At 38.3% G+C, this 57,671-nt stretch carries 38 protein-coding genes, 2 tRNA genes and 1 pseudogene (1 of these 41 running past the window's edge); 11 read left to right on the top strand and 30 right to left on the bottom strand.

The window, feature by feature from the left end:
* The 6 genes and pseudogenes from H5125_RS13410 to ttcA all read left to right on the top strand — a co-directional run.
* A protein-coding gene (locus H5125_RS13410; RefSeq protein ID WP_182744487.1) for a heavy metal translocating P-type ATPase crosses the window boundary here: on the top strand, nucleotides 1-893 show its 3' end. Its footprint begins 1,501 nt before the window's first position; the window shows 893 of its 2,394 coding nt (coding positions 1,502-2,394); the start codon falls outside the window, past its left edge; its stop codon occupies nucleotides 891-893.
* Nucleotides 890-1,063 (top strand): annotated as a pseudogene (gene ccoS, locus H5125_RS22465) (cbb3-type cytochrome oxidase assembly protein CcoS); the annotation flags it as partial. The gene H5125_RS13410 and the pseudogene ccoS, both read left to right, overlap by 4 nt.
* Nucleotides 1,064-1,194: 131 nt before the next feature.
* On the top strand, nucleotides 1,195-1,884 hold the full coding sequence (locus H5125_RS13400; RefSeq protein ID WP_182744485.1) for a sulfite exporter TauE/SafE family protein: 690 nt from the start codon (nucleotides 1,195-1,197) through the stop codon (nucleotides 1,882-1,884).
* A 329-nt stretch (nucleotides 1,885-2,213) separates the two neighbouring features.
* Entirely contained in the window at nucleotides 2,214-2,966 is a 753-nt protein-coding gene (gene etrA, locus H5125_RS13395; protein ID WP_101088277.1) for an electron transport transcriptional regulator EtrA, read from the top strand.
* 98 nt (nucleotides 2,967-3,064) lie between these two features.
* Complete coding sequence (uspE, locus tag H5125_RS13390; protein WP_162023119.1) at nucleotides 3,065-3,994, top strand: universal stress protein UspE; 930 nt, start codon at nucleotides 3,065-3,067, stop codon at nucleotides 3,992-3,994.
* 91 nt (nucleotides 3,995-4,085) lie between these two features.
* On the top strand, nucleotides 4,086-5,024 hold the full coding sequence (ttcA, locus tag H5125_RS13385; RefSeq protein WP_101088275.1) for a tRNA 2-thiocytidine(32) synthetase TtcA: 939 nt from the start codon (nucleotides 4,086-4,088) through the stop codon (nucleotides 5,022-5,024).
* A 79-nt stretch (nucleotides 5,025-5,103) separates the two neighbouring features.
* Here the strand turns inward: ttcA and H5125_RS13380 are convergent, their stop codons facing one another.
* A complete protein-coding gene (locus H5125_RS13380; RefSeq protein ID WP_182744484.1) occupies nucleotides 5,104-5,757 on the bottom strand; it encodes a DUF2987 domain-containing protein in 654 nt (217 codons plus the stop codon).
* Nucleotides 5,750-6,568, bottom strand: coding sequence for a glucosaminidase domain-containing protein (locus H5125_RS13375; protein ID WP_101088273.1), 819 nt, complete (start codon nucleotides 6,566-6,568; stop codon nucleotides 5,750-5,752). The genes H5125_RS13380 and H5125_RS13375 overlap by 8 nt, the downstream gene beginning before the upstream one ends.
* A gap of 266 nt (nucleotides 6,569-6,834) precedes the next feature.
* Here H5125_RS13375 and yvcK point away from each other — a divergent pair, with 266 nt between their 5' ends.
* Nucleotides 6,835-7,791 carry a uridine diphosphate-N-acetylglucosamine-binding protein YvcK gene (gene yvcK, locus H5125_RS13370; protein ID WP_101088272.1) on the top strand — a complete coding sequence of 319 codons (957 nt, stop codon included), beginning with the start codon at nucleotides 6,835-6,837 and terminating at the stop codon, nucleotides 7,789-7,791.
* A gap of 209 nt (nucleotides 7,792-8,000) precedes the next feature.
* On the opposite strand, the gene H5125_RS13365 is transcribed toward yvcK, so the two are convergent.
* The 5 genes from H5125_RS13365 to thrS all read right to left on the bottom strand — a co-directional run bounded on the left by H5125_RS13365 (nucleotide 8,001) and on the right by thrS (nucleotide 12,803).
* The gene (locus tag H5125_RS13365; RefSeq protein ID WP_182744483.1) at nucleotides 8,001-9,194 is read right to left on the bottom strand and encodes an amino acid aminotransferase; all 1,194 of its coding nucleotides are present in this window, start codon (nucleotides 9,192-9,194) and stop codon (nucleotides 8,001-8,003) included.
* A 480-nt stretch (nucleotides 9,195-9,674) separates the two neighbouring features.
* Nucleotides 9,675-10,034 (bottom strand): 50S ribosomal protein L20, encoded by a 360-nt coding sequence (gene rplT / locus H5125_RS13360; RefSeq protein WP_011637486.1) that lies wholly within the window; start codon nucleotides 10,032-10,034, stop codon nucleotides 9,675-9,677.
* Nucleotides 10,035-10,050: 16 nt separating this feature from the next.
* Nucleotides 10,051-10,245: a 50S ribosomal protein L35 gene (gene rpmI, locus H5125_RS13355; RefSeq protein ID WP_011496149.1), complete on the bottom strand. Its 195-nt coding sequence runs from the start codon at nucleotides 10,243-10,245 to the stop codon at nucleotides 10,051-10,053.
* A gap of 83 nt (nucleotides 10,246-10,328) precedes the next feature.
* Nucleotides 10,329-10,871, bottom strand: a complete 543-nt coding sequence (gene infC, locus H5125_RS13350) for a translation initiation factor IF-3 (protein WP_081430133.1) — start codon at nucleotides 10,869-10,871, stop codon at nucleotides 10,329-10,331.
* A gap of 3 nt (nucleotides 10,872-10,874) precedes the next feature.
* A complete protein-coding gene (gene thrS / locus H5125_RS13345) occupies nucleotides 10,875-12,803 on the bottom strand; it encodes a threonine--tRNA ligase (protein ID WP_101088270.1) in 1,929 nt (642 codons plus the stop codon).
* 494 nt (nucleotides 12,804-13,297) lie between these two features.
* Between thrS and H5125_RS13340 the strand changes: the two genes are divergently transcribed.
* Nucleotides 13,298-13,498 carry a CPXCG motif-containing cysteine-rich protein gene (locus tag H5125_RS13340; protein ID WP_101088269.1) on the top strand — a complete coding sequence of 67 codons (201 nt, stop codon included), beginning with the start codon at nucleotides 13,298-13,300 and terminating at the stop codon, nucleotides 13,496-13,498.
* A gap of 89 nt (nucleotides 13,499-13,587) precedes the next feature.
* Here the strand turns inward: H5125_RS13340 and H5125_RS13335 are convergent, their stop codons facing one another.
* Nucleotides 13,588-14,202, bottom strand: coding sequence for a riboflavin synthase subunit alpha (locus H5125_RS13335; protein ID WP_101088268.1), 615 nt, complete (start codon nucleotides 14,200-14,202; stop codon nucleotides 13,588-13,590).
* 29 nt (nucleotides 14,203-14,231) lie between these two features.
* On the opposite strand from H5125_RS13335, the gene H5125_RS13330 reads away from it, so the two are divergent.
* From H5125_RS13330 to H5125_RS13320, 3 genes are all read left to right on the top strand, one after another.
* Nucleotides 14,232-15,602: an MATE family efflux transporter gene (locus H5125_RS13330; RefSeq protein ID WP_182744482.1), complete on the top strand. Its 1,371-nt coding sequence runs from the start codon at nucleotides 14,232-14,234 to the stop codon at nucleotides 15,600-15,602.
* 271 nt (nucleotides 15,603-15,873) lie between these two features.
* Nucleotides 15,874-15,950, top strand: a tRNA-Val gene (locus tag H5125_RS13325).
* Between the two features lie 38 nt (nucleotides 15,951-15,988).
* Nucleotides 15,989-16,065 (top strand) — tRNA-Val (locus H5125_RS13320).
* 739 nt (nucleotides 16,066-16,804) lie between these two features.
* Here the strand turns inward: H5125_RS13320 and H5125_RS13315 are convergent.
* The 22 genes from H5125_RS13315 to H5125_RS13210 all read right to left on the bottom strand — a co-directional run bounded on the left by H5125_RS13315 (nucleotide 16,805) and on the right by H5125_RS13210 (nucleotide 57,481).
* Nucleotides 16,805-18,658: a BspA family leucine-rich repeat surface protein gene (locus H5125_RS13315; protein ID WP_182744481.1), complete on the bottom strand. Its 1,854-nt coding sequence runs from the start codon at nucleotides 18,656-18,658 to the stop codon at nucleotides 16,805-16,807.
* Between the two features lie 164 nt (nucleotides 18,659-18,822).
* Complete coding sequence (locus H5125_RS13310; protein ID WP_220487354.1) at nucleotides 18,823-18,999, bottom strand: hypothetical protein; 177 nt, start codon at nucleotides 18,997-18,999, stop codon at nucleotides 18,823-18,825.
* A 47-nt stretch (nucleotides 19,000-19,046) separates the two neighbouring features.
* Nucleotides 19,047-19,376: a hypothetical protein gene (locus H5125_RS13305; RefSeq protein WP_182744480.1), complete on the bottom strand. Its 330-nt coding sequence runs from the start codon at nucleotides 19,374-19,376 to the stop codon at nucleotides 19,047-19,049.
* Between the two features lie 216 nt (nucleotides 19,377-19,592).
* Entirely contained in the window at nucleotides 19,593-25,784 is a 6,192-nt protein-coding gene (locus tag H5125_RS13300; protein ID WP_182744479.1) for a DEAD/DEAH box helicase, read from the bottom strand.
* Between the two features lie 14 nt (nucleotides 25,785-25,798).
* Nucleotides 25,799-29,194: an STY4851/ECs_5259 family protein gene (locus tag H5125_RS13295; protein WP_182744478.1), complete on the bottom strand. Its 3,396-nt coding sequence runs from the start codon at nucleotides 29,192-29,194 to the stop codon at nucleotides 25,799-25,801.
* Nucleotides 29,195-29,256: 62 nt separating this feature from the next.
* Complete coding sequence (locus H5125_RS13290) at nucleotides 29,257-29,418, bottom strand: hypothetical protein (protein ID WP_182744477.1); 162 nt, start codon at nucleotides 29,416-29,418, stop codon at nucleotides 29,257-29,259.
* A gap of 201 nt (nucleotides 29,419-29,619) precedes the next feature.
* Nucleotides 29,620-32,250, bottom strand: coding sequence for a UvrD-helicase domain-containing protein (locus H5125_RS13285; protein WP_182744476.1), 2,631 nt, complete (start codon nucleotides 32,248-32,250; stop codon nucleotides 29,620-29,622).
* A 27-nt stretch (nucleotides 32,251-32,277) separates the two neighbouring features.
* On the bottom strand, nucleotides 32,278-33,663 hold the full coding sequence (locus tag H5125_RS13280; protein WP_182744475.1) for an McrC family protein: 1,386 nt from the start codon (nucleotides 33,661-33,663) through the stop codon (nucleotides 32,278-32,280).
* Nucleotide 33,664: 1 nt separating this feature from the next.
* Nucleotides 33,665-36,343, bottom strand: coding sequence for an AAA family ATPase (locus H5125_RS13275; RefSeq protein WP_259395462.1), 2,679 nt, complete (start codon nucleotides 36,341-36,343; stop codon nucleotides 33,665-33,667).
* A 104-nt stretch (nucleotides 36,344-36,447) separates the two neighbouring features.
* Complete coding sequence (locus tag H5125_RS13270) at nucleotides 36,448-38,154, bottom strand: LeoA/HP0731 family dynamin-like GTPase (protein ID WP_182744474.1); 1,707 nt, start codon at nucleotides 38,152-38,154, stop codon at nucleotides 36,448-36,450.
* Nucleotide 38,155: 1 nt separating this feature from the next.
* Complete coding sequence (locus H5125_RS13265) at nucleotides 38,156-40,333, bottom strand: hypothetical protein (protein ID WP_182744473.1); 2,178 nt, start codon at nucleotides 40,331-40,333, stop codon at nucleotides 38,156-38,158.
* 285 nt (nucleotides 40,334-40,618) lie between these two features.
* Entirely contained in the window at nucleotides 40,619-42,166 is a 1,548-nt protein-coding gene (locus H5125_RS13260; RefSeq protein ID WP_182744472.1) for a restriction endonuclease subunit S, read from the bottom strand.
* A complete protein-coding gene (locus H5125_RS13255) occupies nucleotides 42,166-43,845 on the bottom strand; it encodes an N-6 DNA methylase (protein WP_182744471.1) in 1,680 nt (559 codons plus the stop codon). Before H5125_RS13255 ends, H5125_RS13260 begins: the two co-directional genes overlap by 1 nt.
* A 75-nt stretch (nucleotides 43,846-43,920) precedes the next feature.
* Nucleotides 43,921-47,460, bottom strand: coding sequence for a type I restriction-modification system endonuclease (gene hsdR / locus H5125_RS13250; protein ID WP_182744470.1), 3,540 nt, complete (start codon nucleotides 47,458-47,460; stop codon nucleotides 43,921-43,923).
* A gap of 22 nt (nucleotides 47,461-47,482) precedes the next feature.
* Nucleotides 47,483-48,493 carry a hypothetical protein gene (locus H5125_RS13245; RefSeq protein ID WP_182744469.1) on the bottom strand — a complete coding sequence of 337 codons (1,011 nt, stop codon included), beginning with the start codon at nucleotides 48,491-48,493 and terminating at the stop codon, nucleotides 47,483-47,485.
* Nucleotides 48,494-49,270, bottom strand: coding sequence for a hypothetical protein (locus tag H5125_RS13240; RefSeq protein ID WP_220487353.1), 777 nt, complete (start codon nucleotides 49,268-49,270; stop codon nucleotides 48,494-48,496).
* The gene (locus tag H5125_RS13235; RefSeq protein WP_182744468.1) at nucleotides 49,267-51,225 is read right to left on the bottom strand and encodes a hypothetical protein; all 1,959 of its coding nucleotides are present in this window, start codon (nucleotides 51,223-51,225) and stop codon (nucleotides 49,267-49,269) included. The genes H5125_RS13240 and H5125_RS13235 overlap by 4 nt, the downstream gene beginning before the upstream one ends.
* Nucleotides 51,222-52,658, bottom strand: coding sequence for an EH signature domain-containing protein (locus H5125_RS13230; RefSeq protein WP_182744467.1), 1,437 nt, complete (start codon nucleotides 52,656-52,658; stop codon nucleotides 51,222-51,224). The genes H5125_RS13235 and H5125_RS13230 overlap by 4 nt, the downstream gene beginning before the upstream one ends.
* Nucleotides 52,655-53,302 carry an OmpA family protein gene (locus H5125_RS13225; RefSeq protein WP_182744466.1) on the bottom strand — a complete coding sequence of 216 codons (648 nt, stop codon included), beginning with the start codon at nucleotides 53,300-53,302 and terminating at the stop codon, nucleotides 52,655-52,657. Before H5125_RS13225 ends, H5125_RS13230 begins: the two co-directional genes overlap by 4 nt.
* Nucleotides 53,302-55,794, bottom strand: coding sequence for a MotA/TolQ/ExbB proton channel family protein (locus H5125_RS13220; protein ID WP_182744465.1), 2,493 nt, complete (start codon nucleotides 55,792-55,794; stop codon nucleotides 53,302-53,304). The genes H5125_RS13225 and H5125_RS13220 overlap by 1 nt, the downstream gene beginning before the upstream one ends.
* Before the next feature lie 78 nt (nucleotides 55,795-55,872).
* Nucleotides 55,873-56,220, bottom strand: a complete 348-nt coding sequence (locus tag H5125_RS13215; RefSeq protein WP_182744464.1) for a hypothetical protein — start codon at nucleotides 56,218-56,220, stop codon at nucleotides 55,873-55,875.
* A 310-nt stretch (nucleotides 56,221-56,530) separates the two neighbouring features.
* Nucleotides 56,531-57,481, bottom strand: a complete 951-nt coding sequence (locus H5125_RS13210) for a sigma-54 interaction domain-containing protein (RefSeq protein WP_409085821.1) — start codon at nucleotides 57,479-57,481, stop codon at nucleotides 56,531-56,533.
* Between the last annotated feature and the right edge of the window lie 190 nt (nucleotides 57,482-57,671).

The raw sequence follows: 57,671 nt of genomic DNA, 5'->3' as shown, positions 1-57,671 counted from the left end.
ATCATGTGGTGTTTGATAAAACGGGAACCTTAACCTGTGGCCATTTATCGATTGGTGAAGTACAAACCTTTGGCAAATATTCTTCAGAGCAAGTCCTATCAATGGCTGCTGCAATTGAACAAGGCTCTTTACACCCCATCGCATTAGCATTTAAGCCCTTTTTTGATAATAAACACTTTGTTGAAAATGTTGACCATCATATTGGATTGGGTATTCGGGCCAGTATCGGCCAACAGCAAGTTTGTATTGGTACGGTACAATTTGTTACCCCAGAGGCAAATATAGCGGCTTCGAAGGCAATAGAAAGTCAGTGGATTTATCTTTCCATCGATAATAATTTGGTCGCTAAAATTGAAATGCTAGATGAGCTAAGAGTCGACAGTTTAGCCACCGTAAATGTCTTAAAGGCGGCTAACATAACACTCAGTATTGCCAGTGGCGATAATTCGGGTCATGTTGAGTTTTTAGCAAGTAAACTTGGTATTTCTGATGTGCATTCAGGTTTATCGCCGCAAGATAAGTTAGCGTTAGTGAATCAATTACAACAACAGGCTAATGTGGCTATGTTTGGCGATGGTATTAATGACGCGCCAGTGCTCGCCGGAGCAAACTTGTCTGTTGCTATGGGAAGCGGCAGTGCTATTGCTAAAAACAGTGCCGACTTAATTTTACTGGGCGATCACTTATCACGTTTTAATGATGCTATCTTTGTCGCTAAGCAAGCCCAGCGAATAATTCATCAAAATTTGTTATGGGCTTTTGCTTATAACATGATTATTTTGCCATTGGCAGTTACTGGGCATGTTGCTCCTTATATTGCTGCGATTGGCATGTCTGTCAGTTCACTTATTGTGGTGAGCAACAGCTTACGCCTTCTTAGGATAAAGTTATGAGTATCATTTACGTATTAATACCTATTGCTATGTTGTTTGTATTGATAGCAGTCTCTATTTTCTTTTGGGCAGTAAAGTCTGAGCAATTTGATGATTTAGATAGACAAAGCGTGTCTATTTTATTCGATGAAGACGAAAACAGCATGAACAAAAACAGCAGTGCTAAAGCAGACTCTTCTAATGACAGCTCTGTAATTAATGATTTTCCAATTAACCGTTCTGCTACTACCGATGTTGCCCAACAAAATACAGTTGGTTCTGCTGCTTCATCTACTACTCACACTAAACCAGAGTAAACCCAGTGATTGAATATAATGTTGGTGGCGCGTTTATCGTGGGGTTAATGGGCGCTGCACATTGTTTTGGCATGTGCGGTGGATTAATTGGCGCTTTTTCAGCCAATATACCCACCAATGGCCAGACCCGCTTAGGCACTCAACTCACATTTTTGTTTGGCTACAATTTTGGACGTATCTTTAGTTACTCTGTGGCTGGGGCCATTGTCGGTGGCAGTGTGTCAGCCCTTGGTCATTTATTTGATGTTGATAGTTATTTAATTTTTTTGCGAATTGTTGCTGGCACCATGATGATTCTTACCGGGCTTTATATTGCTCAGATATGGTTTGGTATTGTTCATATTGAAAAAGTCGGCAAAATATTGTGGCGATATTTACAACCACTGACGCGTAAATTCATACCTATTACTCATCCATTGCAAGCTGTTATGGCTGGTATGGTATGGGGTTGGCTCCCTTGCGGCCTTGTGTACAGTACATTAACTTGGTCAGTTGCATCTGGTAGTGCATTACAAGGTGGCTTAATTATGTTTGCGTTTGGTTTAGGGACTTTACCTGCTCTATTCGCTGCAGGATTAGCCGCTAAAACCTTGGCTCAATGGGTACAAAAACGGGCAGTAAGATTATTCAGTGGCGGGCTTTTAGTGTTATTTGGATTGCAAACGCTTTACATCGCTTTTAATCAACTAAACTAGTTTATAACGGTCAAATATGTATTTATTGTCGTTAAGCTATAGGCTATTTTTAAGCGGCTTCACAGATATTGATCTAAAGATTTTTATGTTTAAAATCAATGGTTATAAGTTAAGCTGTTAAGTATGTAGAATCATTTTTAAATACATTTTACTGACAAACTTTGGTATCTACAGTGTGTTGAAACGAAGTGAGTTACAACTGTGTTTTAAAATGCCATGATTGCAGCGTCCATTCTCTTCATATAGTAAGTGCGACTCTGATGTTGAAGAGTACCTTATTAATGCAGAATGGTATAACATAGTAACGTCTTCATAAATTGAGATTGGGTATGCCTTCAGATTTGATTAAAGCTCGACGTCCATCTACTACCGGTTGCGCCATTCATTGTCACGACTGCAGTATGGAAGCCCTGTGTATCCCTTTTACGTTAAACAATGATGAGCTTGATAAACTCGACAGTATTATTGAACGTAAAAAACCCATTCAAAAAGGTGACCTTATCTTCAAGTCCGGTGACGTGCTTAAGTCATTGTATGCAATTCGCTCCGGTACAATCAAAAGTTATACCATTACTGAGCAAGGTGATGAGCAAATTACTGGATTCCATTTGGCCGGTGACGTCATTGGTTTTGATGGTATTCATGCACAACGTCATCAAAGCTTCGCCCAAGCCTTAGAAACCTCAATGGTCTGTGAAATCCCCTATGAAACTTTAGATGATTTATCTGGATCTATGCCTAAGCTACGCCAGCAAATTATGCGTTTAATGAGCAATGAAATTATGAGTGATCAAGAGATGATCCTATTGCTTTCAAAGAAAAATGCTGAAGAACGTTTAGCCGCATTTATCAATAACCTCGCTAATCGCTTTGGTAATAGAGGTTTCTCGCCTCATGAATTTCGTCTGACAATGACTCGTGGTGATATCGGCAACTATTTAGGCTTAACAGTTGAGACAATTAGCCGTTTATTAGGTCGGTTTCAAAAGTCTGGTTTAATTGAGGTTAAGGGTAAGTATATTTCTATTATCGATCACTCATCGTTAAGTACCCTTGCTGGAAATGCTCGCATCGCCACTTAAATTTGATATATATGATCTATCTCAAAGTTTATTTATTAGCAAACGGTAATACTATCAATAGGTAATGTAAATAAGAACTCAACAGCTTTGGAGGTTATATGAAGGATTATAAAAAGATATTAGTGGTGATTAATCCTACAACGGATCATCAACCCGCATTGGCACGTGCTGTTGAATTAGCGTCAAAAAGTCAGGCAGAGATAACTGCATTTTTATCCATTTTTGACTTCTCATATGAAATGACTTCAATTTTGTCCAGTCAAGAACGTGAAGCGATGCGCCAAGGTGTTATTGATCAACGTGTCGCTTGGTTAGAAAATGCCATAGATGGTTTTAGTAAATTCAATATAAAAATTAATACCGAAGTTGTGTGGCATAACCGCCCTTTCGAAAGTGTGATTAATCATGCGATGAAAGGCAATTATGATTTAATTGTTAAAAGCACCCACGTACACGACAAATTAAAAGCTGTAATTTTTACACCTACAGATTGGCATTTAATGCGTAAATCTCCGGTTCCTGTTTTATTAGTCAAAGAACACGATTGGCCAGTGGCTGGAAAAATTGTTTGTGCGGTTAATGTGGTAAGTGAAGATGAAGATCATCAAACGCTTAATGGCAAAATCATTAATCATGCACTCGATCTAGCCAAAAAATTCTCTGCTAGTGTTCATTTAGTCAATGGTTACCCTGGTACGCCAGTAAATTTGGCCATTGAACTGCCCGACTTTGATGCCAATGTGTATAACAACACAGTGCGGATGCAACATGAGCAACGAGTACAGTATTTAGCTCAAGCCTATAATATTCCGCTTGAAAATTGCCATGTTGAAGAAGGTTTGCCTGAAGATGTGATTCCAGAAATGGCTGCTAAATTAGATGCCGAATTAGTGGTCCTTGGTACAGTTGGTCGTACTGGTTTTTCAGCGGCATTAATTGGTAATACTGCTGAACATGTCATCGACAGCATTAATTGCGATTTGTTAGCGATTAAACCTGATGGATATAAATCACCTTTAGAAGATTAGTCTCCAATAGAATAGGTTAACTACTTTACCCTGACCTCGAATACTGGAATAATACGCGCCCTGAAACACTTGGTTACTGGGCGCATTTTTTATGTCTGAAGTTGATACAATCGCTAAACAAAATATTACTCGTATGAATAAACTGCAAAAGCGTCTACGACATGAAGTCGGTTCAGCCATTGCAGACTACAATATGATCGAAGATGGTGATCGTGTTATGTGTTGCCTTTCCGGCGGCAAAGACAGCTACACCATGCTGGATATTTTATTAACCCTTCAACAACGTGCCCCTATCAAATTTGAAATTGTGGCCGTTAACCTAGACCAAAAGCAACCAGGTTTTCCTGAGCATGTGTTGCCTGCTTACTTAGATAAGTTAGGCGTGGCTTATCATATTCTCGAAAAAGATACCTACTCTATCGTTAAAGAAAAGATACCTGAAGGCAAAACGACATGTTCACTTTGCTCTCGTTTACGTCGTGGTACTCTTTATGGATTTGCCCAACATATTGGCGCCACAAAAATTGCTTTAGGTCATCATCGCGACGATATTATTGAAACCATGTTTTTGAATATGTTTTATGCTGGCAAACAAAAAGCCATGCCGCCTAAACTATTGTCTGATGACGGTGCCAATATGGTCATTCGTCCATTGGCCTATTGCCGTGAGAAAGATATTGAAGAATATTCGACCCTAAAATCATTTCCTATCATTCCTTGTAACTTATGTGGCTCACAAGAAAATTTAAAACGTGGCGCAGTTAAAGACATGTTACAAATGTGGGATAAGCAACATCCTGGGCGTATTGAAACTATTTTTACTGCAATGCAAAATACCTCACCATCACAAGGTGTTGATCGCGAACATTTTGATTTTAAATCATTAAAGCGTAACCCAGATGCCGTAAATACTGGTGACGTAGCTGATGCCGACTTACCTGCTTTTGATTTTGTCGATATCAGTAATAATGGTCACATCAATTTAGACATTAGTAATCGAATCGATGTGGTGGCGACATTTAAGCCATAATAAATAGACTAGCTGTTAATAGATAAAAAAAAGGCGTTGATATCAACGCCTTTCTTTTATTATTTATCCTGAGTTCAGATTACTGGGTTACGAGAGGACTCACAACACTGGGTTTGTGGGTAAATGAAATGTTTTTTATCTGATTGATTTGTTCGAGTGTTAAAGTGTATTTTTCGTCAGCTATTGATTCTACATTATCAACAACAACCTTAACTGTTATGCCATCTGCTTGTATTTCAGCAAACTCAAACGTGAGTCCATTAATCGGTTTTCTAAAATACTTCATTGGAAAACCTTGTAATCCATCAAGTAATTTATTCATGTCATCGGTTAATGCTAATAGTTCTGTTTGAGTAAAATGTTGTTTAGTTTCTTTAGCGCGAACTTGCATGGCAATCCCACACTGTGCTGCATCACCCACCACATTAATATTGACTAAGCCGCGGTCTGATTTCAGCTGTGGATCGTAAGGAATAAATAAACGTTGTTGTTTAGTATATGTTAACGGGAACTGTTCTTTTTCAGTGGTAATACTGCCTGACACTATGATGCAATCAGGTGTGATAGGAACACTAAAGGCTAGCTCAACTAAAGGATAGTTTTGCTTATTCACTTGCTTTAATCGATCATAAAAGCCGTTGTACTCTAAAGAAACCGTTTCAGCAAAACTGCTATTCACTATAAAAATAGTCGATATAAAAATAAATCCGTTAAGTAGCGTACGATTACGCATTAGCTTTGTTCCCTTGTAAATATGGCTTATTGTGTTTAAGCATTTCGAGGAGTTCATCAATGTACTCATCTTTTCGTTCTGAATAATTCATTAACCCATAAACCAATTTCTCGGCTGTTGGTTTAACTTTTTGAGCCCGTAAATCGGCACGAATAGAACGAAATAAACGATACGCGGAATTGGTGTTTAAATTGATCATGTAAGCAATAATGGAATCTTTGGGTGAATCAAATACTGCAACCTCATGAATTTTTCCATCAGCTCGCGCTAATGGCACTAAACCACAGCCTTCAATAAAACACCATTGACCAAAGAAGTTAAACCCGTCGACAGCAAAACGTGAACTGCCCCAACCGCTTTCATTGGCAGCTTGAACTAATACCATATCAACCGGAATAATATCGATACGCTTTAATAATGGCATTAAGGTTATGCGAGTAATTGCTTTAACATCATATTGATATTTTTCAAGAATGGTTGTTAGCCTATCACTATCATTTTCACTTAGTCCTAAGCCATTATCAATTTGCTCAATAACAGCCAGTAAAAATTGACGATCGTGAATAATAATCTGATTTTGTGCTTCAATGGCCGGACGTAAAAAATCAAAAAATATTTGCTTTTTAGTGGCAATATCTTCTATTTCAGCAAATAACGGCACCTTACCTAGATCAATATTATTCAGCTGACGTTCACCAGGTGCTACAGATATCTGGCTAGTATTAGGAAAAATAAAGAGTCGCATCGCCAACAAAGCAACAACGGCTAAGCCTAACGCAAAAGTCACTTGACCCACATTGCCTATCTTCAACAGTACCTGCCTTATCAAAAATTCATTTCAACTTATAAATCCCGCTAATTATAACCTTAATAAACGATAGGATACAGTAAACCACTTTTGTAGAGTCTGTGCTTATCCGTTATTGATCACGATACGTTAAGTCAGCGTCTACAAAAACTAAAATTAATTACACTTTCATGACTATATCCAGTTAAAATCATTATACGTGTTTACGGGGCAGTCATTTATGATTGTGAATCGTCTTATTCAACAACTCAAGGATTTGAGAACACATTATGTTGAATCAAAAGTTCAATAATTATCATCATGTGGTAGCCATCGGTGGCGGACATGGATTAGGCAGAATTCTTGCCTCATTATCTTTTTTAGGTCCGAGATTAACGGGAATTGTTGCAACGACTGATAATGGTGGTTCTACTGGTAGGCTTAGGCAAGATCAACAAACTATTGCTTGGGGGGATTTACGTAATTGTCTTTCCCATCTTGCACATCGTCCATCGTTAGGTTCAATGTTATTTGATCATCGTTTTACGGGTGACAATGAACTTTCGGGACATAATTTAGGTAACGTAGTATTACACGCACTTGATCAACTTTGTGTAAGACCACTTGAAGCGGTTAATTTAATTCGTGGCTTACTTAAAATTGAGACACAAATTATTCCAATGTCGGAAGCTTCTACTCATCTTGTGGCACTTACCCACTGTGGTAATAAAGTGTTTGGTGAACTTAATGTCGATGGCATGAAGGAAGCGCCGATTGCATTATCATTAGAACCTGAAGTTGAAGCGACATTAGAGGCTTGTAGTGCACTAGCAAATGCTGATTTAATTATTATCGGCCCAGGGAGTTTTTTAACCAGTATACTGCCACCTTTATTGCTGCCACAAATAGCCAAGAGCATTCGTGAGTCGAACGCACATGTTATGTTAATTGATAATTTAACCGCTGAGTATTCACCTGCAAGCACGTTTAGTATTGAAGATAAAATTGCTTGGTTTAACCAGGTAATAGGCAAAGAAGTGATTGCTGATGTTATTCAACATGGAAATGAAATTAAGTTGTCTCATTCCAACATTAATGGTGTTCGTTTTAATCACTTTCCATTAATCAGCCAACATCATCCAGGGTTACATGACAAAACAGCATTAGCAGAAGCGATTAGCCAAGTTTGTGACTTACACCTTAAGCCGATTGATTTGGCTGAATACCGTCATTGCAATATGACATAAAACTTATCGATATTGGCCTATAGTCATATCGAAGCTCATAGTGTTTAATATTCGTTATGAATTCTGTTGATGGAGCATACTGCTCGCAGAAGTGATTTGATGGAGTTAAACATTTGGCTAACGTGCAACTTTGTGAAATATGAAAATTGAAATGGTCAACACAAAAATGGCTGCATAATGCAGCCATTTTTATATCCCAATAGCTAAGACTAAATCACTTGAGCTATGGCTTTACACACCGCTGGGATATTATTTTTCGTTAACCCTGCCACACTAATACGACCAGAACCGACAATGTAAATAGCGAACTCATCTTTTAAACGAGCAACTTGGCTTTTGTTCAGACCAGAAAAACTAAACATACCGTTTTGACGAGAGATGAAGCTGAAATCTTGTTCGACACCTTCAGCTTTTAGACTTTCGACAAATAAACTGCGCATTTCAGCAATGCGTTCACGCATTAGCGTCAATTCTATTTCCCATTCTTGGCGCAGTGCAGCATCCGCTAAAATGGTACTTACAATCAATCCGCCATGTGCCGGAGGATTAGAATAATTTGCGCGGATAGTTTTTTTAATTTGGCTAAAGCTTTTTACTGCATCATCTTGATTTTCAGCAACGATGGTTACCGCACCGACGCGTTCGTTATATAAACCGAAGTTTTTAGAAAAAGAGTTTGCAATTAATAACTCTGGTACTACAGCAGCAACTGTACGTAGACCTTGTGCATCTTCATCTAGACCAGCACCAAAACCTTGGTAAGCAAAATCAAATAACGGTAACAATGATTTTTCTAAACAAACCTTGGCGACGAGTGTCCATTGTTCAATCGATAAATCGATACCCGTTGGGTTATGACAGCAACCATGAAGTAAAACCACATCACCGGCATCCGCATTGGCTAAATCAACTAACATTGAATCGAAATCCATATCGTGTGTTTCAGCTTTGTAATAACGGTATTCTTTAACGGTTAATCCTGCGGTTTCAAAAATATTCTGGTGATTAGCCCAAGTAGGATTACTAACCCAAATGGTTGTTGATTTGGTATTTCGGACTAGAAACTCTGATGCTACCCGTAATGCCCCAGTTCCACCGGGTGCTTGAGCTGTTACAGCTCGTTTATCCGATATAATTTGGCTCTCAGGCCCAAAGAGTAATTCTTGAACCACTTGATTGTAAGCTTGTACACCTTCAATACCGAGGTAATTCTTGGTCTTTTCGGTTTCAAGTAAAATAGCTTCAGCTTTTTTTACAGAAGATAATATCGGCGTTTGCCCTGCTTCATCTTTATAAATGCCGACACCTAAGTTGACTTTGTGTGAGCGAGTATCTGCTTTGAAAGCATCTGTTAAGCCTAAGATCGGGTCTGCTGGCGCAAGCGTGACTTGAGAAAAGATCATTACAACTATCCTAAGTGAGGTGAAGAGACTAATTTTGTTTAGTTATACCATTGTATGCCGACAGTGAGTAGTGAGATTTTTAATAGTTGAGATAATTTTATAATAAAGTGAACATTCCTCAAATTTATGTACACGATAATGGTTATTTCGTTAGTTATCCAGTCACTTCCTGCCATTAGTATTATCTCCCCACCAGAACAGGGAACACTACTCTGACTGCTAATTGCTTTTTATTTGGTGAGTAACTTTAGATTCATTTTTAATAGCTAAGTGATTTAGCGTTACTTCTGTCAGAAGATAGTAAAATGAAAGTTTCGATATGATATGGATGACTATCAGATAATATCTTTTTCTGTAGTTAATATTACATTACAAAAAAACAGTTATAGAATTGCGAGGACTTTATTAAGTCCATCTTGTCGTTTAACGGATATAAAAAAAGGAACCCGAAGGTTCCTCTTTTTAAAGCGACTAAACTAATTACTTAGTTAACGCTTCTTTTGCTTTTTCAACTAAAGTTGCAAAAACAACTTTGTCGAAAACAGCGATGTCAGCCAAAATCTTACGATCGATTTCAATAGACGCCTTTTTCAAGCCGTTAATGAAACGGCTGTAAGACAGACCATTTTGACGAGACGCTGCATTAATACGTGCAATCCATAACTGACGGAATTGACGTTTTTTCTGACGACGGTCACGGTAAGCATATTGACCAGCTTTAGTTACTGCCTGAACAGCAACACGGTAAGTACGGCTACGAGCGCCATAATAACCTTTAGCTAATTTTAAAACTTTCTTGTGACGAGCACGTGCGGTTACACCACGCTTAACTCTTGGCATTTTCTAAACTCCTAAATTAAGCGTATGGTAGTTGACGCGCGATTGCTGGAACGTCAGATTTAGCAACTAAACATTTAGCACGTAAGTGACGCTTACGCTTAGTGCTTTTCTTGGTCAAAATGTGACGTAAGTGTGCTTGCTTGCGCTTGAAACCATTAGCGGTTTTCTTAAAACGCTTCGCTACACCCTTGTCTGTTTTCATTTTAGGCATTTCTAAAACTCCGCATTGGGACGTTAATAAACGTAAGGCGAGCAAAAGCCTCAAGAGACTTTTGCTACTTTAGGGTTGCCCTACTATTTCTTTTTAGGTGCTAGCACCATAATTGCTTGTCGACCTTCCATTTTCGGGAAAGATTCAACAACCGCATACTCTTCCAAATCAGCCTTGATACGGTTCAAAAGATCCATACCTAGGTTTTGGTGTGCCATTTCGCGACCACGGAAACGCAGCGTAATTTTCGCTTTGTCACCATCTTCTAGAAAACGAATCAGGTTGCGTAGTTTTACCTGATAGTCGTTTTCATCAGTGCCAGGACGGAATTTAATTTCCTTAACCTGGACCTGTTTCTGCTTCTTCTTTTGTTCTTTTTGAGCTTTCGCTTTATCAAAAAGGAACTTACCGTAGTCCATTATGCGACAGACAGGTGGCTCAGCATTGGGACTGATCTCTACAAGATCAACTCCGGCTTCATCTGCAACGTTCTGAGCTTCTTTTATACTTAATATACCAATTGGCTCACCATCTAAACCTGATAAACGGACTTCAGGTACACCAGTGATTTCATCATTGATTCTATTAGGGGCTGGCTGTCGCCCTGCTGTTCTTTTGATCTTTATGACCTATTCCTCCAACAATTTGAGACTACGGAGCGAAATCTGTTGACGTATCATCGCGGCGAAATCTTCTAGTTTTAACTTGCCTAAATCGATACCGTCACGCGTACGCACCGCTACTTCCTTATTTTCCATTTCTTGATCACCAACGACCAATAAATAAGGCACACGTCTTAGGGTGTGTTCGCGTATTTTAAAGCCTATTTTCTCATTCCTCAAGTCAAAAGATGCTCGAATACCCTGTTCTTTGAAGAATTTAACGATTTCTTCAACATAATCAGCTTGTTTATCGGTAATGTTCATTACAACAACTTGCATTGGAGCAAGCCATGTTGGAAATTTACCTGCGTATTCTTCTATCAATATACCTATGAAACGTTCTAAAGAACCTAAAATAGCACGATGGATCATTACTGGCGTCTGGCGACTGTTGTCTTCTGCGACATAAGTGGCACCCAAACGAGTCGGTAATGCATAATCGAGTTGTACTGTACCACATTGCCATGCACGATCTAAACAGTCATGCAAAGTAAATTCGATTTTTGGACCATAAAAAGCGCCTTCACCCGGTAATATTTCATATTTAATATTATTATTGGCAAGAGCTTGCTTTAAAGCGTCTTCAGCTCGGTCCCACATATCGTCATCACCAATACGCTTTTCAGGGCGAGTTGACAGTTTAACCACGATATTATCGAAACCAAATGTAGCGTATGTGTCGTATACCATTTGGATACATGCACTGACTTCATCTTGTACTTGATCATCAGTACAAAAAACATGAGCGTCGTCTTGAGTAAAGCCACGTACACGCATAAGACCATGAAGTGAACCTGATGGTTCGTTACGATGACAACAACCAAACTCTGCCATACGTAATGGTAAGTCGCGATAAGATTTTAACCCTTGGTTGAAAATCTGTACATGACCTGGACAGTTCATTGGCTTAATCGCGTATTCACGGTTTTCGCTGTTAGTGGTGAACATGGCTTCTGCGTATTTATCCCAGTGGCCAGAACGTTCCCATAAAACTCGGTCCATCATTAAAGGGCCTTTCACTTCTTGATAAGTGTATTGACCTAACTTTTGACGAATGAATTTCTCAAGTTCTAAAAATATGCTCCAACCATCGTTATGCCAAAACACCATTCCTGGCGCTTCTTCTTGCATATGGTACAAATCTAGTTGCTTACCAATTTTACGATGATCACGCTTAGCAGCTTCTTCTAAACGCACTAAATGCGTTTTAAGGGCTTTTTTGTCAGCCCATGCTGTGCCGTATATACGTTGCAGCATTTTGTTATCAGAGTTACCACGCCAATACGCACCAGCAATGCTCATTAACTTAAAGTTTTGACAAAAACGCATGTTTGGCACATGTGGACCACGACACATGTCGATGTATTCTTCGTGGTGATAAAGCGCTGGTGTTGCGTCTTTACTGATGTTTTCATCTAAAATAGCTATTTTGTATTCTTCACCGCGTTCGCTAAAAGCATCACGAGCGTCTTGCCAAGATACAACTTTTTTAACCACATCGTAGTTAGTTTTAGCTAACGAAAGCATACGCTTTTCTAAGGCTTCTATATCTTCATGCGTCAGCTTATGATCTAAGTCGATGTCGTAATAAAATCCGTTGTCGATAACCGGGCCGATTGCCATTTTGGTTTCAGGCCACATTTGTTTGATCGCGTGACCTAATAAATGCGCACAAGAATGGCGAAGGATTTCAACACCCTCTTCGTCTTTGGCCGTGATGATAGCTAACTCTGAGTCTGCAGTGATTAAGTCAGTTGCATCTTTTAATTCACCGTTTACGCGGCCAGCAATACACGCTTTTGCTAAACCAGGGCCGATGTCTAATGCAACATCAAGAGTCGATACAGGATTGGCAAACTCACGTTTGCTGCCATCAGGCAATGTAATAATAGGCATTAAAAATTCCTTTTCCAGTGGTGACCCACACGTAGGGCCACATGGTAATTAAGTATGTTCTTTTTGAACGAGAGCACGTTAATGAAATCAAGACAGTACAGGAGTCTTAGTTACCCAAAAACGCAAGTCTCTATTCTATGTGATAAGCGGATTATTGCGCAACCATGGTGCGATGAATAACTGCAATATATGAGGTATTCAACAACATTCATTGGTTAAGATAACTGTATTGGTCAGCAGTGAATATGACTTTAGCCCACCTTTATTGTGTCTTGCCTTAGAGGGTGTTTGTTGTTTTAAAGATGACTATTTAGTGACGATTAACTATATTGATTGCATTAAACCCTGATTCATAACTAAAAAACGTAAAAATAGATTTTAATCTTAGTTGTGAGTGAATAATATTGATTTGTATCTAAATCATGCTTAGGGATGACCCAAAATATAAAATGCTCACTATACTTACTGAAATGAGTCAGTGAGGAGTACTAGCAATGAGATTACTTTCGCGTGCCATTTGTTGCCCGCATTGCGGGCATCATCAATATGTCACTTTAGATGCAAGTTCTGGAGATCAAGAATATTACGACGACTGCCGTATTTGTTGTAATCCAATACACATTCGAATGCACCTAGATGATAACCGCCGAACAATTGAACTTCATATCGATTCTGACGATGAACAAATTTATTAATGCCTAGCTCGCCTGCTTAATCTTCAAAGCAGGCAAGTTAATATAGATAATTATTTTAGGTGATTATGTTGGGTGATTATGTTGGGTGATTAAGCGAGTTGCTTTTTAGCAAGAATTCGCTCCACAGTATCAACAATAACCTGTGTTTGACTGTCTATTTCGATATTAATCTTGTCGCCAACGTTATAATGATTCAAATTAGTTAACTTTAAGGTTTCTGGAATTAAATGCAGTACAAAACCACTGTCACTGACTTTACCTACCGTTAAGCTACAACCGTTTATTCCCACAAATCCTTTATAAAAGATGTAGTTCATCCATTGTGAGTCAACCTGTAATTCAATATTGTAATGCTCGTCGGTGTTACTGACAGCCTTAACCGTGGCCAGAGTATGTACATGGCCAGATAAAATATGCCCACCGATCTCAGTTCCAAACGTTAACGAGCGCTCAATATTAACCATGTCACCGACACTGGTATTACCTAGGTTAGTTACGGCTAATGTTTCTTCCATTACATCAAAAAAAACCTTATCATTTAGTATCTTGGTTACGGTAAGGCAAACCCCATTATTAGCTACGCTAGCACCTGTCACTAATCCTTGGGTTAACGGTGGTGTCATTGCAACTTCAAAGGTTTTAAGACCTGCAGCATTGTTAATCGATACCACTTCACAAGTGGCTTGAACTATACCAGTAAACATAATTCTCTCGTTCCGTTATAGGTTTTTTAATGAATAATACAGGTTTTCAAATTTCACGCTTGATAAAATTAGCGCTTCCTGTGCTGATAGCTCAAGTGACTCAAACCATGATGGGTTTTATTGACACAGTGATGGCTGGTAGAGTGAGTGCAGTAGATATGGCTGCCGTTGCTGTTGGCACCAGTCTGTGGTTACCTGCAATCTTATTTGTTCAAGGCTTGTTAATGTCCTTTACCCCTGTATTTTCACAGCATCATGGGGCTAATAATCAACAAATCATTCCATCACTCATTTTTCAGGCGGGCTATATTGCCATAATAGGTGGTATTGGGGTGATGTTATTTCTCGCATCTTCAACATATTTGCTCGACTTTATGCATTTAGAGCCAAAACTGCATTTATTAACAGTAGGTTACATAGATGCCATTTTGTGGGGTGCCCCAGCCTTCGTGTTGTATCAAGTATTACGCGGTTGCAGTGAGGGGATTTCTTATACCATGCCGACAATGGTGATAGGCTTCATTGGGTTAGCAGTCAATATACCCGCTAATTACGTGTTTATTTATGGTGGTTTTGGTATTCCTGCAATGGGCGGTGCTGGTTGTGGTGTTGCAACTGCATTAGTCTTTTGGGCCATGTTAGTTGCGATGATTATTTACATGTTAGTTGATAAAACATTTAAACAGCTCGCGCCATTTAAGCATTTTTACCGTCCTCATTTAGCCAGTATGTGGTCTATGACTAAATTGGGTATGCCAATTGCGATGGCATTATTTTTTGAGGTCAGCCTGTTTGCTATTATCGCGTTATTTTTAGCTCCATTAGGCGCTAATGTTGTTGCAAGCCATCAGATTGCCCTTAACTTCTCGTCAATTGTCTTTATGCTGCCACTATCTATAGGTATTGCTGTCTCGATACGAATTGGTTATTACCTTGGCCGTGGGCAACCAGAAATATCGGCTTTAGTCGCAAAAGTGGGTTTATGGTTATCATTCACCCTAGCCATTTTTACCGCCCTATTAACCGTCACCTTTAAGCATCAAATCGCCTTGTTGTATAACGATAACCCTGAAGTGGTCGCTTTGGCTGGTAGTTTAATGATGTTAGCTGCGTTTTATCAGATATCAGATTCAATTCAAGTAGTCGCCGCTGGAGCATTACGTGGTTATAAAGATACTCGAAGTGCTTTCTATATCACCTTGTTTTCATATTGGGTGATTGGTATTACTACAGGTTACATTTTAGGTTATACCAATTTTATTTTTGAACCTATGGGCGCACACGGATTTTGGATTGGATTAATTGCTGGCTTAACTTCGGCAGCAATTTTGTTTGCTATTAGATTGAAATACATTCAAAAGAAAGGATTTGAGTTTCAACAGATTGGCGAATCTAATTGATTTTTTGAAGTTTAAGCGACTCACATTGCTTAAGCTTGAATCAAGTTGCACAGCAAATCACCATTTAGACATATAAATGTTTTTTTTGCTTGCATGCAACAGCCTATCCCCATTAAGATAGCGTCCGCTTTGAAGCAAAAGATTTTAAAGTGCAACGTTAAACAATACACCCGTAGCTCAGCTAGTAAAAAAGAGTAGCATTAACCTTTTCTTATAACGGCGGCAGGGATTGGTGGTTCAATACACCAGAACATAGAAAGCAAGATATTATACACCCGTAGCTCAGCTGGTTAGAGCACTACCTTGACATGGTAGGGGTCGGTGGTTCGAGTCCACTCGGGTGTACCACTCTTCTGACAGAGTCTAAAAAGTCAGATTCAAACAATACACCCGTAGCTCAGCTGGTTAGAGCACTACCTTGACATGGTAGGGGTCGGTGGTTCGAGTCCACTCGGGTGTACCATTTCTTGCAGTAACCTCTTGAAAAAATACAAATTATAAATAAGACTGAATTTTATATTTAATTGTTTTTTGTGCCTAAAAAAAATAATTCGTGCCTAATCCAGAATGTTGCAGAAGTATTCAAACGCACCCTACCCCAGCCCACAGCTTAGTGAAGCTTTAATTACACAATCAAAATTTGTTATTGTGAACTCATAAAAGTACGTTTTTGCAATTTTGTGCCTATTTCGTGCCAAAAATGTTGGCACAAGTTGTTTTTGATCTTTTAATCCTTGACCACTATTCAAGTGGGCATGAACTATTATCAATCATTAAATCATTAAATCATTAAATTATTAAACAATTGCCTTATTCGTTAATTGATCATCGATAAACTTTATTAACTTTTTTACGCTGCTAGTTCGATTCACTAACAAACCTTTTCAATCTGTGCTCCGTTAATCAGTGTGATTATACGAACGTTAAAAAAAATGTAAGCTATTTCCAAATGATGACTCGGCTAAGAAAATGCTTTACCTTGCTATAATAGAAGCCAGTAAACAATAGACAATGCTTATTTGATACTGGCGTACTGCGATAAGTCGATTTATTATTGAGTTTGAAGACAGAATTATGAAGTATATTAACTAAATTGCAGGTACACAGAACCTGCTACACCCTCCTTTAGAAGGTGTAGGCTTATTTACAGACGTTGAAAACGGTTAATTGTTAAATCAGCTCTATGCCAAATACAACTCAAGTTATTTAAACAAAGGTTTGTTGGCATCAATTAAAGCTGAGTTTTCAGAAAAATAATAATAATCAGTAACCTTACTCACATCCCAAGATGAAATATTTTGATTAAAATTAGTAGCCGCGGAAAACATACTTCCCATGTTAGTTACTTCAGATGTATCCCAGCCTCCAATATCCTGATTAAAATTAGTTGCACCTGAAAACATACTTCCTATGAAGGTCACTTCAGATGTATTCCAATCACCAATATTTTGATTAAATGACCTAGCAGCATTAAACATAGCACCCATATTGGTTACTTTTGTGACATCCCAGTCGCTAATATCTTGATTAAAATCTTCAGCTAAACCAAACATTGATCCCATTGCTTCAACGTTAGACACATTCCAATTGCCAATATCTTGATTAAAACGAATGGCGACATTAAACATACCATCCATATGGGTTACTTGTGCAACATCCCATCCTCCGATTGGTTGATTAAATGCTTTAGATCGATAAAACATACCACCCATTGATGTGACATTTGAAGTATCCCATCCGCTAATGTCTTGATTAAAATCTTCAGCTCCAGCAAACATCATGTTCATTGATGTGACATTTGAAGTATCCCAATCACCTATATATTGATTAAAATAGTGCTTAGCATTATGTTGAGTGACATCAAAACTAAACATATTTGACATACTTTTTACACTTGATGTGTTCCAATATTGAATATCCTGATTGAATTTATGAGCACCAGTAAACATCATGACCATACTTTCTACTTTTGATGTATCCCAGTCGCCAATATATTGATTGAAATTTGAGGCATAACCAAACATTCCGAACATATCATCTACGTTAGATGTATTCCAATTGCCAATGTATCGGTTAAAAGATGTCGCCCCCCAAAACATTGACGACATAGATATTACATTTGATGTATCCCACTCTCCAATTCTTTGATCGAAAGAAGATGCATTACGGAATACCCAAGACATATATATTACATTTGAAGTGTCCCATGAGCTGATATCTTGGTTAAAATCTGCCTTATCTAAAAATAAGCGACTCAAACTTGTTAACTTAGTTGTGACGACGTTTGTAACATCATCATCATTTTCAATCATTTGTAAAAGTGTTTCTTTATCGACTACCGTGTATGTTTTGCCATCTAGTATTGCGCTATCACCAATTTTAGCACTTGAGTTTGCTTTTATAGTCACACCATTTTTGTCTAAATAGATTAGTGGAATAGATGTAACTATGGCGGGTGTGATTGTATAATCAGCAACACTTGCTTGAATCTCTGCCTCTCCACCATCAATTGCGGTAACAAGCCCTTCATTGTCTACACTAACAATGTGAGGTACAGATGAAGACCATTTAATATCTTCTGTTATCTGCTTAGTTGTATTGTCTGAATAAGTAGCTATAAGCATTAGCGTTGATGTTTGACCAACATCTAAACTGATTGTGTTTGGTTCAATACTGATTGCAGTTATTACAACATCAGGTTCAGGCAATGGCGTAATAGTTAATGATGCTACGCTTTTAAATCCAGCGGCTGTCGCAACGATATTAGTATTACCTACCGAAATAGCCTGTACGATACCTGCATTGTCAATTGTTGCAATACTTGGTGTTTCTGATAGCCAATTAACAGCTTCAGTATATTGTTGGCTTGTTCCGTCGCTGTATAGTGCGATAAGGGTTAATTGTTGAGATTGATTAATGTCTATATCGATCGCATTAGGTTCGATTACAATTGAGGATATTGTGACTTCAGTTGGAGGCTCTGGCACTGTATCATTACCCCCCCCACAACCGAATAGTAAAACAGAGGCGAAAACGTACAAAATCAAATTTTTCATTATAAAGTTCCCTTTTATTATAAAGAGCAATTCAGGTAAGAGACGTTGCTCATTTTATTGTGATAAATTCATGTATTATTAGACTGTAAGCGTCTTGATTTTCAGAGGAACCAAAACACTTGGATTATACAATCGGTATGCAAATTAAATAAACTAAGATTACCTTACTTGTTACTAAAATGAGATATAAGATCACAAAGCATAAACTCGCGATATTTTTGAATGGCTGTATCAGGATCTGATTCAAAGGTTTCTTTGAATATCAGGTCAGATTCCGACATATCGAATAAAGCTGTGGCTGAAATATCGACAACCCATGTGTTAGATAAATCTAAAGGCATACATACATCCCTGTTTATAAAAATGGCACAGATAAAGGGTCAGTGTTCTATTTAAAGAATTGTTCAAGTTCACTAAATTGTGCCGAGCCAATCAATTCATATTTAATAATTAAATGAACGGGTATTTCAACGGTTAAAATTTCATTTTCATTATTAGGATCTGACTTAACGACCAATCCATTAAGTTCACCTTCTTTCCATACAAGTACATAAAGTGGTTGGCCATGTTTATCGTAATCTATGGCAGCCTTACCATTGAAAAGCGCTTTAGCTCCTCTCGTATTGCCTAAAGCATTAGCAATACTTTCATGGCTGGCTTTTCGCCAACTGTTTTTTGTATGAATAGCTCGATAATTAACATCTCTGACTTTTTTCATGGCAACGGCTTCCTTATGTAATTTGCTTACTTAGTACAAAATGCGGACCAACAAGTAAGGTATTGATTAATAACTCTTTATAGAAATCACACCACTCGTAATGGTAAGTGTTCTTACTTATTTATAATTTTTATCACCAACCTTAGATTACCAATGATCCATAGAACAATAGTAACCAACTCTCTATGCTCTATGGATTCAAATTTTTAATGCTAGTTAATTCTCTATTGAGAAAAATATTAATGTGGGAAACTGCCCTGTTTTTATGGTCCAATCACCATCCAAAATCGCTTGAGCACAGTCAGTTGAGGATGAGTACTGCTGGTAACGATTATTGCGGTCCATTTTATTTGCAAACCAATAACCGAAGCCTTGGTCAAGCCAAATCTTAACAATTGAATCATCATCAAGTGTAAGGTTTAAACTTCTTGCATGAGGTAGGTGATATTTAGATTCAGTTAAAAACTCAATCTTTGTCCCACTCAACTGAATGCATTCTTCAATATCTTCCTTTCTGGCAGCATCACAATTCCAATTATCCATTATGGATTGAGGTAAATCAGAAGAATATTTTAAACTACCAGTCCTGATTTTAGCTGTGCTATTAGGGTAATAAGTTAACAACGCATTGATCACATTTAGGCAAATACTCACAGGTAATGGAGCCGCAAGGTATCGGTCGCAATATTCAATAGACTTAACTTTATTCGTCTGCATTTTATTTAAGAGCACGGAGGACTCTTTAAACATCTTTGTCCAAAATAATGCCCCAAATTCTTTAACAGTTCCGTTTAGTTCTGTTGAAACTGATATAACACCAATTTTTTCATTTGAATCGAGCATTTCTAATTCAAACAAAGTGAATGGTTCAGTTGAATGATTAATTCCAGTTATCAAGTACTGTGGATCGCTATCTGAGAAACACCAACCTCTAACACTATCTCCATCGATCACTTCAACAATCTTTTTACCATTAGCTTGTTTACTAGAGTCTATTTTTTTAATCGTGATACTTGGATGATGTGCAAACCATGAAAGCGTAATTCGATGTTCAATAGTCAGATCGCTAATGTCATAAGGCAACACGATAGTGATCCTTTGCTCTTTTACCCGGTCATATAGAGTGTTGATTAGTGGCCATTGACTTAAGTCATCTAAATCCTGCTTGTATAAATAAAAATTGATATCAGAGTTTTTATCATGTGAACAATGATGGTCAACGGCTAAGCTGATCGGTAAAAGTTCCAATCTATTGTCTTTATCAAAGTATTTATATTCATCTGGGAGTGATAACCGTTGAAAGAAATCACCATCAAGAAATGATCCAATAACGTGCCGATCCAATAACTCTAAGGCGTGTTGAGTAGAGTAATCAACTAGACAACGATGACAGGCTTTATCGCAATGGCAACTGGTTGCTTTATTCTTGGCTAATTGTAATAGATCAACAATATACTCAGATGCCTTAATGGAAAAACCAGCGCCACCGGCAGCTGAATCGTAAAGCACAATAGCTTGGGCTTCACTGCCTTTGAACTTGATAGGTTTTATCGTACAACCAATCTCACTATTATTTATACCTAACTTTTCAGATAGCTCATTTCTTAGTAACACAGATAATGTTCTAGCTATGGTGCGGTTATTAAGAACAGTGCCATCGCTATTAAACAAGACTAATTCAAAAATATCAGTTCGAGTACTATGCCCTAATTTAATTGGTCCTTTAATTGAAAAATCTCGCTCATTACCCCCACAGAACTTTTCACTTTCTCGCTCAATATCTCCTTTACCGCCACGCAATCTTGTATGGTTTTCTAGGACTTTATATGGGGAGATATCCTTATTGTCAGGCATTGGTTCCATACGACCACATTCCAAGCACAATGCATATCCAGAACTTGATAATCCGCTGCTGTGATAATAGACATGACCATCATGGCTCGAACGATAAGTAGCACTAGGATTAACACTCAAATCTTCCCATTGAGCTTTCTCAACCGTAACCCATGGATCTTGAAATGGAATATGAATCAATCGAGAAATATCATTATGGGGTTTATTACGTATATCAACAGCAAAACTACCTGGCTGAATATATCTATGATAGCTTTCTTGCTTCAATGCATCATTGCAAACTGAACACTCTTGCGGCATAAGGCTCTTTGTACCACTGGCACCACATCCTTGACATCGCCATGCCCACATCAAAGACTGGATCTCGTTTACTTGGTCAGCTGTTGCAGGACTATGCCAATTTAAAATGACACCATCAGACCGATAAACACATCCATCTAGTACAACTTCACTGCCTGGTGCGTAATCTCTAATAGCAACAGATAAATCTCTAGATGGATAATCTCGAGCACTATAAGGATTATCGATCCTATGTTCTAAAGTGGTATCTCTAGCGGACTTAGCCTCTTTAATAGCTTGAATTTGTTTCTTACGTTTTATTAAAGATTCAATATTATCGTTATTAAGCGATACAACATCCGTTGGGAAGCCGTAACCGGGTAAAAAACCTTTTCGAGCTAACTCTGAAAGTAAGTACTCTCCCTCTAATCTTTGAATTTGAGTCTCTACAGCTGCTTGTGCTGTCGATATTCTATTTGTATCACTTTTTATTGATTCACTTTGCTCTGTTAAAATATGATATTCATCACGCCATTTTTTAATGATGATCTTCATTTGTTTAGCCACATCCATAACTAGACTTATTTTAGATGTGGTTTGTAAGCCTGTTCTTTTTAACAAAGAATCTAAACCTACCTCAACAATTTCTAACGAATGGGTTAAACACCAGTCAACGAATAATTCAGCTTGTGAGGCACAATTTTCATGTGCAGAAAGGAAAAAATTGCCGCAATTAAGACGCAGACTATTTTCGCTAATTGCTTTTTTCCGTAAAAATACAGACAAAAGCAATGCGTTAATATGTCGCTTAACAATATAATCACTCGACAATGACACATTAGGGACATGAATTGGCGTATCAAATGCCCAACGTGTTTGCCCAAAAACGTGTTCACCATGAGGTGTATTCTTACAAAGTGTTAATGCAATAGATTTTGTTTCACCGCGTCGACCTGCTCGTCCAGCTCTTTGTAGATAATTTGCTGGGTTTGGTGGAGCATTGTTCATCGCGACAACGCTTATACCGCCAATATCAACCCCCATCTCCATAGTTGTCGAACAACTTAAGACATTGATAAACCCTTTTTTAAATTTGTCTTCATAATCACGAAGTAAACTTCCAGGTAGCTGTGCTGAATGCTCCGCAACTCTAAAGTATGGTGTTCTCTCTACAATGCGATCTGAAATGTCCGACCATGCATTTTCTTTTCGAAGTTTGATGATTTCATCTTGTTCTTGCCAAGCTCTAATTTCGGCTATCGAAACAGGAGTTCCGTCTTCTAGTCTTCGAGCATACGGATATGGGAAAATAGGTGCTTCTAACAAACGACAAATCTGGTCTTGACGGTTGCCTTTAACATTCAAATAAGGCGTTATTTGCTCTAAAGGTGTATCTATTATTTTTTGAGTATGTGGACACTGCCATTTATCCTTAATTAGACTAAAACTCACTTTATGCTCAAGTTCAAGTCTATAACCATCACCACTTGCAGTGAGAACATTTAACTGCAACACATTCCATGCATCTTGCAAAATAACATTTATTGTCGTTTTATCATTTAAGTCAGTGAGATCCAGATTGAATGCCGTTGCCAACAACCTCACTAATCTCGGTTGAACAACACCATTACGAACTTGAGGCCAGCTTTGTACATGCTTAAAATGGCTATCTGTCATCGGGGAAATAAGTAAACCAGGATTAAATTTGGCCCCAATCCAACGTTTTTGCTCATCCGATAAAGAAATCGCTTTAATAGTTCGTACATGAAAATTAAGACATAGTGTTAGAAAGTTAACCCAATCTTTCTTTGCTTTATCTTTGTCATCAAATAATGAATACCAATCATTTGGTGCCGTATTGCCTTTATCTTTCAGGGCTGGATATTCCATCCTAATTAATCCAAGGGTTTCCAAGGTATTTTGGCGTTTAGGGCGGCTATTAAACTCTCGTAAAAGTAACAGTCTTGCTAATAAAATTGGATCTTTGACCATGCTCATATTTTCATCAAAACGATGGTAAGAATCTTTAATCCAATACTGAAGTTCTTTTTCTTTAGCTAATTCACACTCAACATCTGACCATATAAGAGTAATGTCAACTTCACTGCATAATGCAGCAATTTTCTCTTCCATCACTTCTATCATGTCTTCATCGTTATCTTCAATAAATGAAGCAAGACGAGATTTATAGTTTTCAAGTTTTTGTTCAGTATCAGCTGAAAGCTGACCGCTTTTGAGGGTTCTATCTGCAACCAAATGGAATAATGCTGAACGTAAAAACTGCCTTTCAGAATCCTGTTGTGATTTTGCTGCAAATCTAGCGGTTCCTTGTCTACTATCGGTGAATGTAATCATACGTCGACCATTCCAAGGACCCGTTAATTGTTCTTTCTTTCCATCCTGACAAAACTCAAGTAGCGTAGGAATCACTGTTGATAACATAAATGGTGCGCCATTACGGAAATGGCGATAAAAATCAAAATTCTGAATTTTTGTGTGTTGACAGCAAGGACAGCGAAGTGCCACACCACCTCCAGATTTACTATAACCTTCTACACGATGAATTTTAAATGCAGCGTCATGAACAACAGTTTTTAGAACACTATTATTGTTTAACCAATACTCTCCTGTTTCATCATATGATTGATCCGCTATGATGCAGGTACGTTCATGAATATCATCATCTTCAATATCGCCTTCATTGAATGAATCAGCGTCATCAGGATCAATATCCAAAGCAAAATCATCTATCTTGGAATTAGGTTTCGTGAGCGACAGTATGCTATTACCCGTTTCTTTCTCGATAGCCTCATCAGCTAACAACAAACTCGTACCGCAACCATTACAACTTGTCATTTCAAATATCGGAGAACCACATTCGCATACCTCACGCCTAGACATGTAAACCATGCCGAAACGCCAATCAATAACATCTAATTCCGTTCCACGTTTCATCGTACAACTTGAATTTGAACAAGCCCACAAACCACCTGATACTCGATGAAATAAATGTAATCTAAATGGAATGAAAGCTTGGCCATCAGGCCCCAATGTTGAGGCACAAACATCTAACCATTGTAGAGCTAATTTCTCGGATATTGGCTCAGCAGTTCCAGATAGAATCCTACAAATTTCTTTAAGCGAAAGTCGGTTATCTTTTATACACAGATGTTGGCGAAGGGTTCTTAAGGGAACGATAGATTCTAATAAGCTATAACGTTCATTAGCAGAGGAATTTTTGATGTATTGTAAATCCATTGAACCAGGAGCCACCAAATTAGACAAATTAGTTATCTCACGGTCACCTTTCACCAAATAAACTTGCGATACATCGATGCCTGCAACATCGGCAAGGAATGCTTTTAGTTCATTATCGGAATCTTTGCCACCTATCGTTGCAGAAGTAGCAACAAAGCGCACAGACTCTGGTAATACTCCAAAGCCATGCATAACTCGTCTCAATAACAAAGATAACTCGGCGGCTTGAGAACCAATATAGGTATGAGCTTCATCTAATACAATCCAACGTAGTTTGCCTTTAGATTTGGTTAAAATGGGCTCATCTTGTTGGCGAACAAGCATATATTCCAACATGGTCGCATTAGTGACTAATATTTGTGCTGGATCGTCTCTTAATGTCTTTCTTGATAACTGTTGATTAGGAAACAAACGTTGTTTCGATGCAGGAATACTTTCTTTAGTTTCACCGTTATATAGACAAAACTTAACATTTGATCCAAGTTCTTGAGTCCATGCAGTCAATCGATCTTTTTGGCTATTAATTAAGGCATTTAATGGATATAAAAAGAGTGCTTCCACACCATCAGCCTTACTTTTTCTTTTAGCAATATCATTCAATATAGGAACTAAAAAACATTCAGTTTTACCAGAGCCTGTACCGCTACTTACAATCACGGAGCGTGGTTCATCTTTTAATAAGTGTTGCCATGCTTCATATTGATGAGCATATGGGTGCCATTTGGCATCAAATAAGTAATCTTCTTTTAATTCTTTAGGTGGATTTGCCATTGCATGAACAATTTGAGTTTCAAGCAAATTTCCAGCTAAATCTTGCATAGTCTGGTTATGTGGTTTCCAACCAAAAGTGGCTTCAAAAACAGGATCACCAAGGAACGCGCCGTCATTACCCGGCGCTTTTGAAAAAGATTGCCATAAAAATTCACGAAGTGATTTAGAACGTAAACCAAATTGACCTAATGTAGCTCTAGCAGCGCGTTTAGTCAGTTGATCAATAATAGACTCGAAGTATTCCATACTCTTTCCTAGGGTTAGACCTTGGTTAATCCAATAATCATTTTTTGTGTTAAAGCAAAACTGTCATCAAAATACTCAATATCAAAGCGACGATATTCACGCATGGCATGTATCACTTCAGGCGTTATTAATAACGCGGCTTGACCACAACTAGCTAAAGCCAGTAACACAGAGGCATTCATGACATTATTTTTATAACCCCCTTCATCAACCAAACATTGGTTGATGAGTTGAGGATTTACTTTAGATATTACAGATTTAAAAATTTCTTCTGCAAAAATAGTAGGCCATTCAGAATCAACATTACGTTGAGAGAGAGTCTTTCGGCTATTATCAAGATCACTTCTGTAGTCTGCTAAAGTTAAAGATGGCTTTTGATTAACAGAGCCAATTTTAAAGAGCAACAAATTATAAAAAGGCTCAAAGCCAGGGAAAAAAGATACCAGTTCTGACAATTTTTTCTGAACTCTATCTTGTGCAACATCTTCCATATCATCGCCCAAACGCTCAAGTAAATGTTGGTAAAATGCCATTAGAACTTTAATACTGGAGTCTAATTTCAATGTATACCAAAGCATTGGGAATTCACTCGCCAAGCTCCAAACTCGTTCCACTTCATTGTTATTTGATTTAAGTAATAGCGCTAGCATGAATTCAGGTGACTTCGTGGCACCACGCCATAAATCAAATGTGGTAAATGGCACGTGTTCAAATTTCAATAACGTTCTAACATTCTCCCATTCAGGGCGTGCGTAATCAGCCGATAGTTCTTTGGCCACATCTGTAAATGCTTGTATGCGCTTGTAACGTTGTCCAATACTTGCCGCAAGCTCAAAACCATTACGAGCATCTGGCAATAATTGTAAATCTTTACTCCACATAAGTGGTCTTATACCTAAATGTCGAGTCTCACAAAAAACTAACCAAGCACCGGCCTCAACCTCTGAATCAGGAAATATCCATCTACGCTCTGAACTCGCTATTGATAATTCTGGGAGTAATTCAAGCGGCATTTGAGCAGGCCGATCTAAAGGGATCATCAGTAAATCAACAGGAGAGTGACACTCTTCACCTATAAATTTTATACAACCGATTTCACGCTCTGGCACAAGAGCATAAATATAAGCCGATAACTTAAAGCTAAATAACTCACGACCAAAATTGATAATTGTTACATTCAAAGTTGCATCTAAATTGTCTGACAATGCAAAAAGTGCTTGGATATCTGCTCGAAACGTAGATAAAGATAAACCACTTGATAACGCTTCAATCGAAGAAAGTTCTTTACTAAAATAGGCACTACGACTAAAAGCACCGCGGATATCAGACGCATTTAAGGTAAAAATAATACGAATTTTGCCTTCAATACCGTAGCCATATAATTCATAATTATTCAGCTTATCAATCAACAAATTACTATTCTTTTTAACCAGCTGTTGCCTGTTATCAAGTAAACAAACACCTTTACTCGGAAAAGGTAATGTAATTGATATTGCTTTCGCTTTTTCTTGCCACCATAAGCACAGTGAAAATAAAGCGGGTGGTTGAGCTTGAGAACTAAACAACTCGACAGTAATTGAGTTTGAATCTTGAATAACTTGATAATGTAATGATTCATTATCTGATAAATCAACAGCGACCATAGGAGGCCGAGAAGATGAAATAATAACTTTACCACAATTAAGCTTATCACCAGATACAAACTCAATCTTAAAATCTTGAGGTAAGCTAGCTAATTTAAAGCGCTTTTTTGATTTACCATTAGCAAAATAGGCAACTACACTTTGACCTAATGGCAAAGTATCTATCGACAGCCACTGATCGCGGCTAACATCATGCCAACGGAGTTTTTCATTAGGAATGACCTGTAAACCTTGTGCTGATATTGCCGATAGCTTGGGTTTACCTAGATAACATTTACTTGGTACCGTTAGAAATGGAAGTTCTTCGCCTTGCCATACAAACTCATATTGGCCCTTATCTTCCTTTCCCAAAAACACTTCATAATCATTAAAGATGAAAGAACCTAACTGACTGATCTTCAATAAAGTCCGAGATGTATCGTGGTCGACTTCACCGAATGGATCAGCATTTTCAATATAATAAGATGTGTCTTTATCAAAAAAATCATTCGTAGTCTTTATATTGGGTAAAGCAATGACAGCGGTCGTCGCTTCACTACTAAAGTTCCCCGCACCAGCAAGAATCCAATCGCCACCATTTTCGGTAAACACCCAAGGTTCATCACTATCTAGTGCACTGCCACCTAATAATGGAGCATACCAACTACTTTCTGTGTCATTACGGAGCATTAACTGGATTTCACAATCGAACCAATCTTCCGGTAAATCTGTGGTTAATACATCGAGCAAATAAAGCTCTGGGTTATTTTTAGGCTTGAATGCCTTAGCCAAGAGTAATGGTTTTTTACCTAAAGCGAATAAACTGAAGCGCTCAGGTAAAACTTGCATACTAAACAGTTGAGCAATGAACTGGGCATTAAGTTTAGAGCGTAGGGAAATTGAAAGTTGATATGACCATTGATGTTTTAACGAGTTTGGTTCATTAGTCACATAAGCATGATGGTCAAACTTTTTAACTAATTTTCTCACTAAACGAATGCTAGTAGGTAGACGACGCTGAACAGCAATCGCCTGCCCTAATGCACTATCAAGTAAACCTTTAGCGATAGTGGTATCAATATTAAGGGGTAAAACCTCAAGCCAGTTAGGCGCAATGCTATCCAAATATGACAATGGGTCTTGTTGTTCATCTAGGCTATATTGCTCGGTCAATTGATAGATGGCTTCTGCTATTTGCCCAACAATAGAGTAAACGGCTTCAGTCCGGAAAGACGCTGCTATGTAATGATCATGAGCCTCAGCAATGGCTACAGAATTAGGACTGGATAAGCTGAATGTTCCAAAATCTTTTATCACTTGTTCAAAGTAATGTGAAAGCTTGCTGTTAGGGTCAGTAATTAATTTTAAAGGTAAGCCCCCCTCAATGGCAACTGAGCCCAGAAACATTCTACCTTGGCCATTGCGTAATAAAGGCCTGCGCCAAAAACGAAATCCCTCAGCAATTAATTGATTACGCTGATTCGGGTTAATATCGTTCTCAGGTACATTAAGTGAACTAAAAATGGGCTCCCAACTCCAATGACCTCCATTGAATTTGTTTCTCCACCATTCGGCTGCATAAAGTACAAATGCCCCACTCCAACTAGAACTCAATCCGTTAGGGATAAATGCTGAAATACTATGGGCGTCTAAGCTAGTTGATAGCGACTGATACAAACCTTGGAACTCTATATCTGATAACTTGTAACTATACAAAGGATCGCCAGACACACTGACTAAATCGCGTGAGGCTAATATATCTACTATACATTGCTTAACTGTTTTCATTTCATCCCTTAATGCTTACCGTTTAGCTACGAATATTTACTATTTATTCATGATGTTCATTATTAAAAATAATTGGTGTCGATTTTACTTTTTGCAGAAATAATTCGTTGTTCATATGCTTCTACTCGAATATTCTCACCACAAGAGTCATCAGCACCTTTTTTAAATCGATTACAACCGTAAAAGGTTTCTCTTTTCGGATCATTTTCACACCTGGCAACCATAGTGCCAATTCCACACCGCAAACAACCAAGCTCAATTTCGCCACATCCCAGGCAGTGCCTAAAACCATTAACGTCGCTTTTAAGTGGAGCATTGCAATGTTTACAGCTATTGAGCATCACGTCACAAGCTGGTGATAGTGAACATTTATAAAAAATCTTATTATAACGAGATGAAATGGGACGTAAGACACCAGTATCGCATTAAGTACATGGCCATTTATCGAATGTTTTTGCTAATTTATTATCAATAAAATGACGACCATATTGATTAATTTCGGTTAAGAATGGGCTTGCCTGATCAGAATCAAAAAGAACATATACAAAATGCTTTGCCCGCGTTAGCGCAACATAAAATAGCCTTCGCTCTTCTGCGTATAAATAATCTTCTTTAATTGGTAATACTAAATCGATAAGTTCATCATTTTCACGTGAAGAAGGAAAACTCCCAGTATCGATACCAAAAAGCACTACGTAATCAGCTTCTAATCCCTTACTTGCATGAGCTGTAACATAAACAATATCTAATGACGTAAACCCCCAAGTACTGAAGTTAACTCCAACCAATACTCTAGTGTTTTCCTGACGATAACGACCGATAATCAACACTGACATCTTTTTTTGCTTTCGGTTTGCCTGACGATTGAACGTACTTAACGACCTATACAAGGTATCAATATAAGCTTGTTCTTTTTGATCTTTCATCGAAAGCGCGCTGCTAATGGGTAACTGATTTTTAATATCAACTAATCTCAGAGCTGGCGAGCTAACCGAAGTATGAGTATGGATTTGCTTTTGGATTTGTTTAGGATTGGTTGAAACAAAACGACTGCTAACACTGTGCAACTTATCGTTAAAGCGGAATGTTTTATCTAGAGGGACAGCTGTTGAAGGTGAGAACGTTTTGTTAAATTCTGTAAATAACGCTATATCAGCACCATTAAAACGGTAGATTGACTGCCAGTCATCACCTACAGCAAACAAACGCATATTCGGTTTTGATAACAACAATGCTTTAAGCAACCTAGCCCTACCGACAGAAATATCTTGAAATTCATCGACTAAAATATGGGTATAAGGATGATGAAAATGGCCTGACTCTATAATATCGATTGCTTCAGCAATCATATCGCTAAAATCAACCGTTTCAGTTTGGTTTAAATGTGTTTGATAAGCGTTATAAACAGGTTCAAACAAGCTTACAAATGCTTGGGTCCGTTCAATATCACAAACCTGAGAATTTAACCCACTTCTGAAACTCTCAATAGTAAAACTACCGTCTTTAAATAAACCTAAAAAGCGTTGAATAAGTTCTATAAAACCTTTCCATTGGTTAGTGTTTTCTTCGCGTAATTGATTAAAAATCACATCAAGTTCAATCGGTATGAGGTTAACGTCATGTTTACTAAGAACCGTTTTTAATGCAAATGGTAAAACTCCTTTCATGAGCTGATATGAATACAACTCTGCCAATTGCGTCCCTTTACTTAAATGTAAATTTCGTTTCCATTCAAGGCTTTCAAGATAAGCTATTTGATCGACAAAGGGAGCGGTTTCGTTTCGTTCATTTAACCCTAAATATTCAATATACAGACCGGATTTAGGTAAATAAAAGTCGGGTTGATACTGACGACGAGCTACGGTGCGGGTGTCGTGCAAGTAATTTGCTTCATATTCATAGTCGACCCCATTAAGGGTTAAAAAGTTAGCAATACGTAGCTCACCGACACTTTTAACCCATTCGCCCTTTAGCGTAATAAGGCGACAACTTGATAAAAACTCTTGATATTGCTCAATACTGTCAAAATCTAACTCTGATTTAGCGGGTGTTGCTAAACTTAAAAAATAATTGACTAACAATGCTTTGTATTCAACATCTTCATTTGCTAAATCAGTGAGTTGTTGATTGATAAATTGGCTATATAAGAAAGGTTGCTCAACAAACGGTGTAACGGCTTTTTTGTAACCAAAGTGATTAGCTAAAATCATATTTCCCAAAGCGTGAAATGTACTGGCTTTAAAATCTTCTGCAATTGAAGGCAACCGATCTTGTATACGTTGATTCATTTCTAAAGCCGCTTTATTACCAAAAGCTAACAGCAAAACATTATTAGCTTTTGCAATATTCGCTTCAACTAAAAATCCAGCTTTACCCACTAATGTTGCAGTTTTTCCGGTTCCAGCACCCGCAATCACTAAATTATGATCGTCGTTAGTTACACAAGCTAAACGCTGATTAGCCGTGAGTGGTAATTTTTCAATGTTGTCAAAAAACTCACCATATTTACTGAGTAATTTTGGAACAACTTGTTGGTTATGTAATTGACGGCCAAGTTCACTTACAATCTTTGCTGATAACAATTGAGCTTGTTTTAAAACCTGTTGATGTAACGGGTTTGATAACGCTTCAGGATTAATTCCTAATGCAGAAAACTGACAAGCTAGTTGATACATTTCAGCAATGGGTTTCCATTCAACACTCGACAGATAGACTTCAGCTTTTTTATGTACCTCAAGAGCTTGTGCAAATTGTTGCCAACGTTCACTTGAAGCCATTAACGTTAGTAATGTATTCACCACATACACACTGAATGACTTAATGCTTTTGCTGTTGTAACCTTTTAAAACAATAGTCGGAGAGTCTTTAACCGCTAACTCTAAACGAGAAGAAAACCATGTTTTTTTTATGTTCAATTGATACAAATCAGCTAAAGATAACTCAACCTTTGTACCATTATTGATAATGTTGATATGGGTACTACTCACATCAACTTGCTGGCTTATACCCATTAAGCGACGCCAAAAAAGCACAAGTTTTGCTGGTTTAAGCTGCAATATAGACTCCAAACAATTTCAACATACTCACCCCTGAGTACTTATAAAAGGCAGTGAAAATACATCAGGCGTAAAAATAGTGTTCATCGGAGCTGAATTAGCTTTCGCCGATAACATCAATTTGCCTTTAGTGGGTAATATTTGAAACGGCACCAGCCATAAGCGTAAATTTGTTTCCTTTCCGTTTATGTCTGTGAATATAAAAGGTTCAACCACCGGGCAATCAAAGTTATTTTGGTATGGGAATATTAAAAACATATCACCTTCACCACTTAGGTAGTTGTGACCATAAGCAAACATTTGATAGATATCTGCTTGGGATAAACCATACTTATCAGTGCCATTGGCTTTAGATACATCTAAAGTCTTCCATTTTGTATCAAGCACGCAAACCGACTTACCTGCATCATGAATGAGTAAATCAGGCTTAAGCTGAAACCAATCTTTATCAACATGCTTAACCAATTTTGATGAACTTATTTGTGACTTAACCTGATAACCAGTATTAACAAATAGATGTAGTTGAGAAGCGACATAAGACTCAAATACTGCCTCCATTGGGAACAGTAACGACGTGGCGGAATGACTTCCTTTCATAGTCAGCGGCGAAAAGGCATTTAAAATGAGTTTTGCCCACGCTAATGGCGTCTCATAATGTGCCATGCCTCTATCGATTCGTTGACGCTGAAAGTCTTGATGATGATCTTTACTTACTGGTATGTCAGCAAAGGTAAAGGCAAGTTCTTGCTGGAAGCGTTGATTAGCCATACTGCGACTGAGTTTTTTAACACAATGAAGAGCACTATGAATAACGCGATTTTCTGGCCTATCAGCAAGAAACTCCTCAAATTCGACATGGAATTTATGCTTATTGACCAAATTGTGCTTTAGCTGCTTGCCAACTTGCAGCTTACCTTTAAGGAAAAGTAAATTATCTTCCCGCTGGGCATAATCACTCCGAATCCCCCGCTTAATTAAATGATTAACAGAGGCTAAAAATTGGCTAATAAATATCTCTAGCAAAGGCATTTTTTGCTGCTTAATATCAGCAGTTTCAGTTTTTAGGTGTCGAAAATCGCCCAAGCATGCCAGCATCACCAGTAATGATTCTCTCGATTGTTCTTCTGCCGCTTCGGTTTGCTGTTGATATGCCGCTTTACCGATTTTTGGTAAAATTTCTATTTGCGTTCCATCTGGCGTTAATATCACGCCAGCATAGTTTTGTGTCTGTAACACCTCGGTGCTATCAATCATCTTTAGCCTAACAAAGCTACTTTCAGATTCAGTACACAAGCAAAGTTGCTTCAAATACTTAAAAGCAGCCGAAGAAATCCAATTTATTCGCTTAGACTCTTTTTTATCAGCCTCATCAGCTAAATAACCATACTCAAAAACAGTGATGCTTTTATCCATATTAATCTTCACGGCTTTCTAGTGTATTGGTCTCATCTGCAGTATCTGGTGTTTTTTTAACAGAGTAGATGGCTTGATAAGTCTCCGGCTTATCCCAAATTGAATGATCATCAAAAGAAGCAATTTGATAAGTTTTAGGTGCAGTATCAAAATTACCTAACCCATGATCTGAACCAAAAATATCGTTAAAGCTTTGCTCGCTGATTTGCACTAACCAATCAGATTTTGATTTCTTGCTATCACCAAGTACTAAACGAATACGGTTCCAATCTTCAAAGAAGTATTCTTGCAATAACGGCAGCACTTTATTTTTGAACACGTTTTTCAATTCAATAAGCGCTTGAGAATGATTTTTGGCTGTAATCAACTCAACTACAGGAATGAAAAAGGCATGACCGAGCATATGCTCACGATCATAAAGTACTTCGATACGCTGATTCATGGTTTTTAGTAATTCAGCTAGATCAACTTGCACACCGTCAACGTTAAGCAAGCCATGTTCACTAAAAACGTCATAATTTGGCATCATTTCAATAAAATCGAAACGGCGTCGTAAAGCTGTATCCATTAAAGCTAACGATCGATCCGCAGTATTCATGGTACCGATAATATAAAGGTTATCAGGTACTGAAAAAGGCTTACCAGAATAAGGTAGGTTCAACGTTAACGATTCCTTTTGTCCCTCACCTGTTCGTTTAGAAGGTTCAATTAAGGTAATGAGTTCTCCAAAGATTTTTGAAATATTACCTCGATTGATTTCGTCAATAATAAGAACGTAGTTTTCAGTCTTATTTTGTTCAGATTCTTTCGAATTAATGTGAACACCATGCGTATTTAAAAGCTCAAATACATCAGCAACGGAAAAGCGCCAGAGCTCATAAAACGTTTTTTGTGTAAAATTAACCCCGCCATTAAGCGCGTGAAAATCTATATTAATATCAGTTACTAACCAATTAATAGGCAGCTGATTACAATAACTTGAGTAAACTGAAGTCCCCTTTGGTTCAAAGTGGTAGTTTCCCGAGATAACGCCTACCGCTTGAACTGTCCGTTGGCTACCAATACACAAAATCAAATCACCAACTGATGCTCTTTGTGAAAACTCCGACAATGAACTTTTTACTTGAGGGCCTAACTTTTGATAGTACTCATTATCATCTAACTCTTCAGATAATAAATCGCCTGAACTTCCCCAGCCGATAGCAGCAATACTGTTAGCAAGGCAATGGTTAGATACTTCACTTTTACCGGTACCGTCAATTGATATTTTCCAAATAGTGGCATCAGAGCTGACTTCAAATGACTTTCTGAACGCAGTGCTTTTAGCATCATCAGCGATACTTTTAAACGCGCCATTCTCAACAACATATTCTATCGACTTGTCTTCTGTGGTTTTGGCTTTTAAACCCTCAACAAACTCTTCATACCCATAGCTTTGATGGAAAGTCACAAAACGAATCCGTTTTGCAGCGACTAAACGGTCATACTCTGTTTTTAATTCATCACGGTTGTGCCACTTAAACTTAGGTTCAGCAGCCTTAACGGCGGCTTCAATTGTATGGTAAGTTTTGCCTGTACCTGGAGGGCCGTAAAATATTTGATTAAGTGGCGATGTTTGCATTTGATAAATCCCTTTAGGTTCTTTCACTTGGGTTTCTAAACTAATCAATTCTTGCCCATCATCAATATCACCATAGCTACTTGGCCAATATGGCTTTCTATCTATAGGATGTTCGGTGCTAAAGGCAACCAAGTCATCGGAGAGACTAATAGAATTTGATAAATGACTATTTACATCTGTACATAAATAATCTGGACGGTTTAAAAAACGCTGTTCACATTTTATTGTGTTCAATCTGGGCTCAAAGGTTGCAAACACTTCTTTAGCACTCTTTAGCCTTAGTTCTTTGCGCCCGATACGGATCATTCCTCCGTTTTTCATTGCCGTTATGAACACATCTAGATTCAGTGAGTTAGCTTGAGAAATTACCTCACAAAAAGCCGTTATCGTTTCTTCAGGCCAATGTGATAATCCAGCTTTAAAAGCGGGTATATGGGTAAAATGATTTAATATCTTTTGACGTTCAGCTAACGATTTTTTGTTAATAGCTTCCGACCAACATGCTTTACCATATTCTAATAAATTTCGTTGGCCTTTGTTGTTAATAAGCTTTTGGTACATTTCTGGATATGGAGTATTCGCTGTACTGTCGGTCAGTACCTGCAACATAGGGCCTGAAAAAGTATTGATCATCACAGGTGCTTGCTGATTTTGGTATAAAAAAGCAATTTTCCATTTTACTAATGGGGAAAAATCGAGTGCTTCAATGGTTTGTAAATCACCTTCATAAGCTGCATTTGCGATAGTGACCAAAGCATCTTTAACATAAATAAACACACTATTTTCATCAGTCCCATAGCGAGTTCGCCAGCTATATATCTCACCATGCCCTATACCACTTTGCTCTTTGCCATCACTGCCACGTTTATAAATACCAAATTTTGCTGAGGTATTACCTTGAATCGAGCCTAAGTCTCTAGTTTTGGTTTCTAGCCAGTAGGTAAAGGTGTCTTGATCGTTAACCGACACATATTGCTGTAGGGTTAAGTCAGCCAGTTTATCCAGCGGCCAACGGGCCAAAAATGCATCCCAAAGATGTTGTTTTTCGGTAATACTCATTTAAAAATCCAATTCAATTCACTAAAAAGAGTTCGTAACAGCTAGGCCTTTTTTGAACACTTGGCATCAACATTTATCGTTAATGCCAAGTTTTATTCTTCATATTAAGCGTGGCTGATATTTCTAAACTCAGCTTCAATAACTTCACCACGTTCACGCCATTGATATAACTTAGCCCGCTTTCCTTCAAGTACAGTGATGCACTCACCAAGTTCTGTGATTGATTGATTCAATTCAAGTTTTTTAGGAAAAAAGGTCTTAACAAAATCATCACCATTGATCACATTCAACAATTCTTTTCGTTGGCCTTCAAAGCTGTCTACCATGTCACTTACCGCTTTTTCAAATGCTTGTTGTTGTTTATGTTCATTCCATGAACTCCAAGCCTCCATTGCCACACCAACAAAAACTAATGCGCCATTAACACCTTTAGCCAAATTAACTGCACCCCAGGGTTTAAACTTCAACATACCCGCTAAATCAACACCAATTAATTTTCCGGCGCCGACAAGACCATCTCTGGCGAGTAAAATATTTTGATTGTTAATTATGTTACCCTTCAGTGCATAGTTAAGACCTTGCTTCCCCATACTGATTACAGTGTCATTATATAGCTGCACTTCATTAGATATGTTTGCTTGTAATTGAACTAACTCACCTGAAAGCGAACTCACCTGCCCGTCAAATTCATTTTGAATTCGAGCGTTCAAAATCACGCCTTCATTACCAACTTCTCTTTCGAAAAATTTGCTAAAGGTATTCATGTCTGAACCTTTTGCCTGTAAAATTAGCGAACTAAAATAACTAACCACAAAATCTCGTAACCCACGTTGAACCTCACCTATTTGTAAATTTAATGAACTAATTTGTTTATCTACACTGCTACAAATCGATTTTAGACGTTCTAACTCTTCAGCAATTTGTTCATCATTCTCAATAGCTCTTGGTAATTGTCTTTGTAATACATCACGTATAACACTGTGCTGAGCATCTAGGGCAATAGACATTAGCCCACCATTGACTTGCACTTTTTCAAAAGTGGCTTGTTGCAATGTATCTATGTGCGACAAAGTCTTAAATTTTTCAGGGTTCGCTAACCAATAATCAGTACCCATATCAAACGGGTTCGCGGCAACAGCAACAATGGCTAAACTGGCCTGTTCTTCAGCTGTGAGACCGATAGACTCACTTAGTCTTTGCTGGACATTTTGTTGTTTAATCTTCAGGTTTTCGCGGTAATCCCAATCATCTTCAACATCGGCTATCTCATCAAAACGACTTAACACAAACACTGTACGAGGCAGTAAATTGAGATCTCTAAACAACCATTTTAAATCCTCATGATGACTCTCTTTAATCGGATTGGTTGAATTCATCACATATAGTACAAGGTGTGCTTCACTAACATACTGTTTAGTAATGTCTTTAAACTTTTCTATTTGCGTGCTTGTTGCATTCAGTTTTTCTTTAAAACCAAATAAACCCGGTGTATCAATAAGCTCACAATCATCAAGTTGATACGTTTTTACTGTGTCAGATGACTCAAGATGACTAATGTGCATAGTATCTACGTCAAGTTTTTCCATCCAAGCCGCAGCTATTGAAGTTTTACCTTCCGAAAAGCCGCCTATTAATGCAATTTTTAATTTTCCGGATTCAATTGTCGTCATTGCATGGTGCAATTTTTGAATTAAATTATCATCGATACCTGCACCCGCTTCTTGACCTAAAACTAAAAATTCACCCAGTTTATTCAGTAACATGCGGGCTTTAGCTTTGCTCTCATTAAACTCATTAACGGTTTTATTCATTTTAGTACTCCAACTGGGTGCAAAGGTCATTTAGCTCTTTTTGTGCTTGTTGTAATTTTTTGTTAATTACTGCGATTTTTTCGACGGAATTCGACATCACATCACTGACTCTCTCAACACTACGGTCAACGTCTTTGATGACTTCAGCAAGATTGTTTTCGATACGAACAGTTAATTGGCCTGCTATTTTATAAATGTTGTCATCAACAGATTCTTTCTGTTGTGCACGCTTATATTTATTACTAAAAAAGGACCGAACCGCTTTATAAACCTGAAAAACTAAACTGGATGCCGAAATAGCCAATAATACCCAGCCCATAGGGTTGAAAAACAATATTGCCCCGCCACCCATGGCACCTAAAACGCCCCAAACATTAACACCATTTTTGATATCTATATCTAAATCAATATTGGTGGACTCAATATTATTAAACGAAGTCATTAGCTCATTAGTATGTGACTCAAATCGATTGATAATGTCATTTAGTTTTCGTTCAAAAAGGTTCGTTTCCTTATTGACCATTGATGGTAATTGGTCAATTAACCTTTGCTGGCTTTGCTCTATTTGCCTTTTAAGAAAAGATTTAACTTCATCATTGCTAATGTCATCATCAATTTGACTGTAAGTGGCATTACGCACACTTGACTCAAACTCTCTAATGAGAGCGTGCATGTTATTGTTAAGTTTTACGCGTAATGTCTCTATCGAGGTGGTAAATTCAGCATTAGTCGCCGTCAATTCAAGACGAAGTTTTTTTAATAATGGGGAATATTTTTCTTTACGTAATACCATGACATTATCGCGAGTTGCATCGACCACTTTCTTGGCTTTGTTGTGATTCGAACGCATGATTTTTATCTTAAATTCTTCAACCAACTCTTTGGTAAACATCTTCGTGAGTACAGCAATATTCGATTTATCGATTATTTGTTGTGCAGAGTACTGCGCCAAAAACTTATTCTGTACCATGCGATCTCGACTATCTGGCAGTAAACATGACGCCACGGCTAAATAGGCTGGATATGCACTCAACATTAAACACTGCTGGTAATTGTCACCTAAGTATTGAGTCATTTTGGCATCTAAATCACGTAAGCTCTCAAGCTCGCCGTCTGAAACCAATTGATTTTTATCAAGTTGAATCGGGTTTTGTATGCGTTTATTAAAGATGGTCCACACTTCAGACTGGTCATCTAAATGCTGTTTAATTTTCTCTAACGTACCAGGGTTATTAGCATCACCCTTTTGTGGTGCAGACGCTTTACTGGTGATGTAAAACACGGCATGTGCTTTATGTACCGCTTGCCAAATAGCCTCGCTTACCTTTGATTCTTTACCTTCAATACCAGGCACATCGAGTAAATTAAATTGGCAGCCATCAACATCAAATGAATAACATTGAGTGTCTAACGTAAAATCAGATTGGCCATTACCAATAATGCCGCCATCCGCAAATGGTTCTGCTAGTTTGATGGTTGAAATTAAGTGTAAATAGTTTTTTTCTATCTTATTAACCCTGGTAACCAGCTGATTTCGCGATTCAAGATGGCTAGCCGTTTGTTGGGTGAGTGCCGATTTAGCACTGCTGAAAGCGTCATTAGTCGAATTAGCGGCTTTGGCTTGTGGACTGCTTTTAAAAAGCCAAATAAACCGTTGTAAAAGCGATACTGATTTTTTTAAATCAATCCAAACTTGCTGTGCCAATTTATGACTCGTTTCGCACTGGATAAGCTTTTGTTTAAGTTCGGTTTGCTCAATATTCCACGCCGCATCGATTGTTTCTATTTGCTTTTCAGTATCTAAAATTAGTTGCCTGGTTTGCTCAACTGTATCGACCGTAATACCCGCATCAAGTTGCCATTGTTTAAATTTAGCTTGTTGTTGTTTCTTAGTCGCTTCACCGAGCAAAATCCGCAGGGTTTCAATAATGGTCGACTTACCTGCATTGGTTTCGCCATAAAGTGCAATGGTAAAGGTGTTCCATTCAGCGTGTTTTTCAAGCTCATTGAGTTTGGCGGTGATATCGCCATACAGATTATTTAACAGCTGTTGGCTATAAGCGGTGGTGTCTTTTGTCGCGAGATCGCCAGAATCAATTGTAAGGTCGTTAAGTAACTTATTCACTAACGATTGAACATGCTGATAAATGTGATGGGTACTATATTGAGGGTTTTGCATTCTGCTATATCATTCCTTTGAAAAATCCGTTTTATGACGACGTAACTGTCATCAATCTTTTATTACGCCGCAAGCGGTAACGCTATTGTTATATTTTACTTTTACACCTTATTAAATAATCTATCCACCTGTTTTTACGATATTTTCGAGGAGTGTCGACTATTTAAGCGGATCTATTACCTTGAGTTAAATACGTTTATTGCATGAGTAAGGTATTGATAGGCACTAGCAAAGTACGGGTAAGCACAAAAGCCGATATCGGTTGATGAACTTACCCTGATGCCATTATTTTGCTGACGACTTTTTACTGCCTGCCCCTTTTTTAGCTGTTTTCGCAAGGGCTTCAGCCTCAATGCGGGCTTGGGCAATTCGCTCAAGCAGTTTATCCGCCGGTTCGTCGTTAGAGTCTTGTGGTACTAGCTCACCACGGAAGGCCTTAGCCAAAATGCTTTGGGTGAGGTTATCGACTCGAGCTTGGGCTTTTTTCACCTGCGCTTCGATGGTGTCTGCAAGTTCGAAGTAATTATCGACTAAGCGGACGATTTCTTTTTGCTCGTCCAACCCCATCAGAGGTACTGGGATTGCCTTAAGTTCCTTAACCCCTTTAACATTCGGAATTGCAGAACCTGTCGAGCTATCAAAAATTTTCTTTTGAAAGTATTCAGAACGAAACAACCTAATAAAAAAATTATCATCAAAATACTCAGAATCTAATCTAACTCTCAATAATGCTTGATTGATTATCCCTGCATCATACTGTTCGGGAACTTGTGTTATACGACCAAGAGTTACCCCAGAGCAACTAATCAGAAAGTCTCTAGCTTTGACATCAAAAGCTATCAACTCTTGATATTTATCATCAGTAATAAAGTATCTAGCAAATGAGCAGTCATCATTTATTGGGCAATACTGTTCATAAACTTTGTAACCCTTTTCAATAAACATTGATTTTTTTAATGCGCTTCCGAATGGCCCTCTTTTGAAAGGGGCATTTCTCTGTTCTAAAATATCACCCCATGTACACCAATCCCATGAATCAGGGAGCTTTCCTAGCGACTCAGAGTCTTCGATATATGGTGTTACATATTTATCTTTCCAGTTGTCATTTTTAGGTAATCGACCTTTTTCTTGGAATTCCTTCATCTTTATATCTTCCCAAACTACTCTCTGATACTCACGTATGCTCGTTAATTGGGATATACATTTAGTCGGATTTGATGCACGCCACTTTTCTGTCAACTTGCCTGAGACTGCTGAGGCGAGGACTGATTGGCGGAAGCGTTTGAGGATCGCGGGGATGCCATCGAGGCGGGCTTTGATGGTGTCGACCTGCGCCAGCACTTCATCCAGCTTTTCAACGATGCGCTTTTGTTCCGCTAGTGGTGCTAATACCATTGGCGCGATTAATCCGTCTTTGGTTCCAAGGCGAGGCATATTAACGCCATAACTAACGGCATTTACATAATCGCCAAAGATACGTCCTTTTAACCAGTAGAAAAGATATCGATTATCAAGCAAACCCACTGGAGGGCTTAATGGAACAATTTCAGATGTGCAAATTCCATCTTCTGGAGCCACTATCATTTTGTTTAAGTAAGGTCGCAGCTTCCCATATAAAACATCTCCTGCTGTGAACGCATTTTTAGAACTTTTGGGTTGCCTTTCTCCAAAAGAGACTCTTTGTAAAATTTTTGAACTATCTTTTTCTATATCTTCAAGTTCAAGAATCCAAGTTTCACTATTAATTTCTCCCATGACAGCTTTTACTGTCTTTCCGTAATCAACAACATCGCCGAGACTGCAATTAACCCATCCTTTCGGCAACTCTCTCATCAGTTAGTCTCCGTTGCCGTTTGCTGCTCTGCTTTATCCGCGGGCTTATCTTGCAAACCAAAAGACTCCGCTAACAGTAGTTTTTGTCCTTCGGCAACATCATCTGCTCCCAATGACAACATCAGTTGATAAATTTCCGACATGGCTTCAGTCAGCTCGGCCATGGCTTCGCCTGCGAGGATTTCAGGTTCTGGCAAGTTCTCGCTACTGGTGGCGGCCAAATCTTTAAGCCAGGAGATATCTAACGAGTCACCTTTTTGATCGCGTATGTAGTCACGGCTAAACTTTCGGAAACGGGCGGTTTCAACGCTCTCAACACCCAGCTGCGCTTTCTCGCTTGACGTTTCATTAGCTTCTGCACTGTCTTTTTCAGTGACTTTTTCAGTAGTATCGACGCTGGTGTCAATTTCACCGAGTTGCTGCCAAACGCCCTCAGTGCGAGGTGATTGACCGTTACTGTCGCTACCAAAAGCCGTGATGAAATCATTAAAATGGGCATCGGTTAACGGGCGACGTTTACCAAAGGTATTCATGTTGGTACGCATGTCGTACACCCATGTTTCTGTGGTGCAGCCTTTGTCTTTATTAGGTTTGGTGGGGCTGCCTTTTTGGAAAAACAGCACATTAGTTTTTACCCCAGCGGCGTAAAAAATGCCGGTAGGCAAGCGCAAAATAGTGTGCAGGTTACATTTGTCCATTAAATCGCGGCGAATTTCAGTGCCTTTACCAGCTTCAAACAATACGTTATCAGGAATAACCACGGCGGCGCGGCCACCTGGTAGCAGTGCCTCAACAATGTGCTGCATAAAACACAGCTGTTTATTACCCGTTGGGTGAACAAAGGTGCGGGTAATATTGGTGCTGGCTGCACTGCCAAAAGGTGGGTTGGTTAATATCACCTTTGCCTTGGGTAGGTTTTCCCCTGCACTGCCCAAGGTATTGCCTAAACGGATCGCGCCGTGTTCGGCGTCGCCTTCTATGTCGTGCAATAGACAGTTCATTAACGCTAAACGGCGAGTTTCAGGCACTAACTCAAGGCCTATAAAGGCTTTGGTCATTTGAAACTCTTGGTCGGTGTCCTCTAAATCATCTAGGTCATGGGTTTGTGACTTAATGTATTTGTCGGCTTCAATTAAAAAGCCTGCGGTACCCGCTGCGGGATCTTGTATCACTTCCCGTGCTTGCGGTTTAAGCAGCTGAACAATGGCACTAATTAATGGCCGCGGCGTAAAATACTGGCCCGCGCCTGATTTGGTTTCGTTAGCGTTTTTTTGCAGTAAACCTTCGTACATGTCGCCAAAGTCGTCGCGCGATTTACCCTGCCCGTCGTCAAACCAATCGAGTTTGTCCATATTGTCGACAAGCTCGGTTAACTGCGCTGGCTGAGTAATGGTGGTGTTCACGTTTTGGAAGATGGCACGCACAATGGCGTGCTCGTCGGTACCGAGTTGCACTAACATGTTGCGATAAAATTGGTGTTGTTCTTGACCAATTTTAGACTTGAGGTTGGCCCAACGAAAGCCTTCTGGCAGTAGGTCTTGTTCTTGCCCTGTTGATTGGCACATTTTTAAAAATAATAGCGATGCCAACTCATTAACGTAGTTTTGGTACGATACACCACCATCACGCAAGTTGTCGCACAGCTTCCACAGTTTGGCGACTAGTTCATTGTTGTTCATAAAATATTGTCTCTTTATATTGCATGTTGAGCATTAAATGCGAGTGTATTGTTTCTGTCATAGCATGATAGGAGTTTATGCCCGCTCATCCCAGATATAATCGTTAAAGTCGGACAGTATGCGCGCTAATTCATCATTAAAAACGGCTTCCAGACGTATTTTACCGCCACGGCGTTTGTAATTACCCATCTTGAAGGTATTGTCATCTAGCACCACGCTTTCTTTTAAGCTGTCAGCTAGACGTTCAAGCCAGGTGATTTGCTCTGCTGTCCAATCGGCTTGTTGAAGAATTTTAGCCAATGCATTGTCTACCCGTTGATCGAAAGGCAATAAGGCTTGGCCCATTGCAGCGCGGCGAATATGACCAATTAATCGGGCGGCGATGTCTAGATTGGTTTTTTTCGCCCACGCTTTACGCAATGTTGATTCGTCAAAGTGCTGGGCGTCGAACCATTCTTGTAATTCGACTAACGCTTTGCGGGTTAAATCGCGCGGTTTAGTGAGCACGGTTTGTAAGGCTGCACTTTGGTTAACATTGACATCGACCAGCTTGTCGAAGGCCTCTAGGAAGTCTTCTGGATTGTCGTAGTCGCCGTATAGACGATCTACCGATATGACTTTGTCGTCTATGTCGGTAAATATAGGCCTTTTACTTTGCTCATTAATGAGGTTTTTAAGCCGTTCGATACGCGGTACTAGGTTGTCTACTTGGTTAAATATTTCTGCGGTCCATTTAGGGCCTTTTTGCTTGAGTGTGTGACCTAAATTGGCAAAGTCACAGCCTATGGTGTCTTGGCATATTTCATCAAATCGAATAACCGCTTGGTCTATTTCTTTGTTGTATTGACGGTTATACATGGCTTGGCCAATCACCCGTTGTAACTTAGTCACCAGTAAATCATGACTGTGAGCGGCAAAGCTTCTGCCGTCGGCTTCTTTGACTTTATAAGTTTCGCTGTCGGTAATTTCATTGACCAGGGTTTGAATATCTACCGAAGGCCTAACAACAACGGGCTTCATGCTGTCGACACTTTCTAAGGTGGCGTACAAATCAACAGCATCAAATATACGAAACGATGTTTTACCTACTTGTGGGCATAAACGGGTGGCGCGGCCTTTCATTTGCTCATACAAAATACGGCTGCGTACCTTACGCACAAACACAATGTTGCAAATACTGGGGATGTCGACCCCGGTACTGAGTAAATCCACCGTGACCACAATATTGGGTAAGCGCTCTTTTTTGAAGCGGGTGATCATGCTTTGGACTTTATCCGAGTCTTTGTCTGACGCACCGGTAATTTTAATAATGGCGTCGTGTTCAAGTTGCGGGTATTTTTGCCCAAATGACAAACGTAATTGATCAACCATCATGTCTGCATGGTCGTTATCGACACAAAATACTAAGGTTTTTTGCAGGCCGGTTGGGTCAATATGATTAACTAGCTCATCACAAATGGCTTTAGTGAAATTAGGTGCAATAAGATTACGGTTAAAGTCGGCGACTTCAAAATCTTGCTCGTCGGCTAATTCGTCTATGATGAGTTCACCTTGATAACTTAATCGCTCAACTTGTTCGCCTTTAGCGAAATGCACCCCGTTTTGACTTAATTGGGTGACTATTTTTATAGGTGGTTCTTGGTCATTAAGGTAACCGTCGATAACCGCCTGACGATAGGTGTATCGATAAATAGGGTCGCCAAAAATCTCACGAGTGTGCAGCGCGGGGGTGGCGGTTAAGGCAATTTTTACTGCATCAAAATGTTCAATAATTCGACGGTACGACGAGATATAGTCTTGTGCATTACGGAACTGCTCTTCCCCTTCGGTTTGCTCTGAGTCCAGCACATAACCACGATGTGCTTCGTCGACAATAATGCAGTCGTAACGCCCTACGGGGACGGTTTCATCGCTTTGCAGCACTCGTTTAACCAAGGACTGCACTGTGGCGACATGAATTTTGGTGCTGTCTTCTGGAAATTTGTCGGTTAGGCCTTTTACATTAAAGATGCTGCTAAAGGTTTCGTCGTTAATACGAACATCTTCAAACGCACCAATAGCTTGAATACCTAGGCTGCGTCTGTCGACTAAAAACAAAATGCGGTTAATACGTTGTGACTGAATCAGGCGATACATAATGCCTATTGCGGTGCGGGTTTTACCCGTTCCGGTGGCCATTGCCAGCATCATTTCTTGTTTTCCATTAATAATGCCTTGCTCAATGGCTTTTACGGCGTCTTCTTGATAGTAATACAAGCTAAGCGGCGAATAATCGGGATTTTGACTAAACCAGTTATTTAGCACGTCAAAATTGCGCTCAAGTTTGGCCATTAATTCTTCTGGGCTATGCCAGGATGGTAATGCTTTGGCTTGGTTGGTACTTGAGCGAACATCCCGGTGCCAAATGCCACTTTTTGTTTTAACCGCGGCACGGTATTCACGGCCGTTGGCGGAATAACAAAACGGAATGTTAAATTGGGTTGTACCATCTGAGTCTAACCATAATGGTTTATAAGTTGGCAGCTGATCGGCAATCATTGAGAATTGGTCTGAATTTTTATAATGATTTCTTAACTCATCGCGCAAAAATTGCATGTCAAAGGTATGGCTATAACGATACGCTTCTGACAATTTGGCCATCACATCGAGATTTTGCTTTTTGGCCTCAATCACTGCAATGGGCAACAAACCAACAAATAACACGTAATCGGCAAAGCCTGCTTTACCTGTTTCATCAAGGCCTGTTGGCCATTCGGCAATGGCGATATTTCGGCCAATTTCTGGTCGGGTTCCTGCTGCATATTTTAGCAGTTGAGTATTGGCTTCCCAGCTGGCTTGTCGTAGTTGTAGATCAATAAGGTAACGGGTTTCTGGCTCGCTTAAGTCTAACGAGCGAGAAGCTGCTTGTTCAGTAATTTGCTTTTTGTAAGCTTTGCGTTCTGCTTCTGTCTTTTTAGCTATTTCAGCATCTTTGGCTTTTAATTGTGCTTCAAGCGCCGCAATACGGGCTTGTGTTTGTTCAATGGTTTCGGTTTGCTTACTTTCTAAAATTGAAATGTAACCTTGTAAAGCAACCAGTTTGTTTTGCTGTTCTACAACTTCTGACTTTGACTGGGCTTGATGATGTTTTGATTGTTGTTCAGCCTCTGCGAGTGCTGCTTTTAATTCATCTATTTGCTTAGCTGCATCGTCATTACTTTGCTGACTTGTTGGAAGGATAAATAGCGGTGTTTGAAAGTCATCATCTTTGGTCAGCAGACGGTAATACCATACGCTTAGTCGGAAAGTTAATCGCAAACACATTTCCGCATCATTTAAATCTTCATGGTATTTATGAACGGCTTTGTTGCCGATAACCCGTAACTCATGAAATATTTTAATGATTGAGTCGTCGACCCAAGAAACTTTGGCTAGCTCGCGGAGTAAATCAAGCTGCGTGTCTTGTGATTCAATACACAACAATTTACCTAAGTGTTTAGCGGCTGACTCACCAAACATACGCAGCTTAACCAATGTGGTATTCGGGTCGTCAGGAAAGTTATTTTCTGCCGCGCAGGCAATACGATATAAAATATCGTTTACGCCTTTTAAAAACTCGAAGTTTGATTTTTTCATAACATCCTTTCTAAATCATTTTTTAGACTTGTTCATCTAAGCTAGATTTTAAGTAATCCGATCTTCTTGGGCTGAATTTAGTTTGGCTTTTCAATGTTATTGATAGCTTGTATTGCCATAAACCAGAACGGCTAAAGTGGTAACTATACTTTCGTTCCAGCGTTAACATGGTGTGGACCACGTCTTGTAGGTTTGTTGATTCAATCGGTAATTGATAACAACCATAATGATCATACTTGTCAGTTTGAATCCAAATATGATCACCAATTTGACTAACAAGTATGAAGTTGTCTTGTATATCATTTAACACGATACATTCATCTTGATGATGTGTAGGCAATTGATTTTTGATGTTTTGGCTGGCGTAAAGCCAAATATTTCTAACATGACCACTTTTTAAATAAGTCATTAAAAATGCATTACTTTCCCGCGCAACATCAAATGGCGAGTAAACACGTGTGCCATTAACATATTCATTAAAAATATTAACGATATTAAGTTGAGATTTGACTTGGGACAATACCGCTTTTTTGTACCATCCGGTTTTGTCATCAAGGTCTGCTGCCCCGTTGTTTTTAATTAATTTTATTTGATGGGAACGAGGAGAGCCGGCAAAGATAATCTGATTTGATAGTGCGTCTATATCAGTAATAATACGATACATTGATTCTGTCGATTTTGACTTCACTATGTTATCAAACGACTTCAGTAAAATATGAACCGTTAATGGGTCTACTCTGGATGTGAATATCGAAATACATGATTGCCAGATGTTATTCATAGCCAAAATGTTACCGATTTTTTGTTTTTTATCTAAGCCTAAAGTGATTAAACTGGCAATAAGACGTTGTTGATATAATGATATATGATCAATATTCAATTGCCCTTGTTTTAGGTGTTGGCTGGCATAGTTAAAGCAAGATTTTAGCTCCGTATCCGTAGCGGTAAAATCATTTTCAAACAACATTTTAGGTAATTGAATACTTAACTTTTGCAAGTAGCGTTCTGTTGGCAGTGCAGATAAATGGGTCATTTATTCGAAATTCCCTTCAAGTGCGGCTTCAGCCTCAGTAATAGAAGGTGGAGTCATAATAAAACGAAAATCTATGCGACGATTGATAGGATCTGACATTGGCATATTATATTCATGGCCAGGTACAGGCCTGCCTTCACCGTATCCACTAACACTAATCACTGGTTGATTACTGTTATTTTTCATCTCTGCCAGAATTGATTCTTTTTTGGTGACTTCACGGTATGTGAACATCGCCCTATGGGCAGATAATACCCAGTTGTCTTGGTATTTTTGTGCAAGCCAACCGGTAATAGGGACATTATCGGTGTGACCTTCAATAAATATTGAATCAATTTTGCCCTTTGTATCGACAATACATCCATTGTTTATTGGCGGATTTGCGGCGTAACAAGGCAATATTGCCGCAATGACTTCAGCAACAATACCGAGACGTTCTACTTGAGTTTCATTCAAATCTGCAGCCCCAGTGTCAAACCTAATGGCATTTTCATTTAGTCTTAACACACCGTGCTCGATATCAATTTCGACATCGACATTTTTATCTGACAGAGATTGCTGAATATCGCTTAACATCTTTGCTCGAGTTTCATTATTGCCTTTCAGTTTATCGGTATAACGTTGTAATTCTGCATATTTATCTTCTTGCTCACGTGAAGCAATCAAAAAGTCGATAACAAAAATAGCTAACGTGATGATAAAAATGAACATCAGTCCTGACATAACGTCTGACACAGCCATCATGTAACTCGTGTCATCTTGATTTTTTATTCTCACGCTGCACCACTCAATCTAGTGTTTGTTTTGGCGATATCTTTCACTAGTAGATCAATCTCTTTAATCGCCTCTACTAAGTGGCCAGAAACTTTACTCGCATCGTGATCTAAAGCTGACATATGTTTGTTTGTTAAACTGGCATATTCGCCTAGCCCTAAATGCAATTGATTCATAGATGCTTCAATAGCTGACTTGATTCCGTCACCTAAATTACTGTGCTCGGATAGTGCTTGTTTAAGTTTTACTGCAGTTTGAGCTGAAGATTGGCTAAAGTCAGAAGCATTTTTAGCTGCTTCTTGAATGCCTTTCAATAACTCTTGATAAGTTTTGGCAACCTCTGCTGAGGAGTGATTTGCTTCGGTCATGTTTGACACACTCTCAGTCAAACTGTCTGAAGTTTTATTAAATGTAGTCAAACTTTTCTTTGTCACATCATGTAGCTTACCGATAACTTGGGCATTTCCTACCAGTTCTTTATTCAACTTACCCAGCTGTTCGACCACACTTGGAAACTCTTCCAACATAACCGCTAAATGACTTTCGGCATCAGAAATCTGTGACATAAATGAATCGACTTGTTGCCCTAAGCTATCTGATACTTTTGCTACGATATCTGGTAGAAGCTGCTCCATTAGACCCTGAAGTTGCATTGCCGATTGCTTGATACTCTGTTCAGTCGCATTGGTGATTCTTTCGGGAATATTAGCGAGTAATTCAACGGAGCTATTCATTGTTTGGCGATATAACTCCGACGCTTGTGACATATTGTCGATTGTGACCCTAGATTGTACAAATAGGTTTTCTTCTATCTCTGCAGTAGAACTTGATATGACACGTGAGACATTATTACCTGCTGTTTCGAAGGTGCTTATGATTCGATTTATGCGTACTTCTTCACGAGCTCCCATTTCATCTGCACTATCACTAAATTGCTTAGTCACATTTAGCATTGAAGTTTGCATTGCTTTGGTGAGCTGTTCAGTAGCCTTACCCACTTTAATTTGGTTTTCAGTAAAACTGCTTAAATTCACACTCATACTTTTATTCATTTCGGAGATAAGTTCAGCAAGATCTTTGATTTCTGAACCGGCTTTATCTAGTAGTGTGTCTCTAAATTCTTTCGAAACACGCTTAATGGTTTCATCAGTAATTCGTTGCTGATCAAACTGGAAGTTAGCAAGAGCTTTTGTTTGGGTTTCAATCGCTTCTAATTGCATTGCTGCAAGTTTATCTGAGTCAATAAATTCTATGTGTGATGCTAAATAATCACTGAATTTTTTGACTTCTTTTTCTAATTTGAAAAATCTGGATTTTTCAAACATTGAAAATACCATTGAGCAAATGATACCGACTATTGATGTGGTAAATGCAATGCTCGCTCCAGTTAACAGAGGGTTAAGTGATTGTTTTGCAGAATCAATATCTGCAGAGCTTAATCCTAATGATGCGTTACCAATACCAATAACTAAACCGACAAAAGTAAATAATAAGCCTAACCCAGTCAGCATATTAGGGATGGAAGTGAATAAGCGTAAGTTGATTTGAGGTTCAACTATGTTTTCCATATTGAATACATTACTGACTTGCATGGTATTTCTTAGCGTTGGTGCTTGGCTTGGCTTAAGTTCGAAGTTAACGCCAGGTAATTGCATGCTTCGTTGATAACTTTCCCACGTAGATTTTAGGCATTCTATTGTTGAAATTTTTGAATGCATTTTTTCTCGGTTTTGATAAGCAATCGTTAACGGATTCGAACTCCACGACTGTTCAATTAAGTCACCATTGTCATCAAACGCGTTAATTGGTTTGTACTGCTTTAACTCGGTATTGGCTGCCTGTAATTGTGTTATTAATTTACGAGTAGATAGCCATAACGTAAACGCAGAGATAACTGCGCCTAAAAGAATAAACGAACAAAAGTAAATTGTTAGTGGATCGAGGATTATATTGATCATCTTTGTCTATGGCCTGTTTTGAAGTAACTTTTATTATCTAAGTTGTTTTGGTTTCGATGAAGTTTCATCTCATCGACTTGATGCCTTTCACTGGCTGAAAGAGGTGTAAACCAGTTTCTGGCAAGTTTATTATTTAGATTAGGTTTAATACCTTTGCTTGATAAAACTGAAATTAACCTCTTTTGCCAATAATCCTTATGATCTTCAGCCCACTCTGGTGTTAATTGCGATACGATTCGGCCATCAAGACCATCAGAATCAAAAAGTAATTTTTCTAGTCCGGCTGATTTTAGAAAGATCCCAAGGTCGAAATCTGATCCTCGAAATCGTTCTATGAAAATGTAAGAACCGATTTCAAAAATACAAATCTCACTGGCATCATTTGAATAGTGTGGCACCATGATCGTGACTCTTTCTTGGCGTAAATCCATTTTATTAGCGAGTAACTCTTTCGATCGTTGTGTTAAGAGAAAACGAACTCGTACAAATGACTCGCTGTAATCTGCCCAGAATGAAGTTCTGCCAGCTAAGTTTCTAACATGCGTTTCTGTTAAATTTGGATCTGTGCTTGTATCGCAAAGTGCATCGAATATTTTTTTAACGGACTTAAACGTTGTGACATGGTAGAAGCTTTTAAGTTTTTGTTGTGCAAATTCACTTAATTGATACCAGAAAGTATCAGCATTATCAGGCAAACAATGTATTTGAATCCATTCATCAAACTCACAACCAGGCTGAACATAATTAACTTTCGCCAGTAAGAGTTCTAATTGAGCTAATGTCTGTTTATCTTCTATATTGCGCTGACAAGTGAGCCACCAAGCTAAAGCTTCAGAATCTGGCGACATTGGTAAAGCGGCACCTGCCTGAGTATAGATAGCTTCAACATGCTCACCAGCCGAATCAGCTCCGTAACTTGAAAACCATAAAGCGACTTCAGTATTTGAATCTAACATTTTCTTTGCACAGGAGAGGTAATCTCCTTTTATTAGGTTTTTAACTATTTCTGATAATTGCTTTGTTTTTTCGGGGTGTTTTGAAGTAGTTCTAGCTGGGAATGCTTTGAGTAAAGTGCCAGCCATTGAGCTAAAACCTCGGGCAAAACCAGCTATTATTTTTAATAAAAACTGTTGAAATCTCGGCTCATCTAGTAATAAATTTGTCCAAACAATCGCTACTATTATTGATTGCTCTGAGTGATCTAATAATAGATATTTTTCCTCTGAACGAAGTAAGATCAACCATTCAATCTCTGAAATTTTTTGTTTGTTTTTAAGTCTGTCAGCAATGTAACGAATGTCTTTATCGTCAATTGTAACTGCGGAACTATGACCATCAATTATTCCACCTAAAGGAGGTTGTAGTTGTGACAAATAAGGAATATGAGGTATTTCTGGTTCAATAAACCATACTTTATGATTGATATAAGTCATTTGTTGGCGTCCTTTTCAAGAAGCTCTGTGAGATCATGACTTTTAAATTCAAATCGAAATAATACTTTTCTATTTTTATCGGATGTAAGATTGATATTTGCATCATGATCCCCTCTTCCTGCTGGCAAAATTTTATTCAAGAATTTTGCTTTATAGTGAAAAGGCATTGCTTGTAATACATTTGTAACTGATTCCGCCCGTCGTATACTCAACGACATTGAATGTTTTTCGGCTTCATTTTTGTCCGCATGTCCTTCAATGATTAAGTAGTTAACTTCTTCAGCCGTTTCTACATTTTGAAAAATAGCTTGGCTGTATACAGGTATCAACTTTTTTAGAAACTCTTGCCCATTAGCATTAATTTCTGCACTTCCATGCTCAAACTGAAGCCCTTCAACTAAAGATAATGTGCCTTTAGAATCAATATGTGATTCGATTCCAACAGCCTCTAATCCTTTTTGAAGCTGTTCGATAATAATGATGCGGTTACTCTTAGACTGTTCTTGAAACTCAAATAACTGTGCTAACGCGACAATTAATAACAAGGCAAAGACCATCAAAAGACCAGCCATTAAGTCACTTATAGATAACCAGGTGCCAGTCTCATCAAACTTTTGATCATCTTGATGGTTTTGAATATCCATTAGCTGGCCTTACTTTGTAACTTCAAAAGGTTTTCTTTCTCTTGCTTAGCCTCTTCCATAACAGTAATCATTAAATCAACGGCACTGTCTAATCTTGTATATATCCTTGACGAGGTAGCATCAAAACTACTGAAGTATTCACCCGCTGATTTATTTGCTCTCTTGAAATAATCATCCATTTCAGGTCTCATTTGACTTGTAAGTGACTTAAACTCTTCTGACGCACTAGAGAAAACAAGTCCTAAGTCAGCCATTTGTCGTCCGATATGTTGACTTTGCAGTTGTAAAGTATCAACCCAACTCGTATTTTCAAGGCCTAAGCTTTTTGCCATCGTTTGAACTCGTTCGATGACATCAATCATTTGTTTGTGGTGTGTATTAAGATCTTCAATAAGGTCACTTCGTTTGTTGTACTCGTCTTCAAATACAGCCTTAAAGTTTCCAACTACCTCATTTAATCCGTCGCGCTGCGCATTTAATGAATGGTCTAATAAAGTATTTTGTTGATTAAAATAATGGGTAAGCTTTTGTTGATATTCTTCTCTGAAGGACTCTAGTTCTAACTGAATAGTGGATGACATATTGATCACTTTAGAATCGATATCTCCAAGTCCGGCTTCGAGTTCTTGCCTTGCTGTTGCCATTAACGCTGCAGAGTTAGCGCCCACATCAATGAGTGTTTGAGATTGTTGTTTAAAGATGATTTCTGAATCTGAAACCATTTGGCTAAATGATGCTGTTTGTTTTTCAATTGAAGCATTGCCCAGCTCTACAATCCCCTTTACTTCTTGGGTTATAGAATTAAGTGCTGCGGTACTGTTGATGGCAAAATCATTCAGTGAATGATCCATAGATTGAGCAAAGTCATTTAGCTTCTTGAGGGTATGAAGCTCAAAGTTTTCTACTGTGGCAGTGGCTTTTGACATTTCTTCCACGGTCTTAGATACACTTTGATTGAGTTGGTTACTTATTTCAGCAAAATCAGTAACAACTTTATTTGTACGGGAGAGTTCCGTGACAATAGGGCCAATAACTTCTTCGCCCATTTTATCTATTAGACTTTCAAATTCATCAGTTCTAGCTTGTGACAAATCATTAATGGCTAAAATTACATTTTTGTTTGTTTCTAAAGAATTTATTGCATGCTGATTTATATCGATTTGAATATTCTCGATTGGAGCTTTAACTTGGCTTGATAGCGCATCAACTAAAGATAGGTTAGAAAGCATGTTTTCAGACATATAATCAATAGAGGTAAGTATTTTACCTATTTTATCAGTTGATTTATTTACTGATGAAATTTGCTCAGCTAACTGTTCAGGTATGGTTGTTACAATTGATTGCATATTGTTTGATGCATCTTGAATTAATGACAGGCTTTCAATAATTGGCGAAGTAAGAGAAATTGATACAATGGACTCCAACTTAGACTCTGTAACAATCTTACTAGATATGGCGCTTAATTTGGTTTCTAAAGCATCGATAGACTTAGACAGTATTACAGTTTGTTCATGGATTGGTGCAGAGACTCTTTGACTTAATACCTGTTCAATATCTGAAATTGTGAGTTGAGCGGTATTGTTTGTTGTTATATTTTCGACTAATCCGATTAATGAGTATGCCGCTTTATTAAGCTGTTTATGCTCATGATGAATCTCATTAAGCAATGATGTTGGTGCTGTTAGAGCATCATTTAATGTGGCCTTAAAGTGATCATTGATTGTACTTGCTAGTAGCTGCTCATCTAAATTTAAATCAGCAAGTTGTTTTAAAATTGATGTTTCTATCGCTTCCAATTTTGTACAGAGGACATTGAGATGGTTGCTCGAGTGCAGTTCAAACTCTTGAGAGGTCATTGCATTAGGCTTGTTTGCTAATGTATTTAGAACATCGATCAGTTGATTTAAACTTTCATTTTGTTGATTTGATTGGCGCTGACCTATAACGAGTTGGTGGAGCAAATCATTGCTAGTAACCACAACACTAATAGCCTGAATTTCTGATACAAAATCTGATTTTGCTTTTTTTGTGATGTCTACAGAACGTGAAATGAATAGCATAAATAGGAAGCTCGTTCCCATACCGGCTATTGATGTGTAGAAAGCTGTACCTAAGCCTCCAATTAAAGTTGATGCTTGATCAATCAATGTTGATGAATCAGAACCAAATCCATTCAAACCACTCAGGCCCATTGTAATACCAACAAAAGTACCAAGAATACCTATTGTTGTTAGTACAGCGGGGATTGAACTGAATGACGCAATTGAAAAATCGTTTATTATTTGTGACGGATGACGTAATAGTTCAATCCTTCCGTCATTAAAGGATACATAAGAACGCTTATTTTGCTGTTTTATAGCACAAACATCATGAGCCAGTGATTGAGTATCAGGATTGTAGCTTTCAAGAGGTACTTTTCCTGACTGATAAACCTCATCGAGTAAATTCGTTTTAATTTTTAATTCATTGATATAACGGCTACGACTTTTCATAAAAAACACCGTGCTTCCAAAAAACACGGACAAAGTAACACCTATAAAAATTGTATTGAGTATTATTGGGTTCATAGATTAAGTCTTCAATTTTGTAGCTATATGAAATTCTTTATGAGTAAGTAAGTTTTTAGCAATATCTACAGGTAAATGTTCAGCATTCCACTTTATATCTCCATCGGAAGATATAATCGGGTTGTCCATCCATCGGACACTAAAAACACTGCCGTCTGGATAGTTGTCCAAGTCTTTTTTAAACCATACTTGTTCAGGAAAGCTCCTAAATAGCTCTATCTGCCAAGCTGATTTTTGATTTTTTAATCTATTAGCTAACAGCGTGTTAAGTTGCGGAGATGGATCTTCTTTAGCTACTTTCCACGCTCTATTTATTAATACAATTCTATTTACAATATCGTTAAGCTTCATATTTAATCAACTTTAATAATGATATTTTATAATAACTTACAATTAATGAGTCACTAAATTGAATCTTATATTGCGTTATCCATCAAGATGTATTTTTACAGGAATGCTAAAGGATTTTGAATTTAGGTAAGATTTTGAAGCGAAGAATTCTAACAACAAATAATGTTGTATGACTTTCAGTGACTGGATATTGAGTTTAGCAAGCTCATGGAGTTGTGTTTCGAAGTGTAGCTTCATTGATTTCATCATTCCGTGTATTTTCCTTAATATCCATATTACGCAATAACAATGCCAAATTGATTGCCACTGTTTAACTATCAGTTTCAATATTTAAACGCTTCATCCAATTTGTTAACGTTTGATGATCTTTTAACCCAAGCATTATTGTTGCTTTCTTTTTGACATATCCTGAAGCCTTTAACGCTGCTATAACATACTTTTTTTGAATGTCATCAGTGATTTGCACTATATCAATTTTATCATGAATTGACATAGTAATTTTGTGATCAGGCTTATTCTTTTGGATGTTTATCATACTATCAGCGATGTCTTTTTCATCGACAACCCGGTTATCTGACCATAAATACGCCCTATTCAATGTACTCCACAACTCACGTATATTGCCCGGCCATGATTGGGTGCATATAAAATTTATTGCTTTATCGGAAATATTTTTACTTTTGTAACTGGGGTGTTTAGCGCCTGCAAGATTTATTTGCTCTGCCAATTGCTCAACTATATACGGAATATCTGCTTTTCGTTGATTAAGTGAAGGCATATCAATAATGCCTACTGCTAATCGGTAAAACAAATCTTCTCTAAACTTACCTTGTGCAACTAGAGCTGATAGATCTTGGTGGGTGGCGGCAATAATACGAACATCTACATTGATGCTTTTTGTGTCTCCAAGACGTGTAACCTCACCTTGTTGTAAAGCTCTAAGTAATTTAACTTGCACGTTTAGCGGTAATTCACCGACCTCATCTAGAAATAATGTTCCGCCATCTGCTTGCTCGAATAAACCGGGATGGTCTTTATCTGCGCCAGTAAACGCGCCTTTTTTATGGCCAAAAAGTATTGAGTCGACAATGTTTTCCGCTAATGCTCCACAGTTCACTATTCTTAATGATTTTTGTGCACGTAAACTGCCTTGATGTATCGCATTGGCCATTAGCTCTTTGCCTGTGCCTGTTTCGCCCAAAATAAGTGTTGGCACTTCAGATGTAGCAATTTTTTGCGCTTTTTTTATTGCCGTTTTCATTGCGTCTGAATGAGAAGTTAATTGGTCGAATGCACGATAAAGACTCGGCTCAGATGTTGCTTTTGCGTAAGCGTCTAGGCAACTACACCTACTTTTTAACATTCCATGGTAACAGGCTGTCGATATCAGGTGCTGGTTTACACAGTTCATCAAGGCAAACCATGATGTAATCAAATGGGATTAGACCATT

Origin of the sequence: Shewanella sp. SR44-4 (assembly GCF_014163715.1) — a bacterium.
Taxonomy (GTDB): domain Bacteria; phylum Pseudomonadota; class Gammaproteobacteria; order Enterobacterales; family Shewanellaceae; genus Shewanella.
Note: the sequence above shows the minus strand (reverse complement) of the source record. Positions and strands in the feature narration are given on the sequence as shown.

Bases quoted from the DNA above. Each gene is read 5' to 3' on its own strand.
- etrA (WP_101088277.1), top strand. From the start codon at position 2,214: ATGCCTTCAGATTTGATTAAAGCTCGACGTCCATCTACTACCGGTTGC.
- uspE (WP_162023119.1), top strand. From the start codon at position 3,065: ATGAAGGATTATAAAAAGATATTAGTGGTGATTAATCCTACAACGGAT.
- ttcA (WP_101088275.1), top strand. From the start codon at position 4,086: ATGTCTGAAGTTGATACAATCGCTAAACAAAATATTACTCGTATGAAT.
- H5125_RS13380 (WP_182744484.1), bottom strand. From the start codon at position 5,757: ATGCGTAATCGTACGCTACTTAACGGATTTATTTTTATATCGACTATT.
- yvcK (WP_101088272.1), top strand. From the start codon at position 6,835: ATGTTGAATCAAAAGTTCAATAATTATCATCATGTGGTAGCCATCGGT.
- H5125_RS13365 (WP_182744483.1), bottom strand. From the start codon at position 9,194: ATGATCTTTTCTCAAGTCACGCTTGCGCCAGCAGACCCGATCTTAGGC.
- rplT (WP_011637486.1), bottom strand. From the start codon at position 10,034: ATGCCAAGAGTTAAGCGTGGTGTAACCGCACGTGCTCGTCACAAGAAA.
- rpmI (WP_011496149.1), bottom strand. From the start codon at position 10,245: ATGCCTAAAATGAAAACAGACAAGGGTGTAGCGAAGCGTTTTAAGAAA.
- thrS (WP_101088270.1), bottom strand. From the start codon at position 12,803: ATGCCTATTATTACATTGCCTGATGGCAGCAAACGTGAGTTTGCCAAT.
- H5125_RS13340 (WP_101088269.1), top strand. From the start codon at position 13,298: ATGAGATTACTTTCGCGTGCCATTTGTTGCCCGCATTGCGGGCATCAT.
- H5125_RS13335 (WP_101088268.1), bottom strand. From the start codon at position 14,202: ATGTTTACTGGTATAGTTCAAGCCACTTGTGAAGTGGTATCGATTAAC.
- H5125_RS13330 (WP_182744482.1), top strand. From the start codon at position 14,232: ATGAATAATACAGGTTTTCAAATTTCACGCTTGATAAAATTAGCGCTT.
- H5125_RS13315 (WP_182744481.1), bottom strand. From the start codon at position 18,658: ATGAAAAATTTGATTTTGTACGTTTTCGCCTCTGTTTTACTATTCGGT.
- H5125_RS13310 (WP_220487354.1), bottom strand. From the start codon at position 18,999: ATGCCTTTAGATTTATCTAACACATGGGTTGTCGATATTTCAGCCACA.
- H5125_RS13305 (WP_182744480.1), bottom strand. From the start codon at position 19,376: ATGAAAAAAGTCAGAGATGTTAATTATCGAGCTATTCATACAAAAAAC.
- H5125_RS13300 (WP_182744479.1), bottom strand. From the start codon at position 25,784: ATGGAATACTTCGAGTCTATTATTGATCAACTGACTAAACGCGCTGCT.
- H5125_RS13295 (WP_182744478.1), bottom strand. From the start codon at position 29,194: ATGAAAACAGTTAAGCAATGTATAGTAGATATATTAGCCTCACGCGAT.
- H5125_RS13290 (WP_182744477.1), bottom strand. From the start codon at position 29,418: ATGGTTGCCAGGTGTGAAAATGATCCGAAAAGAGAAACCTTTTACGGT.
- H5125_RS13280 (WP_182744475.1), bottom strand. From the start codon at position 33,663: ATGGATAAAAGCATCACTGTTTTTGAGTATGGTTATTTAGCTGATGAG.
- H5125_RS13275 (WP_259395462.1), bottom strand. From the start codon at position 36,343: ATGAGTATTACCGAAAAACAACATCTTTGGGATGCATTTTTGGCCCGT.
- H5125_RS13270 (WP_182744474.1), bottom strand. From the start codon at position 38,154: ATGAATAAAACCGTTAATGAGTTTAATGAGAGCAAAGCTAAAGCCCGC.
- H5125_RS13265 (WP_182744473.1), bottom strand. From the start codon at position 40,333: ATGCAAAACCCTCAATATAGTACCCATCACATTTATCAGCATGTTCAA.
- H5125_RS13260 (WP_182744472.1), bottom strand. From the start codon at position 42,166: ATGAGAGAGTTGCCGAAAGGATGGGTTAATTGCAGTCTCGGCGATGTT.
- H5125_RS13255 (WP_182744471.1), bottom strand. From the start codon at position 43,845: ATGAACAACAATGAACTAGTCGCCAAACTGTGGAAGCTGTGCGACAAC.
- hsdR (WP_182744470.1), bottom strand. From the start codon at position 47,460: ATGAAAAAATCAAACTTCGAGTTTTTAAAAGGCGTAAACGATATTTTA.
- H5125_RS13245 (WP_182744469.1), bottom strand. From the start codon at position 48,493: ATGACCCATTTATCTGCACTGCCAACAGAACGCTACTTGCAAAAGTTA.
- H5125_RS13235 (WP_182744468.1), bottom strand. From the start codon at position 51,225: ATGATCAATATAATCCTCGATCCACTAACAATTTACTTTTGTTCGTTT.
- H5125_RS13230 (WP_182744467.1), bottom strand. From the start codon at position 52,658: ATGACTTATATCAATCATAAAGTATGGTTTATTGAACCAGAAATACCT.
- H5125_RS13225 (WP_182744466.1), bottom strand. From the start codon at position 53,302: ATGGATATTCAAAACCATCAAGATGATCAAAAGTTTGATGAGACTGGC.
- H5125_RS13220 (WP_182744465.1), bottom strand. From the start codon at position 55,794: ATGAAAAGTCGTAGCCGTTATATCAATGAATTAAAAATTAAAACGAAT.
- H5125_RS13215 (WP_182744464.1), bottom strand. From the start codon at position 56,220: ATGAAGCTTAACGATATTGTAAATAGAATTGTATTAATAAATAGAGCG.
- H5125_RS13210 (WP_409085821.1), bottom strand. From the start codon at position 57,481: ATGAAAACGGCAATAAAAAAAGCGCAAAAAATTGCTACATCTGAAGTG.